Origin of the sequence: Streptomyces sp. col6, from assembly GCF_008042035.1 — a bacterium.
Classification (GTDB): Bacteria; Actinomycetota; Actinomycetes; order Streptomycetales; family Streptomycetaceae; genus Streptomyces.
On record NZ_RDBL01000014.1, the window covers coordinates 222,703 to 280,373 of the forward strand.

General features: G+C 73.8%; 31 protein-coding genes (1 of these 31 running past the window's edge). 4 read left to right on the forward strand and 27 right to left on the reverse strand.

Going from position 1 to position 57,671, the window contains the following annotated elements:
* The 12 genes from EAO73_RS24755 to EAO73_RS24810 all read right to left on the reverse strand — a co-directional run.
* Window positions 1-3,932 carry the start of an SDR family NAD(P)-dependent oxidoreductase gene (locus EAO73_RS24755; RefSeq protein WP_412075225.1) on the reverse strand. 7,582 nt of this gene lie to the left of the window's left edge, so the window shows 3,932 of its 11,514 coding nt (coding positions 1-3,932); its start codon is at window positions 3,930-3,932; the stop codon falls past the left edge of the window.
* 67 nt (window positions 3,933-3,999) lie between these two features.
* Complete coding sequence (locus EAO73_RS24760; protein WP_147973784.1) at window positions 4,000-22,644, reverse strand: type I polyketide synthase; 18,645 nt, start codon at window positions 22,642-22,644, stop codon at window positions 4,000-4,002.
* An 84-nt stretch (window positions 22,645-22,728) separates the two neighbouring features.
* A complete protein-coding gene (locus tag EAO73_RS24765) occupies window positions 22,729-23,643 on the reverse strand; it encodes an alpha/beta hydrolase (protein ID WP_147973785.1) in 915 nt (304 codons plus the stop codon).
* Between the two features lie 2 nt (window positions 23,644-23,645).
* Complete coding sequence (locus tag EAO73_RS24770; protein WP_018522878.1) at window positions 23,646-23,840, reverse strand: ferredoxin; 195 nt, start codon at window positions 23,838-23,840, stop codon at window positions 23,646-23,648.
* A 43-nt stretch (window positions 23,841-23,883) separates the two neighbouring features.
* On the reverse strand, window positions 23,884-25,107 hold the full coding sequence (locus EAO73_RS24775; RefSeq protein WP_147973786.1) for a cytochrome P450: 1,224 nt from the start codon (window positions 25,105-25,107) through the stop codon (window positions 23,884-23,886).
* A complete protein-coding gene (locus tag EAO73_RS24780; RefSeq protein ID WP_147973787.1) occupies window positions 25,104-26,306 on the reverse strand; it encodes an acyltransferase family protein in 1,203 nt (400 codons plus the stop codon). Before EAO73_RS24780 ends, EAO73_RS24775 begins: the two co-directional genes overlap by 4 nt.
* Window positions 26,307-26,371: 65 nt before the next feature.
* The gene (locus EAO73_RS24785) at window positions 26,372-28,000 is read right to left on the reverse strand and encodes a dipeptide ABC transporter ATP-binding protein (RefSeq protein ID WP_147973788.1); all 1,629 of its coding nucleotides are present in this window, start codon (window positions 27,998-28,000) and stop codon (window positions 26,372-26,374) included.
* The gene (locus tag EAO73_RS24790; protein WP_147973789.1) at window positions 27,997-28,869 is read right to left on the reverse strand and encodes an ABC transporter permease; all 873 of its coding nucleotides are present in this window, start codon (window positions 28,867-28,869) and stop codon (window positions 27,997-27,999) included. The genes EAO73_RS24785 and EAO73_RS24790 overlap by 4 nt, the downstream gene beginning before the upstream one ends.
* On the reverse strand, window positions 28,866-29,831 hold the full coding sequence (locus EAO73_RS24795) for an ABC transporter permease (protein ID WP_147973790.1): 966 nt from the start codon (window positions 29,829-29,831) through the stop codon (window positions 28,866-28,868). Before EAO73_RS24795 ends, EAO73_RS24790 begins: the two co-directional genes overlap by 4 nt.
* On the reverse strand, window positions 29,828-31,477 hold the full coding sequence (locus tag EAO73_RS24800; protein WP_147973791.1) for an ABC transporter substrate-binding protein: 1,650 nt from the start codon (window positions 31,475-31,477) through the stop codon (window positions 29,828-29,830). Before EAO73_RS24800 ends, EAO73_RS24795 begins: the two co-directional genes overlap by 4 nt.
* A 59-nt stretch (window positions 31,478-31,536) precedes the next feature.
* Entirely contained in the window at window positions 31,537-32,580 is a 1,044-nt protein-coding gene (locus tag EAO73_RS24805; RefSeq protein ID WP_147973792.1) for an LLM class flavin-dependent oxidoreductase, read from the reverse strand.
* A 92-nt stretch (window positions 32,581-32,672) separates the two neighbouring features.
* Window positions 32,673-34,145 (reverse strand): DHA2 family efflux MFS transporter permease subunit, encoded by a 1,473-nt coding sequence (locus EAO73_RS24810; protein ID WP_147973793.1) that lies wholly within the window; start codon window positions 34,143-34,145, stop codon window positions 32,673-32,675.
* A 79-nt stretch (window positions 34,146-34,224) separates the two neighbouring features.
* Between EAO73_RS24810 and EAO73_RS24815 the strand changes: the two genes are divergently transcribed.
* The gene (locus tag EAO73_RS24815) at window positions 34,225-34,929 is read left to right on the forward strand and encodes a TetR/AcrR family transcriptional regulator (RefSeq protein WP_147973794.1); all 705 of its coding nucleotides are present in this window, start codon (window positions 34,225-34,227) and stop codon (window positions 34,927-34,929) included.
* Here EAO73_RS24815 and EAO73_RS24820 read toward each other — a convergent pair.
* From EAO73_RS24820 to EAO73_RS24855, 8 genes are read right to left on the reverse strand one after another with little or no spacing between them, the layout of a single operon-like run.
* Window positions 34,919-35,419: a flavin reductase family protein gene (locus EAO73_RS24820; RefSeq protein ID WP_147973795.1), complete on the reverse strand. Its 501-nt coding sequence runs from the start codon at window positions 35,417-35,419 to the stop codon at window positions 34,919-34,921. The two genes, EAO73_RS24815 and EAO73_RS24820, sit on opposite strands and share 11 nt — an antisense overlap.
* A complete protein-coding gene (locus EAO73_RS24825; RefSeq protein WP_147973796.1) occupies window positions 35,416-36,501 on the reverse strand; it encodes an alpha/beta hydrolase in 1,086 nt (361 codons plus the stop codon). Before EAO73_RS24825 ends, EAO73_RS24820 begins: the two co-directional genes overlap by 4 nt.
* The gene (locus EAO73_RS24830) at window positions 36,498-37,268 is read right to left on the reverse strand and encodes a 2-oxo acid dehydrogenase subunit E2 (protein ID WP_147973797.1); all 771 of its coding nucleotides are present in this window, start codon (window positions 37,266-37,268) and stop codon (window positions 36,498-36,500) included. Before EAO73_RS24830 ends, EAO73_RS24825 begins: the two co-directional genes overlap by 4 nt.
* Window positions 37,265-37,492 carry a hypothetical protein gene (locus EAO73_RS24835; RefSeq protein ID WP_018522891.1) on the reverse strand — a complete coding sequence of 76 codons (228 nt, stop codon included), beginning with the start codon at window positions 37,490-37,492 and terminating at the stop codon, window positions 37,265-37,267. Before EAO73_RS24835 ends, EAO73_RS24830 begins: the two co-directional genes overlap by 4 nt.
* Complete coding sequence (locus EAO73_RS24840; RefSeq protein WP_147973798.1) at window positions 37,489-39,354, reverse strand: HAD-IIIC family phosphatase; 1,866 nt, start codon at window positions 39,352-39,354, stop codon at window positions 37,489-37,491. Before EAO73_RS24840 ends, EAO73_RS24835 begins: the two co-directional genes overlap by 4 nt.
* Before the next feature lie 4 nt (window positions 39,355-39,358).
* Window positions 39,359-40,390, reverse strand: a complete 1,032-nt coding sequence (locus EAO73_RS24845; RefSeq protein WP_147973799.1) for a 3-oxoacyl-ACP synthase III family protein — start codon at window positions 40,388-40,390, stop codon at window positions 39,359-39,361.
* 32 nt (window positions 40,391-40,422) lie between these two features.
* Window positions 40,423-40,827: an allene oxide cyclase barrel-like domain-containing protein gene (locus EAO73_RS24850; RefSeq protein WP_018522894.1), complete on the reverse strand. Its 405-nt coding sequence runs from the start codon at window positions 40,825-40,827 to the stop codon at window positions 40,423-40,425.
* On the reverse strand, window positions 40,820-43,471 hold the full coding sequence (locus EAO73_RS24855; RefSeq protein WP_147973800.1) for a DUF6531 domain-containing protein: 2,652 nt from the start codon (window positions 43,469-43,471) through the stop codon (window positions 40,820-40,822). Before EAO73_RS24855 ends, EAO73_RS24850 begins: the two co-directional genes overlap by 8 nt.
* Window positions 43,472-43,720: 249 nt before the next feature.
* Here EAO73_RS24855 and EAO73_RS24860 point away from each other — a divergent pair, with 249 nt between their 5' ends.
* On the forward strand, window positions 43,721-46,456 hold the full coding sequence (locus EAO73_RS24860; RefSeq protein ID WP_147973801.1) for a helix-turn-helix transcriptional regulator: 2,736 nt from the start codon (window positions 43,721-43,723) through the stop codon (window positions 46,454-46,456).
* Here the strand turns inward: EAO73_RS24860 and EAO73_RS24865 are convergent.
* Genes EAO73_RS24865 through EAO73_RS24880 form a run of 4 tightly spaced genes read right to left on the reverse strand, consistent with a single transcriptional unit; the run spans window position 46,393 to window position 49,511 of the window.
* On the reverse strand, window positions 46,393-47,103 hold the full coding sequence (locus EAO73_RS24865; protein ID WP_412075186.1) for a 4'-phosphopantetheinyl transferase family protein: 711 nt from the start codon (window positions 47,101-47,103) through the stop codon (window positions 46,393-46,395). The two genes, EAO73_RS24860 and EAO73_RS24865, sit on opposite strands and share 64 nt — an antisense overlap.
* Window positions 47,100-47,963: a metallophosphoesterase family protein gene (locus tag EAO73_RS24870; protein ID WP_147973803.1), complete on the reverse strand. Its 864-nt coding sequence runs from the start codon at window positions 47,961-47,963 to the stop codon at window positions 47,100-47,102. The genes EAO73_RS24865 and EAO73_RS24870 overlap by 4 nt, the downstream gene beginning before the upstream one ends.
* Window positions 47,960-48,736 (reverse strand): thioesterase II family protein, encoded by a 777-nt coding sequence (locus EAO73_RS24875; protein ID WP_147973804.1) that lies wholly within the window; start codon window positions 48,734-48,736, stop codon window positions 47,960-47,962. The genes EAO73_RS24870 and EAO73_RS24875 overlap by 4 nt, the downstream gene beginning before the upstream one ends.
* A gap of 1 nt (window position 48,737) precedes the next feature.
* Window positions 48,738-49,511, reverse strand: a complete 774-nt coding sequence (locus EAO73_RS24880; RefSeq protein WP_147973805.1) for an AfsR/SARP family transcriptional regulator — start codon at window positions 49,509-49,511, stop codon at window positions 48,738-48,740.
* 173 nt (window positions 49,512-49,684) lie between these two features.
* Here EAO73_RS24880 and EAO73_RS24885 point away from each other — a divergent pair, with 173 nt between their 5' ends.
* Window positions 49,685-49,900: a DUF6059 family protein gene (locus EAO73_RS24885; RefSeq protein WP_147973806.1), complete on the forward strand. Its 216-nt coding sequence runs from the start codon at window positions 49,685-49,687 to the stop codon at window positions 49,898-49,900.
* A 15-nt stretch (window positions 49,901-49,915) separates the two neighbouring features.
* Here EAO73_RS24885 and EAO73_RS24890 read toward each other — a convergent pair whose 3' ends face one another.
* Both EAO73_RS24890 and EAO73_RS24895 read right to left on the reverse strand, forming a co-directional pair.
* Window positions 49,916-51,238, reverse strand: a complete 1,323-nt coding sequence (locus EAO73_RS24890) for a geranylgeranyl reductase family protein (RefSeq protein WP_191134210.1) — start codon at window positions 51,236-51,238, stop codon at window positions 49,916-49,918.
* A gap of 371 nt (window positions 51,239-51,609) precedes the next feature.
* Entirely contained in the window at window positions 51,610-52,095 is a 486-nt protein-coding gene (locus EAO73_RS24895) for a potassium channel family protein (RefSeq protein ID WP_147973808.1), read from the reverse strand.
* Window positions 52,096-52,439: 344 nt separating this feature from the next.
* On the opposite strand from EAO73_RS24895, the gene EAO73_RS24900 reads away from it, so the two are divergent.
* On the forward strand, window positions 52,440-55,046 hold the full coding sequence (locus tag EAO73_RS24900) for a SpoIIE family protein phosphatase (RefSeq protein WP_224756433.1): 2,607 nt from the start codon (window positions 52,440-52,442) through the stop codon (window positions 55,044-55,046).
* A gap of 81 nt (window positions 55,047-55,127) precedes the next feature.
* Here EAO73_RS24900 and EAO73_RS24905 read toward each other — a convergent pair whose 3' ends face one another.
* The gene (locus tag EAO73_RS24905; protein WP_147973809.1) at window positions 55,128-57,311 is read right to left on the reverse strand and encodes a discoidin domain-containing protein; all 2,184 of its coding nucleotides are present in this window, start codon (window positions 57,309-57,311) and stop codon (window positions 55,128-55,130) included.
* Window positions 57,312-57,671: the final 360 nt, after the last annotated feature.

The following is a 57,671-nucleotide window of genomic DNA, read 5'->3' on the forward strand; positions in this document are numbered from 1 at the left end:
CGGACCAGTCCCCAGACGGGCGAAGGGGTCAGGTCCTGTACGTCGTCCGGGCTCGTGGTGACGGCGTGGTGGGTGAGCACCACCAGATGGGTGTGGCTGTTCGCCTCGTCGCCGGTCCAGGCCCGGAGCGCGGGCAGCAGTTCGCTCGCGGACGAGGCGTGCAGCAGAACCAGGCCGGGCGCCGCCCCCTCCTCCGGCGCCGGTTCGTAGAGCACGTGGGCGGTGGCACCGAAGGCGTCGCGCAGTTCGGCGGCGGGTTCGGCGGACGACGTCCACTCGGTGTACGGAACGGCGGCCCCGGTCCCGGGCACCACCGTCCACTCGGTACGGAGCAGCCAGTCGTGGCGTGCCCGGTCCGCCCGGCCCAGGGCCCCGGCGGCCGGCGGCCGCAGGAGCACCGAGTCCACGGAGGCCACCGGCGCGCCGGTCGGATCGGCCAGCAGGACGGCGAACCCCTCGCCGCGCCGGGAGACGCGCACCCGCAGACCGCCCGCGCCCACCGCGTACAGACTCACCCCGCTCCACACGGCGGGTTCCAGCAGCTCGTCGCTCTGGGCGAGAGCCGTCGCCTGCACGGCCACCGTGAGGAGGGCCGGATGCAGCCCGTACCGCCCGGCATCGGCCGCGACGACCTCGGGCGCGGACACCTCGGCGTACACCTCGTCGCCCCGACGCCACAGCCGGGCCGGCCCCTGGAACGCGGGGCCCAGCCCGTACCCCAGCGCCTCCAGCCGCGCGTACACCTCGTCGGTGTCCACGGGGGTCGCCCCGGCGGGCGGCCAGGAGGTCAGCGGCTCGGGCACGGACCCCGGTCCGGGGGCGAGCCGTCCGGTGACATGACTGGTCCAGGCCCGGTGCAGTGAGCCGTCGTCGTCCCCGTCGTCGTAGGCGCGGGTGTGCAGGGTCAGCTCGCGTCGGCCGTCACCGCCCGGCGCACCCGCTGTGAGCTGCACGTCCACACCACCGTGCGCGGGGAACACCACCGGTGTGCCGACCGTCAGCTCCTCCACCACCAGATCGCCCAGCAGCCTGCCTGCCTCCAGAGCCAGTTCCACGGCGGCGGCGGGCGGCAGGACCGGCGTCCCCTCCAGGGCGTGGTCGGCGAGCCAGGGGTGGGTGCGCAGCGAGATCCGCCCGGTGAGCAGCAGGGCGTCGCCCTGGGCGAGCGTGGTGGCGGCGGTGAGCAGGGGGTGCTGGGTGGTGTGCAGCCCGAGACTCTCCGGATCGCCGTCGGTCGCGGCGTCCTCCAGCCAGTAACTGCGGTGCTGGAACGGGTACGTGGGCAGATCGTGCGGGGCGTCCGCGACATCCGGCACGACCGGTGTCCAGTCGACGGGGATGCCGTGGGTGTGGAGGTGGGCGAGGGAGTGGTGGAAGCGGGTGAGGGTGCCTTCGTCGCGGCGGAGTGTGCCGGTGACGAGGGCGGTGGTGTCGGTGGTCTCGGCGGTGTCCTGGAGTGCGGTGGTCAGGACGGGGTGCGGGCTGACCTCGACGAACACGGAGTGGCCGTCCTTCAGCAGCCTTTCGACGGTGGGGTGCAGCAGGACGGGGTTGCTCAGGTTCTCGTACCAGTAGTCGCCGTCGAGTTCGGTGGTGTCGAGGGCACGGCCGTGCAGGGTGGAGTAGAAGGCGGTGGTGGTGGAGCGGGGGGTGATGTCGTGGAGGAGGGCGTGAAGGGCCGGTCGCAGGGGTTCGACGTGGGGGGTGTGGGAGGCGTAGTCGACGGGGATGGTGCGGGCGCGTACACCTTGGTCGTTGAGGTCCTGGACGAGGGTGGCGAGGGCGTCGGCGGTGCCCGCGACGACGGTGCTGGAAGGGCCGTTGTGAGCGGCGATGTACAGATCGGGACGGTCGGCGAGCAGGGCGGACGTGTCCTGCCGGCCGAGAGGCACGGACGCCATGCCGCCGGTGCCGGCGAGTTGGAGGATGGTGTGGGAGCGCAGGGCCACCACCTTGGCGGCGTCGTCGAGGGTGAGGGCGCCGGCGATGTACGCGGCGGCTATCTCGCCCTGGGAGTGGCCGATGACGGTGTGGGGGTGGATGCCGTGGTGCTGCCAGAGTTTGGCGAGGGAGGTCATCACCGCGAACAGCGCGGGCTGGATGACATCGACGCGGTCGATGGGCGGGCCCTCGGGCTCGCCGTTCAGTACGTCGAGCAGGTTCCACCCGGTGTAGGGCTGAAGCGCCTCGGAGGCGGCGGTGAGGTGGTCCGCGAACACCGGTGAGGTGGTGAGGAGTTCGCGGGCCATGCCCTCCCACTGCGAGCCCTGCCCCGGGAACACGAACACCGTCTTCCCGTGGTCGGTGGCGATCCCCTCCACCACAGTGGCCGACGGCACACCTCTGGCCAGCGAGTCCAGCGCGGGCACCAGCTCCTCGCGGCTGCCCGGCACGACCACCGCCCGGTGGCCCAGCGTGGCCCGGCCCCGGGCCAGCACCGCACCGGCCGCCGCCGGATCGAGCTCCGGGCGCCCCTCGGCGTACGCACGCAGCCGCGCGGCCTGTTCCCGCAGCGCCTCCGGTTCGTGCGCGGACAGCAGCCACGGCACCACCGGGCCCTCCGGCGCGGTGTCCACCGGCGCCTCGGCGGCGGGCGCCTCCAGGATGATGTGCGCGTTCGTCCCGCTGATCCCGAACGACGACACGGCGGCCCGGCGCGGCCGGTCGTCCGGCTCCCAGTCACGGGACTCGGTCAGCAGCCGGACGGCCCCGGCCTCCCAGTCGACGTGCGGGGACGGCTCGTCCACATGCAGGGTGCGGGGCAGTACCCCGTGGCGCATGGCCTGCACCATCTTGATGATGCCGCCCACGCCGGCGGCGGCCTGGGTGTGCCCGATGTTCGACTTCAGCGAACCGAGCCACAAGGGCTGTCCGTCCGGCCGGTCCTGCCCGTACGTGGCGAGGAGTGCCTGCGCCTCGATCGGGTCGCCCAGCCTCGTACCCGTGCCGTGCGCCTCGACCGCGTCCACCTCGCCGGTGGTCAGCCCGGCGTCCTCCAGGGCCTGCCGGATCACCCGCTGCTGCGACGGGCCGTTGGGCGCGGACAGCTGCCCGCTCGTACCGTCCTGGTTGACGGCGGACCCCCGTACGACGGCGAGGACCCGGTGGCCGTTGCGGCGGGCGTCCGACAGCCGCTCCACCAGCAGCAGCCCGACACCCTCGCCCCAGCCCGTACCGTCCGCCGCCGCCGCGAACGCCTTGCACCGGCCGTCCGGGGACAGCCCGCGCTGCCGGCTGAACTCGACGAAGAGACCCGGGGTCGCGATGATCGTCGCCCCGCCCGCCAGCGCGAGATCGCACTCGCCCCGGCGCAGCGACTGCACCGCCAGATGCAGGGCCACCAGCGACGACGAGCACGCCGTGTCGATCGTCACCGCGGGGCCTTCGAGCCCGAAGGTGTACGACAGCCGCCCGGAGGCCACGGACCCGGCGCTGCCGGTGCCGATGTATCCCTCAAGACCGTCCGGGGCGCGACGGATGCGCCCGCCGTAATCCCCGTACATCACCCCGGCGAACACCCCGGTACGGGAGCCGCGCAGCGTGTCCGGATCGATGCCCGCCCGTTCGAACGCCTCCCAGGCGGTCTCCAGGAGCAGCCGCTGCTGCGGATCGATGGCGACCGCCTCGCGCGGGCTGATCCCGAAGAACGCCGGGTCGAACCGGTCCGCCTCGTGCAGGAACCCGCCCTCACGCGCGTAGCTGCGGCCGGTCCGTTCCGGGTCGGGGTCGTAGAGCGCGGCCGTGTCCCATCCCCGGTTCTCCGGGAACGCGGAGATCGCGTCGGTGCCCGTGGCGACGACGTCCCACAGGTCCTCGGGGGAGCGAACCCCGCCGGGGTAGCGGCAGGACATGCCCACGATCGCGATCGGTTCGTGCCGCTCGGCCTCGGCCTCGGTCAGCCGCTGCCGGGTCTGGAGCAGGTCACTGGTCACGCGCTTGAGGTAGTCGCGGAGCCTGGCCTCGTTCGTCATGCGACGTCAACTCTCCTCGTCGTACGGGCTATTCGGAGCCGAGCTGTCCGTCGATGAGCTCGAAGAGCTCGTCGTCGGACGCCTGGTCCAGCAGGGGGGTGGCAGGGATGTCGGTGGTGGGTACGGAGATGTCTCCGGCCGCCGCGAGGCGGGCCTGCAGCGAGGCCAGCCGGGCGGCGATCCGCTCGCGGGCCTCCGCGTCGAGCGCGGCCCCGTCGAAGGCGGCCTCCAGCTCGTCGATACGAGCCAGGGCGGAGGCCGGGCCGCCGGGCAGCCGGTCGGTCAGCTCCGCGTGGAGATGGGCGGCGAGCGCGGTCGCGGTCGGCCGGTCGAACAGCAGCGTGGTGGGCAGCCGGAGTCCGGTCTCGGCGCCGAGCCGGTTGCGCAGCTCGACGGCGGTCAGGGAGTCGAAGCCCAGGTCGAGCAGGCCCCGGTCGGCGGGAACGGGCCGGTTCGACGGGTGGCCCAGCGTCTCCGCCACCGCCGCCCGCACCAGGTCGAGCACCAGGCGCGGGCGCTCCTCCTCGGCCGCTTCCGCCAGCTTCCTGACCCAGGGGGCCTCGCCGTCGGCCCCGCCGCCCGTTCCGGACACCGGCACCTGCCGCCGCTCCGGCAGACCCACCAGGGACCGCAGCAGCGGCGGCACCCGGTCCGGGTCGCCGAGCCGGCGCAGCGCCGAGGTGTCCAGCCGGGCCGGGACCAGACCCGGAAGCCCCGAGGCCAGCGCCGCGTCGAACAGCTCAAGCCCCTCCTCCGCCGTGAGGGGCGCGACCCCGGTACGCGCGATCCTGGCGAGGTCCGCGGCGGTGAGCGCGTCACCGAGACCGCCGGACTGCTCCCAGAGCCCCCAGGCCAGCGAGGTGGCGGGCAGCCCGAGCGCGTGGCGGTGGTGGGCCAGCGCGTCCAGGTAGGTGTTCGCCGCCGCGTAGTTGGCCTGGCCGGCGTTGCCGATGATCCCGGCCACCGAGGAGAACAGCACGAAGGCGGCCTGTCCGATGCCCCGCTCAAGGGTCAGCTCGTGCAGCAGCAGGGCGGCGTCGGCCTTGGGCCGCAGGACGGTCGTGAACGCCTCGTCCGTCAGTGCCTCCAGCGTCGCATCCGCCGTGACGCCCGCCGCGTGCACGACGGCGCTCAGCGGATGGCCGTCCGGCACGGAGTCGAGCAGGGCCGACACGGCCGCCCGGTCCGCGAGATCGCAGGCGGTGAGCGTGACGTCCGCACCCAGACCGGTCAGGTGAACGACCAGTTCCCGGGCGCCGGGGGCGTCCGGCCCGCGCCGTCCGGTCAGCAGCAGCCGCCGCACCCCGTGCCGGGTGACGAGCCGTTCGGCGACGAGCCGTCCCAGCGCCCCCGTCGCACCGGTCACGAGCACCGTGCCCGGCAGTTCCGTACGGCTCTCCGCCGGAAGCGGGATTCGGGCCAGTCGCGGGACGAGCACCGCCCCGTCGCGCAGGGCGAGTTGCGGCTCGCCGGTGCTCAGAGCGGCGTCCCGTACACCGGACGAGGCGTCCGACCCGTCCGTGTCGACCAGGACGAACCGTCCGGGGTGCTCGGTCCGGGCCGTACGCACCAGGCCCCACCACGTCGAGCGGTCGAGCCCGGACACCGGGTCGCCGTCCTCGACGGCCACCGCCCGCCGCGTCGTCACGACGAGCCTGGCCCCGCCGAAGCGGTCGTCGGCCACCCAGTCGCGCAGCACCCGAGCGAGGGCGGGCAGGGAACGCGGCTCCTCGTCCAGCAGGGCGTCGCCCCCGAACCGGCCCTCCGCCTCCGCGATCCGCAGCGCCTCGTCGTACCCGACCGCGACCGCCCGGCCGGCGGGGACGGCCCGCTCATTCCACTCCACCCGGTAGAGCCCGCCCCCGCCCCGGCGCGCCTGCGCGAACCGGGCCGGGTCGGCCTCCCGTACGACCAGCGCGTCCACGGACAGCACCGGCGTACCGGACTCGTCGGTGATCAGCAGCGCGGTGGTGTCGGGCCCGGCCGGCGACAGGCGCACCCGCGCCGATCCGGTCCCGGGACCGTGTACCCGCACCCCGTTCCAGGAGAACGGCACCGGCAGCCCGCCCGACGGACCGGGACCGGCGAGCGCGAGTGGGTGCAGGGCCGCGTCGACGAGCGCGGGGGCCACGAGCCGGCCGCCGGCGTCTTCCACGTCGATCGCGACCTCGGCGTACCGGCTTCCGTCCGCCGGATCTCGCCAGGCGGCCCGCAGGCCCTGGAAGGCGGGGCCGTACGCATAGCCCAGTGCGGCCAGTTCCGCATAGGCATCGCCCACCTCGACGGGCTCGGCTCCCGCCGGCGGCCAGGCACCCGTCAGAGGCGCCGGGCCCACGGCGGACTCCGGTGCGAGGACCCCGGAGGCGTGTACCGTCCACGGCTCCCCTTCGGCCTCCGCCGCCCGCGAGTGGACCGTCACCGGCCGCCTGTCGTCCGTGCCCGGCGCGCCGACACTCACCTGCACCCGCACGGAGCCCGTGTCCGGCAGCAGGAGCGGGTCGCTCAGCGTCAGTTCGTCGAGTACGGGAGTGCCGGCCTCCCGGCCCGCGTACAGGGCGAGTTCGAGGAGCGCGGCCCCGGGCAGGACGACGGATCCGAGCACCGCGTGGTCGGCCAGCCACGGATGCGTGGCGGTCGACAGCAGCCCGGTGTGGACCGTACCGGCGTCACCGGCGAGGTCGACGGCGGCCCCGAGCAGCGGGTGGTCGGTCGCCCCGAGCCCCGCCTGCTCGACCCGGGCCGCTCCGGCCGGAGCCGCCGGGCGGTCCAGCCAGTACCGCTCGCGCTGGAAGGGATACGTGGGCAGCTCGACGGGCCGGCAGCCGTCCCGTACTCCGTACACCGCCCCGCCGACCGTGCCACCGGCGGCATGCAGTGCGCCCAGCGCCTCCGGCAGCGAGCGCAGCTCGGAGCGGTCGCGGCGCAGCAACGGCAGCGACACGGCGTCCGGGTGCGTATCGGCGGCCATGGTCGCGAGCACCGCGTCGGGGCCCAGCTCCACGAACGCGCCGATGCCCAGCTCCTTGAGCGCGCCGACGCCGTCCGCGAAACGGACCGCCTCACGGGCCTGCCGGACCCAGTAGCCGGGCGACGCCAGCTCGTCCGGGTCCACGGGGGCCCCGGTGAGATCGGAGATCACCGGCAGGCCCGGCGGCCGGAAGGCGAGAGCGGACAGCACCTCCCGGAACTCCGCGAGCGCCGGTTCCATCAGCGGCGAGTGGAAGGCGTGGCTCACGGTGAGCCTGCGCGTCCGGGCGCCCGATTCCTGCGCACGGGCGGCCACTTCGTTCACCGCGCCGGCCTCGCCCGACACCACCGTGGCGCGCGGGCCGTTGAGCGCGGCAATGGCCGCCCGGTCTTCGAGACCGGTCAGCAGCCGTGTCACCGCGTCCTCGTCGAGCTCCACGGCGAGCATCGCGCCCCCGGCCGGCAGCCCCTGCATCAGCCGCCCCCGGGCCGCGACCAGCGTCGCCGCGTCGGCGAGCGACAGCACCCCGGCCACGTGTGCGGCGGCCACCGATCCGATGGAGTGCCCGAGCAGCGCGTCCGGCCGCACACCGAAGTGCTCCAGGAGCCGGAAGAGCGCCGTCTCCAGCGCGAACAGGGCCGGTTGGGTGTACCGGGTCTCGTCGAGCAGGGCCGCCTCCGGCGTGCCCTCGGCGGCGAACACGATCTCGCGCAGCGAGCGCCCGAGGTGCGGGTCCAGCGCGGCGCAGGCCGCGTCGAAGGCGGCGGCGAACGCGTCGTGCGCCGCGTACAGCTCACGGCCCGCCCCGGCGCGCTGGCTGCCCTGGCCGGTGAAGAGGAACGCGGTCCGGATCCGCTCGGGCGCCACGACCTGCGGGGTCTCGCCCGCCGCGACGGCGGCGAGGGCACGCAGCGCCTCGTCGCGGCCGGCCGCGACGAACGAGACGCGGTGCTCGAAGGCACCGGGGCCGGCGGCGAGGGCCGCCGACACGTCGGCGGGGTCCGGGTGGGGGCTGCGGTCGAGTACGCCGGCCAGTTGCGCGGCCCGCGCGCGGAGTGCGCCGGGCGTGTGACCGGAGACGAGCCACGGGACGGGGCGCGCGGCGGGGGTGGACGCGCGCTCACCGTCGGCGGGTGCCTCCGAGCGCACCTGGGCGTCGGGGTGGGGCGCGTCCGTGTCGGCCGGTGTCGCCTGGGCGTTGGTGCGGGGCGAGTCCGCGTCGGCCGGGGCCTCCGGGCTCACCTGGGCCGCGGCGTGCTGTGCGTCCGTGTCGGCCGGGGCCTCCAGGATCACGTGGGCGTTGGTCCCGCTGATCCCGAACGACGACACCGCGGCCCTCCGGGGCCGCTCCCGCTCCGGCCAGGGCGTCGTCTCGGTGAGCAGCGCGACACCACCCTGGGCCCAGTCGACATGCGGGGTGGGCCGGTCGATGTGCAGGCTCCTGGGCAGGGACCCGTGCCGCATGGACAGCACGGTCTTGATCACGCCCGCGACACCGGCGGCGGCCTGCGTGTGCCCGATGTTCGACTTCACCGAACCCAGCAACAGGGGCTGTTCGTCCGGCCGGTCCTGCCCGTAGACCGCGAGGAGCGCCTGCGCCTCGATCGGATCGCCGAGCCTGGTCCCCGTCCCGTGCGCCTCGACGGCGTCCACATCCCGGGCGGCGAGGCCCGCCCGGTCCAGCGCCTCGCGGATGACCCGCTGCTGGGAGGGGCCGTTGGGTGCGGTGAGGCCGTTGCTCGCTCCGTCCTGGTTGACGGCGGAGCCGCGCAGCACGGCCAGCACCTCATGGCCATTGCGGCGGGCGTCCGACAGCCGCTCCACCAGCAGCAGCCCGACACCCTCGCCCCAGCCCGTGCCGTCGGCGGCCTCCGCGAACGGCTTGCACCGCCCGTCGGCGGAGAGCCCGCGCTGCCGGCTGAACTCCACGAAGGTCGCGGGCCCGGCCATCACCGTCACCCCGCCGGCGAGGGCGAGGTCGCACTCGCCCTGCCGCAGCGCCTGGGCCGCGAGATGCAGGGCGACCAAGGAGGAGGAGCAGGCCGTGTCCACGGTGACCGCGGGACCTTCGAGACCGAAGGTGTACGCGACCCGGCCGGAGGCGACACTGCCCGCGCTGCCGCTGACGAGATACCCCTCGACCTCACCGGGCGCGTTGGGCGCCTGGTGGAGCCGGGCTCCGTAGTCGTTGTACATCACCCCGGCGAACACCCCGGTTCGGGACCCGCGCAGCCCGGCCGGGTCGATAGCGGCCCGCTCGAACGTCTCCCAGGCCGTCTCCAGGAGCAGCCGTTGCTGCGGGTCCGTGGTCAGGGCCTCGCGCGGGCTCATCCCGAAGAACTCCGGGTCGAAGTCGGCGGCCGTGTGCAGGAACCCGCCCTCCCTGGCGTACGAGGTGCCGGGCCGGGAGGCGTCCGGATCGTAGAGCCCGTCCAGGTCCCAGCCCCGGTCCGTCGGGAAGCCGGAGACGGCGTCCGTCTCCTCGCTGACCAGCCGCCACAGCTCCTCGGGTGTGGTCACCCCGCCCGGGAACCGGCAGGCCATGGAGACGATCGCGATCGGATCGTCGGAGACGGCGGTGCGGGTGGAAACGGCGGCTACTACGGGCGCGGCCCCGTCCACGCCGAGTTCGTCCCGCAGCAGCGCGGCGAGCGCCTGCGGGGTCGGGTGGTCGAAGACCAGCGTCGTCGGCAGCCGCAGACCGGTGGCCGCCCCGAGCCGGTTGCGCAGGTCCACGGCGGCGAGCGAGTCGAAGCCGAGATCCGTGAAGGCGCGCCCCTCCGGTACCGCCCCCGCGTCCGTGTGGCCGAGCACGGTGGCCGTGGTGGCCCGCACCAGCTCCAGCAGCCTCCGCTCCACCTCCTCGGCCGACAGCCCGGCCAACTGCTCTGCGAACGTCGAACCGGATGCCACGGATGCGGAGTTGACCGCCCTGCGGGGACGCCTCGGCGCCAGCGAGCGCAGCGGAGCCGGGACCGACGTACCCCCGTCGCCCAGGGTGGCGGTGGCGAATCGGGAAGCGACGAGTACGGCTCGGTCCGAGCCGAGCGCGTCGTCGAACAGCCGCAGCGCGCTCTCGGCCGGAAGCGGCGCGATGCCGGTGCGGGCGAGGCGGGCGAGGTCGGCCGCCCCCAGCCGGGATCCCATGCCGTCGCTCTGGCCCCAGAGTCCCCAGGCCAGCGAGGTGGCGGGCAGGCCGTGGGCGTGGCGGTGGTGGGCGAGGGCGTCCAGGTAGGCGTTGGCGGCGGCGTAGTTGGCCTGCCCGGCCGTGCCGGTGACCCCGGTGACCGAGGAGAAGAGGACGAACGCGGCGAGGTCGAGCCCGCGTTCGACGGTGAGCTCGTGGAGCAGCAGCGCGGCATCCGCCTTGGGGCGCAGGACCGTGTCCAGCCGGTCCGGCGTCAGGTCCTCCAGCACCCCGTCGTCGAGCACCCCGGCGGCGTGCACGATCGCGCTCAGGGGGTGTGCTGCCGGGATGTCCGCGAGCAGGGCGGTGACGGCGTCCCGGTCGGCGGTGTCGCAGGCGACCAGGGCGACGTCCGCCCCGAGCTCCGTGAGGTGGGCCAGCAGCTCGGCCGCCCCCGGGGCCGCCGGGCCGCGCCGGCCGGTGAGCAGGAGGTGCCGGACGCCGTGGTGGGTGATGAGCCGCTCGGCGACGGTGGCGCCGAGGGCACCTGTGGCGCCCGTCAGCAGTACGGTGCCGTGTCCGTCGGGCCCGGCGACCGGCGTCCGGGCCGGGGCCACGTCCGGGACGCGGCGCAGCCTGGGGACCAGCACGCGGCCCTCACGCAGGGCGACTTGGGGCTCGTCCGTCGCCAGCACCTCGTCGAGAGCCTGCTCACTGGCCGCGCTGCAGTCCGTGTCGACGACGACGAAGACGCCGGGATGCTCCGACTGGGCCGTCCGCAACAGCCCCCACACCGTCGCCGCCGGCAGGTCGGTCACCTCCTCGCCGTCCCGTGTCGCGACGGCGCCCGAGGTGACGACGGCCAGCCGGGAGCCCGCCGTCTCCTCCCGCGTCAGCCACTCCTGGACGAGCGCCAGGGCGTGGTGCGCGGCTTCGGCCACGGACCGGCCGGGGGTGATCCGTACGATCTCGGCCCCGGGCAGTACGTCACCGGCCCGGCCCGCGCGGGCCATCGGCTCCGTCCACTCCACCTCGTACAGCGGATCGGTGTGCGAGGCGGCCACGGCGGGGGCGGGCAGCAGACGCACCGAGCCCACGGAGGCGACGGGCCCGCCGGCGGCATCGGTCAACGAGAGCGACACGGACTGCGCGTCGTCCGGCTCCAGACGCACCCGCAGCGCGTCGGCACCGGTGGCGTGGAGACGGATGCCGGACCAGGAGAACGGCAGCTTCAGCTCATCGCCGCCGCCTTGGAGCGGCAGCAGATGCAGGGCGGCATCGAGCAACGCGGGGTGCAGCGCGAAGTCCCCCGCCTGGGCGCGCAGTTCGTCCGGCAACGCGACCTCGGCGAAGAGGGCGCCGCCGACCGCCCACGCGTCCCGCAGATTGCGGAAGGCGGGCCCGTAGCCGTAGCCCAGCGCCGCCAGCCGCTCGTAGACCTCGGCGGCATCCGTGCGCTCGGCACCGGCCGGAGGCCAGGCGGATCCGGGATCCGGCACCTCGGCGTCCGCCGGAGCGAGCCACCCGGAGGCATGCCGGATCCAGGGCTGCCCCTCGCCGGACCGGGCATGCACGCCGAACGACCGCCGGCCCGTGTCATCGGGAGCACCGACCGCCAACTGGAGCGCCACCGCCGAACCGTCGTCCGGCAGTGGCAGCGGCGCCTCCAGCGTCAGCTCGTCCACCACCGGGGCGTACGCCTCCTCGCCCGCACGCAGGGCCAGTTCGACGAAGAGTGCCGCCGGGACGAGTGCAGCCCCGCCCATCGCGTGGTCGGCGAGCCAGGGGAGCGAACGCGTGCCGACCTCCCCCGTGAACAGCAGCCCTCCGTCCCCGGCCAGCTCGACGGCCGGAGCGAGCAACGCGTCGGTCGCGGGGGTGTCCAGCCAGTAGTGGGTGGGCCGGAAGGGATAGGTGGGGAGGTCGGTGTGCCCGGCTCCGCCCGTCGTGAGCGGGGTGCCCTGGGCGTACGTCGTGGCGAGAGCGGTCTCGAAGGTGTGGCGTTCGCTCTGGTTCTTGCGGAGGAGCGGGATGGCGTGGGGTGTGTGGGCGGTGAGGGAGGCGTCGGGGCCGAGTTCGAGGTAGGTGGTGATGTTCTTGCTGGTCAGGGTGGTGATGTGGTCGTGGTGGCGGACGGTGTCGCGTATCTGGTCGGTCCAGTGGTCGGGGCTGGTGGGGTCGCCTGTGGTGATCAGGGGGGTGCGCGGCTGGTGGTAGGTGACCGTCTGTGCCACGTCCCGGAACGCGTCGAGGATCGGGTCCATGTGGGGGGAGTGGAAGGCGTGGCTGACGGTGAGGGGATGGACGCGGTGACCCTGCTGCTTCAGCCTTCGCGTGGCGGCCTCCACGGCCTCCCGGTCTCCTGAAATCACCAGAGAGGTGGGGCTGTTCACGGCGGCGAGGGCCACGTGCGCGTTGAGGTAGGGCTGAATCTGTTCTTCGGTCGCTTCGATGGCGGTCATGGCTCCGCCGGTGGGTGCGGATTGCATGAGGCGTGCGCGGGTGGTGATGAGGAGTGCGGCGTCGGGGAGGGTGAGGATGCCGGCGATGTGGGCGGCGGTGAGTTCGCCGATGGAGTGGCCGGTGACGTAGTCGGGGGTGATGCCGTGGTGGGCGAGGAGCCGGTGGAGTGCGGTCTCCAGGGCGAAGAGTGCGGGTTGTGTGTAGCGGGTCTCGTCGAGGAGCACCGCGTTCGCGGACCCCGGCGGGGCGAACATCACATCGCGCAGGGGCTGTTCGAGGTGAGAGTTCAGTGCGTCGAAGACCTCGTCCAGCGCGGCGGCGAACACCGGGTGGGTGGTGTACAGCGTGTGCCCCATCTGGGGTCGCTGGCTGCCCTGCCCGCTGAACAGGAACGCGATACGCGGCGTGGGCGCGGCGGTCCCCCGTACGAGCGCCGGATGCTCCTCACCGGCGGCGAGCGCGTCCAACGCGTCGAGCGCCCGACCCTCGTCGCCCGCCAGCACCACCCCACGGTGCTCCAGGGCGGCCCGCCCCGTCACCAGCGTGCGGCCGATCGCCTCGCCCGGCGCCGGGCGCTCCCGTACGAAGGCGGCCAGGCGGGCAGCCTGGTCCCGTAGCGCGGCCGGGCTGTGCGCGGACAGCGGCCACAGCACGACCGGGCTCTCGTCGTCGGCACCGGGCTCCGCCGTCACCGGCTCCGGAGCCTGCTCCAGGATCACGTGGGCGTTCGTCCCGCTGATGCCGAACGAGGACACCGCCGCGCGGCGCGGCCGGTCGTGGTCCGGCCAGTCGGTCTCGTCCGTCAGGAGGCTGACCGCGCCCGACTCCCAGTCCACATGCGGGGACGGCTCGTCCACGTGCAGGGTGCGGGGCAGTACGCCGTGGCGCATCGCCTCGACCATCTTGATGATGCCGCCCACCCCGGCGGCTGCCTGGGTGTGTCCGATGTTCGACTTCAACGAGCCCAGCAGCAGCGGTTGTTCGGCCTGCCGGTCCTGCCCGTAGGTGGCGAGGAGCGCCTGTGCCTCGATGGGGTCGCCGAGCCTGGTGCCGGTCCCATGGGCTTCGACGGCGTCGACCTCCGAGGCCCGCAGCCCCGCACCGGCCAGGGCCTGGCGGATGACGCGTTCCTGCGAGGGGCCGTTCGGCGCGGTGAGGCCGTTGCTGGCGCCGTCCTGGTTGACCGCCGAGCCCCGGACGACCGCGAGCACCTGGTGGCCGTTGCGGCGGGCGTCCGAAAGCCGCTCCACCAGGAGCAGACCCACCCCCTCCGACCAGCCCGTTCCGTCGGCCGACGCGGAGAACGACTTGCACCGCCCGTCGGGGGAGAGCCCGCGCTGGCGGCTGAACTCGACGAATGTGTCGGGACGCGCCATCACGGTCACCCCGCCGGCCAGGGCGAGATCGCACTCACCCTGCCGGAGGGCCTGGGCCGCCAGGTGCAGAGCGACCAGGGAGGACGAGCAGGCCGTGTCGACGGTCACCGCCGGGCCTTCCAGGCCGAAGGTGTAGGCGACCCGCCCCGAGATCACGCTCGATGTGTTGCCGGTGAGCAGATAGCCCTCCAGATCGCGCGGCGCCTTCGCGAGACGTGATCCGTAGTCGTTGTACATGACCCCGGCGAAGACACCCGTCCGGCTCCCGCGTACACCGTCCGGGTCGATTCCGGCGCGCTCGAACGTCTCCCAGGCCGTCTCCAGGAGAAGCCGCTGCTGCGGGTCGGCCGCAAGGGCCTCGCGGGGGCTCATCCCGAAGAACTCGGCGTCGAACTGCCCTGCCCCGTAAAGGAATCCGCCGTCACGGGCATACGAGGTGCCGAGGTGGTCCGGGTCCGGATCGTAGAGGCCCGCCAGGTCCCAGCCCCGGTCGGTGGGGAAGCCGCCGATGGCGTCCCGGCCCGACGCGACGAGGTCCCACAGGTCGTCGGGCGACGCCACGCCGCCCGGGTAGCGGCAGGCCATGCCGACGATGACGACCGGGTCGTCCTGGCCGACGGGCCGCGCGCCGGTGACGGGGGTGGGGGAGTGGGCGGTGCCGCCCGGCAGGAGGGTCAGCAGGTGGGCTGCCAGCGACCGGGGTGTGGGGTGGTCGAAGACGGCCGTCGTGGAGATCCGCAGTCCGGTGACGGTGGCCAGCCGGTTGCGCAGGTCGACACCGGCGAGGGAGTCGAAGCCCAGGTCCCGGAAGGCGCGCGAGTCGTCGAGCGCCGCCGGGCCGGTGTGGCCGAGCACGGTGGCCACCGTCGCCCTCACCAGCTCCGTGACGGCGGACTGCCGTTCCTCCTCCGGGAGGGCGGCGGTGTGCTGGGCCCATGTTCCGGCCGCGGAGTTCCCGGCCGTCGCGGCCGAGGCACGGGGACGCGGAGCGCGTACCAGCCCGCGCAGCACGGAGGGCAGCGCGCCGTGTTCCGCCCGCGCCCGCAGCGCGGGTGTGTCGAAGCGTACGAGGACCGGCGCCGGGTCCTCGCCGGTGAGGGCCGCGTCGAGCAGGGCCAGCCCGTCGGCGACGGACAGCGGGCCGAGCCCGGAACGCGCCCAACGGGCCAGTTCGGTCTCACCCAGGGTTCCGCTCATCCCCTCCGGCTGGTCCCAGAGCCCCCAGGCGAGCGAGGTGGCGGGCAGGCCCTGGGCGTGGCGGTGGTGGGCGAGGGCGTCGAGGTAGGCATTGGCTGCGGCGTAGTTGGCCTGCCCGGCGTTGCCGGTGACCCCGACGACCGACGAGAACAGCACGAAGTCACTCAGCTCGCTGTCGGCCGTCAGCTCGTGCAGATGGGCGGCCGACTCGGCCTTCGTCCGGAGCACCGTTTCCAGCCGGTCCGGCGTCAGACCCTCGACCGTGACGTCGTCGAGTGCACCGGCCAGGTGGAAGACGGCGCCCAGGGGGTGTTCGGCCGGGATCGCGTCCAGCGCCCCGGCCAGCTCCTCGCGCGAGGACGTGTCCACGGCCGCGAATCGCACCTCGGCCCCGGACTGAGCCAGCTCGCGGGCCAACTCGGCCGTGCCTGGCGCCTGTTCGCCGCTGCGGCTCACCAGCAGCAGACGCCGGGCTCCGTGCCGTTCCACGAGATGCCGGGCAACCAGCCGGCCCAGCCCACCGGTCCCTCCGGTGATCATGACGGTGCGCCGGCCGTAGTCGCGTGGCTCCGGGACGCCGGCGTCGCCGCCACGGATGACCCTGGGGGCGGACAGAACGCTACCGCGCAGGGCGAGTTGAGGCTCGTCGTGGGACGCACCGGTCAGCACGTCCAGGTCCGGTGCGCCCGCGTCGACATCCGCGAGTACGAACCGCCCCGGGTGCTCCGACTGCGCCGACCGTACGAGTCCCCAGGCGGCGGCCGACCAGGGGTCGGGCACGGAGTCGCCGGCCGCCACGGCCTGTGCGCCACGCGTCAGGAGCAGCAGCCGGGCGTTGCCGAAGCGCTCCTCGTGCAGCCACTCCCGTACCAACGCCAGTGTGTGCGCGGCGGCGTCGCGGCCCTGCGGCACGGACACGGCGACGACGTCCGGGACGGGTGCGTCGGATGCGAGGTCCGTGAGCGCGTCGACGTGCACGGCGTGTGCGCGGGGGGAGGAGTGGTGCGGGACGGGTGTCCAGTCGACGCGGTGGGGTGCGAGCGCCCGGCCGGCCGGTGCGCCCAGGGCGGCGGCGTCGACCGGAAGCAGGGTGAGGGATTCGGCGGACAGGACGGGGTTGCCGGCCGGATCGGTGACCGTGAGCCGGCCGGACGACCAGTGGGCGCGCAGGGCGGTGGCGCCGGTCGCGAAGAGCTCGACGCCCGACCAGGCGAAGGGCACGGGCAGGCGGCCGTCCTCCCGCGCCTCCTCCCGGCCGACCAGCGGGTGCAGGGCCGCGTCGAGCAGGGCGGGGTGGAGTGGGAACCGAGCCGCCTGTTCGACCAGTTCGGCGGGGAGCGCGATGTCCGCGAAGAGGTCGTCGCCGTCGCTCCACGCGGCTTGCACGGCACGGAACGCGGGCCCGTACGCGTACCCCAGCCGGTCGAGCCGTGCGTACAGCGCCTCCACGTCGAGCGCGTCGGCGCGCTCCGGGGGCCAGGTGGTGTCCGGGAGGGTGAAGGGCGCGGCGGTCGACGGGGCCAGCGTGCCCGTCGCGTGGCGGGTCCAGTCGGCCGCCGGATCCGGCCGGGTGTGGATGCTGAGGGTGCGGTGGCCGTCGGTGTCGGCCGGGCCGACGGCGAGCTGGAGCGAGAGCGAACCCTCGGCGGGCAGCACGAGCGGCGCTTCGAGCGTCAGCTCGGCCACCCTCGGCGCGTCCACGGCCTCACCGGCCGCGAGCGCCAGATCCACGAAGGCCGTGCCCGGCAGCAGGGCGTGGCCCAGGATCTCGTGGTCCGCGAGCCAGGGGTGGGCGGAGCGCGACAGCCGGCCGGTGAACACCGAGCCGCCCTGCCCGGCCAGTTCCCCCGCTGCCCCGAGGAAGGGATGCGCGGCGGCCACGAGCCCCAGGGACTCCGGACCGGCTGTGACCCGGCCCGGCACCCGCCAGTAGCGGGTCGGCTGGAACGGATAGGTGGGGAGGCCGGCGCGGCCGTGTCCCGGCAGGTCGAGAGGGGTGCCGTGGGCGTGGGTGGTGGCGAGGGCGGTCAGGTAGGTGCGGTCCTCGTCGTGGCTCCTGCGGAGGAGCGGGACGGCGTGGGGTGTGTGGGCGGTGAGGGAGGCGTCGGGGCCGAGTTCGAGGTAGGTGGTGATGTTCTTGCTGGTCAGGGTGGTGATGTGGTCGTGGTGGCGGACGGTGTTGCGTATCTGGTCGGTCCAGTGGTCGGGGCTGGTGGGGTCGCCGTCGGTGATCAACGGTGTATGGGGTTGGTGGTACGTGACCGTCTGCGCCACGTCCCGGAACGCGTCGAGGATCGGGTCCATGTGGGGGGAGTGGAAGGCGTGACTGACGGTCAGCGGGTGGACGCGGTGACCCTGGTCCTTCAACGCCTGCGCGGTGCGCCGGACGGCGTCCGCATCACCCGAGATCACCAGTGAGGTGGGGCTGTTCACGGCGGCGAGGGCCACGTGTGCGTTGAGGTAGGGCTGTATGTGTTCTTCGGTCGCTTCGATGGCGGTCATGGCTCCGCCGGTGGGTGCGGATTGCATGAGGCGTGCGCGGGTGGTGATGAGGAGTGCGGCGTCGGGGAGGGTGAGGATGCCGGCGATGTGGGCGGCGGTGAGTTCGCCGATGGAGTGGCCGGTGACGTAGTCGGGGGTGATGCCGTGGTGGGCGAGGAGCCGGTGGAGTGCGGTCTCCAGGGCGAAGAGGGCGGGTTGTGTGTAGCGGGTCTCGTTGAGCAGTGTGGCGTTGGCGGTACCGGGCGGGGCGAACATCACATCGCGCAGGGGGTGTTCGAGGTGCGGGTCGAGTGCGTCGAAGACCTCGTCGAGTGCGGCGGCGAACACGGGGTGGGTGGTGTACAGCGTGTGCCCCATCTGGGGTCGCTGGCTGCCCTGCCCGGTGAACAGGTACGCGATACGCGGCGTGGGCGCGGCGATACCGCGTACGAGCGAGGGGTGTTCCTCACCGGCCGCAAGGGCGGCCAACGCGTCGAGAGCCTGCTCGCGGTCGTCCGCCAGCACCACCCCTCGGTGCTCCAGCGCGGCGCGCCCTCGGTGCAACGACGAGGCGACCGCGCCGGCTTCGATCTCCGGGTGCTCCTGAACGTAAGCCCGTAGCCGCGCGCCCTGCTCCCGCAGCGAGACGGGATTCTGCGCGGACAACGGCCACAGCGGGAGCGGGCCGGCGCTGTCGGAAGCAGCCTCCTGCGGGCCCTGCTCCAGGACGACATGGGCGTTCGTCCCGCTGATGCCGAACGACGACACCGCCGCACGGCGCGGCCGGTCACGCTCCGGCCACGGGGTGTCCTCGACCAGCAGCCGCACTGCCCCCGACGCCCAGTCCACATGCGGGGACGGCTCGTCCACGTGCAAGGTGCGGGGCAGTACGCCGTGGCGCATCGCCTCGACCATCTTGATGACGCCGCCCACCCCGGCGGCTGCCTGGGTGTGTCCGATGTTCGACTTCAACGAGCCCAGCAGCAGCGGTTGTTCGGCCGGCCGGTCCTGCCCGTACGTGGCCAGCAGGGCATCGGCCTCGATGGGGTCGCCGAGCCGCGTGCCCGTCCCGTGCGCCTCCATCGCGTCCACGTCCGCCGTCCCCAGGCCCGCCTGGGCCAGGGCCTGGCGGATGACGCGTTCCTGCGAGGGGCCGTTGGGTGCGGTGAGGCCGTTGCTGGCGCCGTCCTGGTTGACCGCCGAGCCCCGGACGACCGCGAGCACCTGGTGGCCGTTGCGGCGGGCGTCCGACAGCCGCTCCACCAGCAGCAGGCCCACCCCCTCCGCCCATGCCGTGCCGTCGGCCGATGCGGCGAACGCCTTGCAGCGGGCGTCCGCCGCGAGCCCGCGCTGCCGGCTGAACTCCAGGAACATGCCCGGCGTCGGCATCACGGTGACCCCGCCCGCCAGCGCGAGATCGCACTCGCCGTGGCGCAGGGCCTGGGCCGCGAGATGCAGCGCCACCAGGGAGGACGAGCAGGCCGTGTCCACCGTCACCGCCGGACCCTCAAGGCCGAAGGTGTACGCGACCCGGCCCGAGGCGACACTCGCCGTGCTGCCGGTGAGGAGGTAGCCGTCCAGCCCCTCGCCCGGTTCGTCCAGGCGGGGCCCGTAGTCCTGGGCGGTCGCACCCACGAACACCCCGGCCGCGCTCCCGCGCAGGCTGTCGGGCGCGATCCCGGCCCGCTCGAACGCCTCCCAGGCCGTGGTGAGCAGCAACCGCTGCTGCGGGTCCATGGCCCCCGCCTCGCGCGGGCTGATCCCGAACAGCCCGGCGTCGAACTCCCCGGCCCCGTACAGGAATCCGCCCTCCCGCACGTAGGCGGTGCCGGGCCGGTCCGGGTCGGGGTCGTACAGCGCGTCCAGGTCCCAGCCCCGGTCCGTGGGGAACGGGCCGATGGCGTCCGTGCCCTCGGCGACCAGACGCCACAGGTCCTCCGGTGACGCCACTCCGCCGGGATAGCGGCAGGCCATGCCCACGATGGCGACCGGCTCGTCCGCGTGGACGGTGGCGGTGTCCGGCCGGGTACCCGCAGCGCTCTGTGAGGGCCCGTCGAGCCGGTCGCGCAGCAGGCGGACCACGGCCTCGGGCGTGGGGTGGTGGTAGACGAGTGCCGACGGCAGGGAGAGCCCGGTCGCGGTCTGGAGGCGGTCGCGCAGCTCCACCCCTGCCAGCGAGTCGAAGCCCAGGTCCTTGAACGCGTGACCCGGATCGACCGCGTCGCCCGTCACATGGCCGAGCACGATCGCGACCTGCGTCCGCACCAGGTCCAGCAGGTCCGCGTCCGGCTTCGCGGCGGGTGTGTCCTCGCGACGGACGGCCGGTGCCGGAACGGGCACCTCCGGCGCCGCCGCCGGTCCGTCCAGCCAGTGGCGCTCGCGCTGGAACGCGTAGGTCGGCAGCGGTACGGGCCTGCCGCCCCGGTCCGCGAGCGCGCCCGCCCAGTCCACCCGGGCACCCCGCACCTGCGCCCCGGCCAGGGCGGCGACCAGGGTCTCCGGTTCGGGCCGGCCGCGCCGCAGTACGGAGAGCGGCGCGGGATCGCCGTCGGCCAGGGTCTCGCGGGCCATCGCGGTGAGCACGGCGTCCGGGCCCAGCTCGACGAAGACGCGTACGCCCTCGTCCCGCAGGGTGTGCAGGCCGTCGCGGAAGCGGACCGCGTCGCGGATGTGGCGGGTCCAGTAGTCCGGTGAGGCGAGTTCCTCCGGCGTCGCGATGCGCCCCGTGACGTTGGAGACGACCGGGATGCGCGGCGTCCCGTAGGTGACCTCGGCGGCGATCCGGCGGAAGGCGTCGAGCGCCGGGTCCATCAGGGGCGAGTGGAACGCGTGGCTCACGGCCAGGCGCCGGGTGCGGCGGCCCCGCGCGGCGAACGCGTCCTTGATCCGCAGGACGTCGGACTCGCGGCCCGAGACGACCACGGAGCGGGGCCCGTTCACGGCCGCGAGCGAGACTCGGCCGTTCAGGAGCGGGACCACCTCCTCCTCGGCCGCCTCCAGCGCCGCCATCGCACCGCCCGCCGGAAGCTCCTGCATCAGCCGGCCCCGGGCCGCGACCAGACGCGCGGCGTCGTCGAGCGAGAGGACCCCGGAGACATGGGCTGCCGTCAGCTCCCCGATCGAGTGCCCGGCGAGCCGGTCCGGGCGCAGCCCCAGGTGCTCCACCAGCCGGAACAGCGCGGTCTCCACGGCGAACAGGGCGGGCTGGGTGTACCGCGTCTCGTCCAGCAGGGCCGCCTCCTGCGGCGCGTGGACGAGTTCCGCGAGCGGCCGGTCCAGGTACGGCGCGAAGGCCGCGCAGACCTCGTCGAACGCCGCCGCGTACGGGGGGTACGCGGCATACAGCTCGCGCCCCATGCCGGCACGCTGACTGCCCTGACCGGTGAACAGGAACGCGGTGAGCGGGGCCTGCGCCGGCACCCTGCCCCGTACGAGAGCCGGGTCGTCCCGGCCCTCGGCCAGCGCGTCGAGCGCGCGCAGCAGCCCGTCCCGGTCCGCCGCGACCGCGACGGCGCGCTCGTCGAAGAGGGTGCGGGTCGCGGCGAGGGAGTACGCGGTGTCGAGCGGGGCGGGCCCGGCGTCCGAGAGGTGATCCCGCAGCCGGGCGGACTGCCCGCGCAGGGCACGGCCGTCACGGGCACTGAGCAGCCAGGGGAGGGGGCGGGGGTCGGACGCGACCTGCCTGTCCGCCTCCGCCCCGGTCGCCGCGACGCCCGCGGTCTCGCGGGCGTCCGGCCCGGCGGCGGCGCCCGAGGCGGGCACCGTACCGGACTTCGCCCCGTCGCCGGTCTCCGCACCGGCCCCCGCCTCGCCCACCACCACATGGCAGTTTGTGCCGCCCATGCCGAACGAGCTGACCCCCGCGATCAGCGGCAGCTCCTCGCGCGGCCACGGGCCCGCCTCCGTCCGGACCCGCAGGCCCAGCTCCGTCAGGGGAATCGCCGGGTTCGCGCGCTCGAAATTCAGGCTCGCCGGGAGCCGGCGCCGGGACACGGACAGGGCGGTCTTCAGCAGCCCCACCAGGCCCGCCGCGCCCTCCAGATGGCCGACGTTCGTCTTCGCCGAGCCGACCTGGAGCGGGGCGTCGGCCGGCCGGTCCGTGCCGAGGGCCGCGCCGAGCGCGGCGGCCTCCACCGGGTCGCCCACGGGCGTGCCGGTGCCGTGCAGTTCGACGTACTGGACCCGGTCCGCGGTGACGCCCGCCCGTGCGTACGCCTCGCGCAGCACCGCTTCCTGCGCGTGCCGGTCCGGGACCGTCAGGCCCTCGGACGCACCGTCGTTGTTGACCGCGCTGCCCAGGATCACGCAGTGCACCCGGTCGCCGTCCGCGCGGGCCCGGTCCAGGGGCTTCAGGACGACGGCGACGCCGCCCTCGCCACGTACATAGCCATTGGCCCGCGCGTCGAACGTGAAGCAGCGCCCGTCCGGCGACAGGGCGCCGAACTTCGCGCTGTCCGCGCTGCTGCCGGGAGAGAGGATCAGGTTGGCGCCGCCGACGATCGCGAGATCGGACTCCCCGGCGCGCAGGCTCTCGCAGGCCAGATGGACCGCGACCAGCGACGAGGACTGCGCCGAGTCCACGGTCAGACTCGGACCGGTCAGGCCGAGGACGTACGACAGCCGGTTGGCGAGGATGCCCCGGTGCAGCCCGGTCACGGAGTAGCGGTCGGCGCCCGCCTCGCCCCGGCGGTGGTGGAGCGCCGCGTAGTCGTCCCAGATGGCGCCCGCGTAGACGGCGGTCCGGCTGCCGGCCAGCGTGCCGGGGACGATGCCCGCCTCCTCCAGCGCCTCCCAGCCCAGTTCGAGGAGCAGCCGCTGCTGGGGGTCCATCGCGGCAGCCTCGCGGGGCGGGACCGAGAAGAAGGGGGCGTCGAACCGGTCCACCTCGTCGAGGAAGCCGCCACGGGCGGGCACACCGGCCGGACGGCGGTCCGCCGGTGCCTCCCCGACGGCGTCCCCGCCCCGGCTGAGGAGGTCCCAGAACGCGGCGGGATCGGATGCCCCGGGGAGGCGGCAGGCGAGACCGATGACGGCGATAGGTGCGGAGTGGGCGCTACGCATGATCTGTGACGTACTCCCTCGTCGAGGACGACCCGGCGGAGCCACCACCTTCACCGGCCCCGCTAACGGCGGCCTTTGCGCGTTCTAAATCGCCCCCGGCCCGCCCGCGTGCAGCCCGCGCCGCAGCGCGGTCAGGTGCTCCAGCGCGACGCGGTGCGGCTCGTCGCCGTCCGCCTCCGGGCCGTCCGCCCAGCCGCCGAACGCGTGGTACGCGCCGGGGAAGTTGTGCACCTCCACCGGCACCCCCGCCCGCGCCAGGCGCAGCCCGTACCACAGGCCCTCGTCGCGCAGCGGATCGAGCCCCGCCGTCGAGATGTACGCCGGGGGCAGCCCGCGCAGGTCCGCCGCGCGCGCCGGTGCGGCGTGCGCGGGGAGTTCGGCCCGGCCGCCCAGGTACAGCTCCCAGCTCTCCTGCGCCAGACGGCGGTTCCAGATGGGGGTGTCCGTGAACCCGGCCATCGAGTCCGTCTCCAGCCGGTCGTCGAGCACCGGGGTGCTCAGGTGCTGGAAGACGAGCGCAGGGCCGCCCCGGTCCCGGGCGAGCAGGGTCAGACCGGCGGCCAGACAGCCCCCGGAACTGGCCCCCGCGACCGCCAGCCGGCAGGGGTCCGCGCCGATCTCCGCCGCGTTCCCGGCAGTCCACTCCAGCGCGGCCCAGCAGTCGTCGAGCCCCGCCGGGAACGGGTCCTCCGGCGCCAGCCGGTAGGACACCGCCACGACCACCGCCGAGGCGAACACCGCCGCCTGGGCGGCCGAGTGGTGCACGGAGTCCACATTGCCGAGGACGAAGCCCCCGCCGTGGATCCACACCACGGCGGGCAGCGCCGCCCCCGCCCCGGGCGGGCGGTAGATCCGCACCCGCACCCGGGGCGCCCCCGGTGCGCCCGGAATCCACCGCTCCGACACCTCGGCCCCCGGTACCGCCGGGAGTTCACCCAGCGGCCGGGGGCCCGCCCGGTGGTCAGCGACCGCGTCGGCCAGCCGTCCCGTCACCGGCATGGTCAGGCCTCCAGAGCGATGGCCTGCGAGGGGCAGAGCGCCACGGTGTCCCGCAGCCTCGCCTCCTCGGCCGGACCGTCCACCCGGTCCTCCAGGACCAGGACCGTGCCCTCGTCGGACTGGTCGAAGCGGTCGGGTGCGGACAGGACGCACTGACCCGCGCCCAGACACCGCTGTGTATCGGCCTTGATGTGCATGGCTTCCGGTTCCCTTCTGATCACCACGTGGCGGCAGGAGTGCTCACCAGGTGACGGGCAGGCGCCAGATGCCCTGGACCCCGCCCGGTTCCTTGACCGGCAGCTGCCCCGAGGGTTCGGCGAGGCGGAGCCCCGGCAGCCGGCGGAAGAGTGTGGACAGCGCGATCTCCATCTCGGCCCTGGCCAGGTTCTGGCCGATGCACTGATGGACGCCGTGCCCGAAGGAGATGTGGTGGCGCGCGCCGCGCCCGACGTCGAAGGCGTCGGCGGCCGGGAACGCCTCGTCGTCCCGGTTGGCCGAGGAGATGACGACGATCACCCCGTCACCCGCCTTCACCTGGTGCCCGCCCAGTTCCGTGTCGACCGTCGCGAACCGGGCGACCCCGTCGGCGATCGCCATGTACCGCAGCAGCTCCTCGACCGCGCCCGGCAGCAGCGTCTCGTCGGCGCGCAGGGCCGCCAGCTGCTCCGGGTTCTCCAGCAGGGTGAGCACACCGAGCGCGATGGCGCTCGCGGTGGTCTCGTGCCCGGCCACCAGGAGCAGCAGCGCGATGTCGACCAGGTCGCGGCGGGTCAGCGCGCCCGTGGACAGCTGCTCCGCGATCAGGGTGTCCAGCAGCCCGTCGCCGGGCTCCTGCTCCTTGCGCCGGATCAGCCCGTCGAGATACGAGGCGAGCTGGGCGAACGCGTCGGCGCTGTCCTCCAGGCTCGTCGTCCCGGTCACCACCCGCCGTGACTGCTGCTCGAAGAAGGCGTGATCGGTGTACGGCACGCCGAGCAGCTCGCAGATGACGACGGACGGCACCGGCAGGGCGAAGTCCGGGACGAGGTCGGCGACCGGGCCCTTGGCCTCGATCGCGTCGATCAGCTCGTCGACCAGCCGCTGGATGCCGGGCCGCAGCGCCTGCACCTTGCGGACGGTGAAGTTGGTGAGCAGCATGCGCCGCTGCACGGTGTGCTCCGGCGGGTCCATGCCGATGAAGTTGCGCACCTTGCGCGCCGACTCGAAACGCGGGGCGGTGGCCGGGTAGTGCGGATGGACCCGGTCGGAGGAGTACGTGGCCGCGTCGAGCAGGACCTGCCGCGCCTCCGCGTGCCCGCTCACCGCCCACACCCGGCGGCCGTTGTACAGCTCCACCAGCGAGACGGGGCCCTGCTCCCGGTACGTGTCGTAGCCGGCGGGCGGCTGGTAGGGGCAGCCGCGTGCCTGCGGGTAGGCGGGCAGTTCGCGTGCGTCGGCGGGCGCTGCGGTACTGGTCTCGGTCATTCCCCGGCCTCCAGGACAGTGAGTGGGACGACGGCGGGCGCGGGGCCCGCCGGCTTCTTCGCGCGAGGAGCACTGAACCGCCGTACGGCGGGCGCCTCGACCCAGCTGTACAGAGCCAGAGCGAGGGCCAGGGCGGTCAGCAGGGCGGCGAGCAGCAGCGCGGCCGCCGCGGCGCCGGACAGGTTCGCGTCGGCCACGAGCCACTTGTGGCCGTACGTCACCACCAGCCCGTGCACCATGTAGAACGCGAACGACAGCTCCCCGAGCCGCACCAGCACCCGCCCCCGGAAGGGCGAGGGGGTCTCCCGGACGTCGGCCTGCGCGGCGGCGACGACCAGCGGGGCCAGCCACAGGGCGCCGGTGCCGGCCACCCCGTACAGGTACGGCACCGAGGAGTTGAGCACGTACCCGCCGATAGCGATCGCGGCGGCGGGCAGCAGCCCGATCCGGGGCAGGGCGCCGGTCAGCACCAGCCGCGCGGCGATCATGCCGAGCACGAACTCGATCGCCCGGACCGGCGGGAAGAAGTACACCGACCAGATCTGCTCGAAGGACAGCGAGCCGTCGGCGATGAACGGCAGCGGGGTGCCGGCCACCGTCCAGCTGCTGACGGCCGGCACCAGGACGGTGAGGGCGGCGAGGACACCGGCGAGCGTCCACAGCCGGCGGGCCGTCAGCCGCTCCAGGACCGGCAGCAGGAACGGGAAGGCGAGGTAGAAGAACAGCTCGCACGAGAGCGACCAGCTGACCGCGTTCATCGTGTTGGGGATCTGGATCTCCGGTATCCACGCCTGGACCAGGAAGAGGTTGGCCAGGACGCCCTTGGTGGTGAACACCTCGGAGGCCGCCGCCATCAGGACGGCGGCGACGGCGAACGTGACCAGGTGGTTGGGGAAGATCTTCACCAGCCTGCGCCGCCAGACCCGGGGCGCGCCCTCCGCGGGCCGCGCCGACCAGGTCAGGACGAAGCCGCTGAGCACGAAGAAGAACGTCACCCCGTAGAAACCGGCGTTGGCGAAACAGTCGCTCAGCGTGTCGCCGAAGCCGCCGCCGATGAACCGGGTCTGGAACGTGGTGTGGAAGGCGAAGACCAGCAGGGCCGCCAGGAAGCGCATCCCGGTGAGGGACGGCAGCCTGGCGGCCCGCGGCCGGTCCGGGGCGGACGGGGAAGCGGTGGATGGGACGGGTGAGCCTGGCATGGCTGATGACCTCCGGCTTGTCCGAAACTGGCCCGTCGAGGCTCGCAGTCACGTGTTGGCCGGTTCTAAAGCCGCTCTACGGCGGTACGCGCCCGTCGCGGCACCGCCTCCAGCAGGGCCCGCGTGTACGGATGCGCCGGCTCGGCGAAGACCCGCTCGACAGGACCGGACTCCACGATCCGGCCGTCCTTCATCACCAGCACCCGCGCGCACACCTCCCGTACGACCGCGAGATCATGCGAGATGAACAGCGTCGCCAGCCCGAGTTTGTCCTGCAACGACCGCAAGAGGTCGAGCACTTGGGCCTGTACGGACACGTCGAGGGCCGACACCGGCTCGTCGCACACCAGCAGCCGCGGCGAGGGCGCCAGGGCCCGCGCGATGGCGACGCGCTGACGCTGCCCGCCGGACAGCGCGAGCGGCCGGCGCTCCAGGTGCGCGGCAGACAGGCCCACCTGCTCCAGCAGCCGTACGGTGCGCTCCCGGCGCTCCGCGCGCGCCACCCCGGCCGTGGCCAGGGCCTCGCCCACGATCCGGGCCACGCTCCAGCGCGGGTCGAAGGCGCTGAGCGGGTCCTGCGGCACGAGCTGCACCGTGTGCCGCCGCTCCCGGCGGTCCCGCTCGCGCAAGGTGCTCCACGGCTCCCCGCCCAGCTCCACCGTGCCGCCGTCCGGCGCGGCCAGCCCCAGCACCATGCGGGCCAGCGTCGACTTGCCCGAACCGGACTCACCGACCAGGCCCAGCGCCTCGCCCGGCCGCAGCGCGAACGACACCTCGTCGACCGCCGTCCTGCGGCTGCCCCGCGCCCCCTTGAACACCTTGGTGACCCCGGACACGTCGAGCAGCAGGCCGGTGCCGTCGTCCGGTTCCGCCAGGCTCCGGGCACGGCGCGGGCCGCTGCCCGGGATGGCCGCCAACAAGCCCTTGGTGTAAGGGTGTTCCGGCGCCTCCAGTACCCGGCCGACCGGACCGGACTCCACGATCCGGCCGTCCTTCATCACGGCGACCTCGTCCGCCAGCGCCTCGACGACCGCCAGGTCGTGGCTGATGAGGAGCAGCCCGGTGCCGCTCTCCTTCAGCTCGCCCAGGAGCGCCAGGACGCGTGACTGGACGGAGGCGTCGAGGGCGGTCGTCGGCTCGTCCGCGATCAGGACACCGGGCTCGGCGGCGATCGCGGAGGCGATGAGCGCCCGCTGCCGCAGCCCGCCCGACAACTGGTGGACGTACGCCCGCGCGCGTTCCGCCGGTTCCGGCACCCCGACCCGCTCCAGCAGGGCGAGGACGCGCGCCCCGGCCTCCTTGCGCGGGACGACGCGGTGGGCCAGCAGAGGCTCCGCGATCTCCTTGCCGACGGGCCGCAGCGGGTCCAGGGCCACCAGCGCGTCCTGGGCGACGAGGCCGACGCGCCGGCCCCGTACCGTACGCCACTCGCGGGGGCCGAACTCCCGGGCCTCGTGGCCCGAGACGCGCAGCCGGTCCGCCGTGACACGGGCGGTCGGGCCCGCGAGGCCGAGCAGGGAGCGGGCCAGCGCGCTCTTCCCGGAGCCCGACTCGCCGACGATCGCCAGGCACCGCCCGGCGTCGAGCGAGAACGCCGCGTCCCGCACCGCGTGCACCTCGCCGGGTCCGGTGCCGAAGCGCACGTTCAGGCCGGCGACCTCGAACAGGGGGGTCGTGGTCGATGCGGTCGTCATGAGGCGGCCCGTCCTTCGGCTCGTGCCTGTGCGTGGCGGCCCACGACGGTGACCGCGAGGACCGTGGAGACGAGCAGCAGCCCCGGGAAGAGCGCGATCCACCACGCCTGGTCCAGGAATCCCTGGCCCTCCGTGAGCATCGCCCCCCACTCCGGCGTCGGCGGCTGCGCGCCCAGACCCAGATAACTCAGCGCCGCGCCCGTCGAGATGGACGCCCCGAGCGTGACCGTCGCCAGCACAAGGAGCGGCCCCAGCGTGTTCGGCAGCACATGGCGCAGCACGATCAGCGGACGCGGCACGCCCAGCGCCACGGCGGACTCGACGTACCCGGACCGCCGGACCACCAGCGCCTGCGCCCGTACCACCCGGGCGAATCCGGGTGCCGTGCCCACCGCGACGGCGATCGTGGTGCCCAGCACCCCCTTGCCGGCGATGAGCACCACCATCAGGGCCAGCAGCAGCCCCGGCAGCGCCAGCAGCGCGTCGGCGGCGCGCATCAGCACCGCGTCCCCGAACCGGCCGGACAGCGCGGCGGCCAGCCCCCACACCACGGCGAGCCCGACCCCGGCGCCCGTCGCCGCCGCCCCGATGGCCAGCGAGTAGCGGGTGCCGTGGACCACCCGGGCGAAGACGTCCCGCCCCAGCTGATCCGTACCGAACCAGTGCGCCCCGCCCGGTGCCTGGAGCGCGTGCACGGGGTCCGTGTCGGTGGGGTTGCCGTGGGCGAGGAGAGAGGGTACCAGCGCGGCCAGCAGGATCAGTCCCAGCAGGACGGCGGCGGCCAGTACCCCCGGCCGTACCCGGCCCCGGCGGGACCTGCGGACCGCCGCGACCGGTGCCCCGGCCCGTACGGCCTGTTCGACGCTCATGCGGCGGCCACCCCCGTACCCTTGCGCAGCCGGGGATCCACGACCACGTACAGCAGCTCCACCACCGCGCCGACCAGCACGAACATCACGGCCGACAGCGCCACCACGCCCTGCACCACGGGCAGGTCGCGGTCGCTGACCGCCTGGAGGGTGATCCGGCCGATGCCCGAGCGGGCGAAGACGTTCTCCACCACCACCGCGCCGCCCAGCAGCGTCCCGGTGAACCAGCCGGTGAGGGTGAGCGCCGGCAGCGCGGCGTGGCGCAGCGCGTGGCGCGAGCGCACGGTGTGCTCGGCGAGCCCGCGCGAGCGCGCGGTCAGGCTGAACGGCTGCTCCAGCGCCCCGAGCAGCCCCTCCCGCATCACGTGGGTGAGCACCGCCGCGATCGGCAGCGCCAGTGTGATCACCGGGAGGACCAGCGAGCGGGCGTCGCCGCTGTCGGAGACCGGCAGCCAGCCCAGCCGGAACGAGAACACCGTCAGCAGCATGATCCCGAGCCAGAACGAGGGCGTGGACACCACCAGCAGCTCCGCCGCCGACGACACCCGGCGCGGCCAGCGGGAACGCCCCGACGTCAGCACGGTCACGGTCGCGGCCAGCACCACCGCGACCAGCGAGGACCAGAGCGCGAGCTGCGCGGTCGGCCCGATCTGGTCCGCCAGCAGCGAGGAGACGGGCTGCTGCAACTGGTAGGAGTCGCCCAGTTCCCCGGTGGCCAGCTGCTTGAGATACGCGCCGTACTGGACGAGCGGGGAGCGGTCGAGGCCGTAGTGGTGGCGGATCTCCTCGCGCTGCTCCGCGCCGACCAGGGCGTTGGACCCGACGATCGCGCTGACCGGATCGCCGGGGATCAGGTGCAGTGCCAGGAAGGCGCAGGTGGCGGCCCCCCAGACAACGAGGACGGCCGCCCCGGCCCGGACCGTGACGGCCCGGACCGCGGCGGATATGTGCGGTGGTGTCATCGGCCGGCCTCGACCCAGGCGGCGTAGAACTCCGGCCACGCCGACAGGGACAGCCGCAGCCCGTGCACCTTCTTGTTCACCCCGACGGACGCCTTCTGGACGTAGGCGGGGACCACCGCGGCGTGGTCGATCGTCCACTTCTGCACCTGCGCGTAGTACGCGGCGCGCTTGTCCGGCGAGGTCGCGGCCTGCGCCTTCTTCAGCCAGGCGTCGACCTGCGGGTCGGTGACCTTCGCGAAGTTGTGCCCGCCGCCCTCGGACGACTCGGTGGAAAGGAAGAAGCTGCTGAGGATGTCGCCGTCACCGCGCGCCCAGGAGGTCTCGACGACGTCGTAGCGCCCCTCGTCCAGCTGGGCGGAGACCGCCGTCGCGTCGGTGGAGGCGGCGAGCTTCAGATAGATGCCCGCCTTCTTCAGGTCGCCCTGCACGGCCTGCGAGAACACCGACGCCTTGCCGTAGACCGGGGCGACCACGGTCAGCCGTTTGCCGTTCTTCGTGCGGTAGCCCTCCGCGTCGCGGGCCTTCCAGCCGGCCTGGTCCAGGAGCCGGCCGGCGAGCGCCCGGTCGTAGGGCCAGCTCTTCTCCAGCGCGGAGTCGTAGCTGTGCGGGGTGGCGGGGGACAGGGTGCTCCAGGCGCGGGTGCCGGTGCCCTGGAACACCGACTTCACCAGGGCGTCCAGATCGATGGACCGCTGGAACGCCTTGCGTACCCGCTCGTCGGAGAAGAGCGGGCTCTTGGTGTTCAGGTAGAACGTGTCGACCGCGCCCGGCACGTTCTTGCTGACGACGTCCAGCCGCGTGTTGCGGCGTACGGTCGCGACCTGGTTCGCCGGCAGCGCGGCCGCCGCGTCGACCTGGCCGGACGTCAGCGCGCCCACCCGGGTCGCGTCCTCGGTGAGGAAGCGGATGGTGAACGCGTCCAGCCGGGCGGGCCCGCTGTGACCGGCGTCCTTCGGGGCCCACGCGTAGGCGGCGTTCCTGGTGTAGCCGCGCTTCTGGCCCCGGGTGTAGGCGCCGGCCTTGAAAGGTCCGGAGCCGACGGAATCGGTGCCCGCGCAGAGCTTGTCGGCGCCCGCCTTCAGCGAGGCGGGCGAGGCTATGCCCAGATAGGTGGTGCTGGCCGCCTGGAGGAAGGGCGCGTACGGACGGCTGAAGCGGACCTCGACCTCGTACTGCCCCTTCACGGTGGTGCCCTTGTACGGGCCGAGCAGCCCCGCCGCGTACTGCGACTGGGTCGCCTTGGCGGTGATGTGGTCGAAGTTGGCCTTCACCGCCGCCGCGTCCAGGTGCTTCCCGTTGTGGAAGGTGACGTCGTCGCGCAGTTCGAAGGTGTACGTCCGGCCCCCCTCGGAGGTCTTCCAGGACTTCGCCAGCCACGGTTCCAGCTCCCCGTCCGGGGTCTGGTAGACGAGCGAGTCGAAGACCGGGCGCTGGACGAAGGCGGTCACGTCCTGCGCGCTGGTGTGCGGGTCCCAGCAGTCCGGCTCCTGCTGCGCCGCGTAGGTGAGGCTGCCGCCGCTGCGGGGTTTCGCCTGCGCGGCGGGCGATGGCCCGTCGTCGGAGCTGCACGCGGTGACGGCGGCGAGGAGCAGGGCGGACAGCAGTGCGGCTCTGCGGGCGGTACGGCGCGGGTGGGGCGGGTGCATAGGGGACTCCGGGACGTGAAACGGGGTGAGGGGGGCCGGACGTACTGTCGCCAGACCGTCTAAAGCCGGGCTGAAACGCCCTCGGCGGAGCCGGGCCGCACCTCCTGCGCCGCGTGCGCCAGCAGCTCGAACGAGCGCAGCCGGTCCGCCTGGTCCGGCACCACGGTCAGCGCCATCAGCTCGTCGGCCCCGGTGCGCTCCACCAGCTCCGCCAGCTTGTCGCGCACGGTGTCCGGAGCACCGATGAGCTGACGCTCGGCCAGCTCCTCCAGGAACTGCAGCTCCGGCTCGGCGTAGGTGTATCCGGCCGCGCTCCGCGCCGAGGGGAACGCGTCGAAGCGGCGTACCGTACGCATCTGTATCTTGCCGAGCAGATAGGGCGCCGCGACCTCGCGCGCGGTCCGGTCGGTGTCGGCGACGGTGACCAGCGCGGAGATCAGGGTGCGCGGCCGGTCCAGGTACGGCGACGGCCGGAAGGCCTGCCGGTAGCGGTCCAGCGCGTAGGCCGTGGCGTGCGGGTTGATCTGGTGGGCGAAGGCGTACGGCAGCCCCAGCGAGGCGGCGAGTTCGGCGCTGGCCGGGCTGGACCCGAGCAGCCACAGGTCCGGCCGGCCGTCGGCGGCGGGTACGGCGGTGATGGGCGAGGCGGGGTCGCCGGGCGCGAAGTAGCCGTTCAGCTCGGCCACTTGCTCGGCGAAGTCGTCGGCGCCGCGCTCCGGGGCGCGGCGCAGGGCACGGGCGGTGTGCGGGTCGGTGCCCGGCGCCCGGCCGAGCCCGAGGTCCACGCGGCCCGGGTGCAGGGCCTCCAGGGTGCCGAACTGCTCGGCGACCACCAGGGGCGCGTGGTTGGGCAGCAGGACGCCGCCGGAGCCGACGCGCAGCGTGGTCGTGGCGGCGGCCAGGCGTCCGGCGAGGATGCCGGGCGCGGAGGTGGCGAGGCTGGGGGTGCTGTGGTGCTCGGCCACCCAGTAGCGCAGATAGCCGAGCTCCTCGACGCGCGGGGCCAGGGCGACGGTGTCGCGCAGGGCCCCGGTCGCGGAGCCGCCCTCGAAGACGGGCACCACGTCGAGCACGGACAGGGGAATGCCGGTGGGACGGCTCATGGAGACCTCCGGAAGGGGCGCGCCGCCGGGCGGGTGGCCCGGCGGCGCGGGGCGGGACGGACGTACGGGTGCGGGGTGGAGCGGGGCCGGACTCAGGCGTGGTCGGTGACCGGTTCCGCCTCGGCGGGCGTCTTCTCCGGCGCCTCGGCGGCGGCCGGTTCGGGCTTGGGCTTCCCGGGGAGCAGGAGACCGGCGGCGAAGACCACGACGGCCGCGGCGACCGGCCACCAGAAGGCGTTGGAGAAGGAGTCGGCGGTGGGGGCCGCGTGGGAGCCGCCGCCCTGGAGGATCAGGGCGACGACGGCGATGCCGAGCGAGGCGCCGATCTGGTTGAGGATGAAGACGGCGCCGGTGGCACCGGCGACCGACTCACCCGGGACCGTCTTGTAGACGGAGCCCATGGTGGGTGCCCCGACCAGACCCATGCCGAAGCCGGCGGCGAACTGCGCGGCGGTCAGGGCGACCTGGGAGGTTCCGGAGCCGGACCCGGTGAAGACCAGGGCGCCGAGGCCGATCAGCAGAGCGCCGGTCGGAACCAGCCTCCGGGCGCCCACCTTGTCCGCGAGGTTGCCCGCGATCGGCATCCCGATCAGGGTGCCGAGGCCCAGCGGAGCGAGCAGCAGACCGGACTCCAGCACCGAGTGCCCGTGGACCTGCTGGTAGTACAGCGGCAGCAGGAACAGCAGCGAGAACAGTCCGCCGCCGAGCAGGAACATGGTGGTCACGCTCGCGCTGAAGCCCTTGCTGCCGAACAGCCGGAGGTCCAGCAGCGGTGTGACCGAGGTGCGCAGCGCGTGCACGGTGTACGCGGCGAACAGGGCGACGCCCACCGCGAGCCCGATGATCACCTTCGTGCTGCCGAAGCCGTCGCCGCCCGCCTGGGACAGCGCGAACACGATCGCGGCGAAACCGGGGGAGAGCAGCGCCACGCCCAGCGCGTCGAACGGGACGGGGTCACCGCTCGGCGGCGGGTCGGCCGGCAGCACCCGGACCGCCAGCACGATCGCGGCCAGCGCGAACGGGATGTTGACCAGGAACATCCACTCCCAGGAGAAGTTGTCCAGCAGCAGTCCGCCGATGATGGGGCCGACCACCGGGCCGAGCGTGATCGGGACGGAGACCAGGCCCATGACCCGGCCGATCCTGGCGGGTCCGGCGGCGCCCGCGACGACGGTCATCATGATCGGGTCGACCATGCCGCCGCCGAAGCCCTGGACGATGCGGAAGGCGATCAGGCTCTCGGCGTTCCAGGCGAAGGCGCAGAGCGTCGAGCCGATGAGGAACACCGACAGACCGAGCAGCCACATGCGCTTGGCGCCGTACCGGACCACGGCCCAGCCGGCCAGCGGGATCGCCAGGGCGACCGCGAGCAGATATCCGGTGGTGACCCACTCGATGGTGGCCAGCGTCGCGTGGAACTCCCCGCCCAGCGTGCTGATCCCGACGTTGACGATCGTCGCGTCCAGGTACGACATCATCCCGCCGAGCACCATGACGCCGACGAGCGTGAGCAGAGCGGCATCGAGCCGGGCAGGCCCGCTCTCCGCCGGCTTTGTTTCAGACACGGCAACTCCTTTGAACCACTCTACCCAGAAAATTTTACTGGGTAGTTAAAACAGGTGGCTGGCACGGTAGCATGGGCGCATGAGCGTTGGCGAGAACGAAGAGACGGCCGGGCGCCCCGCGGACCGGGGGCGCCTCGACAAGCGACGGGCGATCGTGGAGGCGGCCCTGCGGGTCTTCGCGCAGGTCGGCTACGCCCAGGCGAGCCTGGACGTGATCGCCGCCGAGGCCGGGGTCTCCAAGCCGACGATCTACAACCACCTGGGCTCGAAGGAGAAGCTCTTCCGGTACGTCATGACGGAGACGGCCGCCCGGTCCAACGCCAAGACCCTCGACGTCCTCACCGCCTTCCCCGCCGACCCGGGCCGGCTCCGCCCCGGCCTGGAGGACCTGGCCACCAAGCTCGTCGACTGCTACTGCGACGAGCAGTCCGAGGCCGTGCGCCGGCTGCTGTACGCGGAGGCCGTGCGCTTCCCGGACCTCTTCGACGCGGTACGGGCCAGCGGGCCCAACCAGTTCACCGAGGCGCTCGCGGGCCGCCTCGCCCGGCTGGCCAACGCCGGACACCTGCGGGTCGAGGACCCGGTCAGGGCGGCCAACCAGTTCATCGCGCTGGTCTACGACGAGCTGCCGGGGATGAGCGCGCTGGGCACCCGGCCGCTCGACCCGGAGGACGTCGCCAAGGTCGTCACGGCGGGCGTCGACACCTTCCTGCGCGCCTTCGGCACCGACAGCAGGGCCCCCGGCGCCGCGGCGCCGGGGGCTGACGGCGAGATCAGCGGCTGAGCCGTCCGTACGACCCGCGGAAGAACAGCAGCGGGTCGCCGTCCTCGACCGCGTCCAGCCGGTGCACCCGGGCGACCACGATCACATGGTCGCCCGCCGGGTGCTCCGCCTCGATGGAGCACTCCAGCCAGGCCAGCGCGCCCTCCAGTACCGGCGCCCCGTCCGGCGACCGGCCCCACGGCATGCCGTGGAACTTGTCCCCGCCGGTCACCGCGAGCCGGGACGCGGCCTCGCGCTGCCCGACGCCCAGGATGCTGATGCCCAGCAGCCCGCCGGCCCGGATACGCGGCCAGCTGGTGCTGGTGTCCGCCACACAGAACGAGACCAGCGGCGGATCGAGGGACACCGAACAGAAGGAGTTCGCCGCCAGCCCCGACCGCACACCGGTCACCGGGTCCTGCGAGGCGACGGCCACCACACCCGTCGCGAACCGCCCGAGCACATTGCGCAGACATCGGGCGCCGCCCTCAAGGGCTCTCGTGCCGGTCATCCCCGCTTCCCCCCGCCGTACCGCAGCCGTGCGAACTCGCGTGTGAGCGCGACCCGTTGTTCTCCGTAACCGCCGCGCATCCGCAGGACCGACAGCAGCGTCCACAGCCGTGTCTGTGCGAAGTGCGACGGGGAGCCGTGCACATCGTCGTGGGCCAGCAGCCGCACCCCGCGCACCCGCTCCCGCAGCAGCCGGGCGTCGCCCGGCGGGATGATCTCGTCGCGCAGGCTCGTCACATGCGCCACCGGAATCCGCAGCGCCGCCAGCTCATCGGGCGTCAGCGCCCAGTCCCGGACCAGCCCGTACACCTCGTCCGGCTTCGTCCGGGTCAGATGCGCGAGCGTGTCCGTGGTGACCCGGGGCACCGTCCGCTGCCACGCCGTGTCGGTGAAGAAGTCGTGCAGCGGCGCCCCCGCCCCGACGACCCCGCTGATCCGTGCGTCGTGCAGGGCGGCCCGCAGCGCCAGATGACCGCTGAAGCTCAGCGCCAGCGCGTACGTACGGGAGGTGTCGGCCCGGTCGCCGACCGCGTCGAGCACGGCCGGGAACATCTGCCAGCTGTCCGCCCCGTACAACAGGGTGTTCTCGCCCACCCCCGGCATCTCGGTGACCACCCCGGCGAAGCCCAGCGCCGCCAGCTGGAGCAGCACCGGCGCCCACTGCTCCTTGATGGACACGATCCCGCCGGTCATCACCAGCAGCGGCTTCGGGTCCGAGGCGTCGAGACCCGCCGTCCAGCAGCGGACACGGCCTCCTGCGAGGTCGACGTCCAGCCGTCGCACCGCCGGGAAGTCCGACCGCCAGGTGTCGAAGGCCACCGTGCACCGCTCCAGCGCCTCCTGCCGCGCGGCCCCGTCCACGAACGGGAAGCGGGCCATGTTGTAGTGCACACACGCGTCCAGAGGTCTGCCCTCGGCCTCCAGACGTGCGCCCTCGGCGCTCCACTCGTGCACCCAGGAGCCCGGTGTGCCGTCCTCGTCGTCGGTGATCCGGGCGAGCAGCGGGTCGTAGTGCTCGGGTGGCAGCCCCTGCGAACGGGTGTGGGCGACCACGAAGTTCTTCAGTTCAGCGATGTCGTTCATACGCTCTCCAGCGCCTCCTTGACCTCGGTCAGTACGTCCGCCGCCTCGGCCCCGTCGATGACCCGGTGGTCGAAGGCGAGACTGAGCCGCAGCACCGGTGCCACCACGATCCGCCCGTCCCGCACGACGGGCCGGTCCAGGACCCTGCCCACCCCGAACGTGGTCGTCGTGCCGCCCACCGAGTGGAAGGAGTCCACCGCGCGGTGGCCCAGCGAGGTGACCGCGAACGTGCCGTTGAGGTGGGGGCGCAGGGCGAGCGAGTGCGCCGCCTTGCGGAACGCCCTGCGGCCCTCGGTCCAGCCCGCCCGGTGCAGCTTCCGCACCCCTTCGAACTCGGGCAGCTTCTCCGGGTCGCCGTCCCTGATCCGCGCCAGATGGTCCTGGATGGCGGGCAGTTCCGCCTCGTGGACACCGGGCACGACGGTGCCGAGGACGACCCGGCGGCCGTCCAGGGTGCGGTCCAGGGCGACCTTCCCGTTGACGAACGGATAGTGCGCGATCCTGGGCCGGAGCGGTCCTCCGCTCACCGCCGCGTTGGCGTCCGGATGCTTCGCGAGGACCCGGCCGGCCGCGCGCAGCACGTACGAGGTGGTGGAGTACCGCACGCCCTCGCTCTCCAGCGCGGCCGCCCGGTGGGCGAGCACCCGGCTCATGTCGACCTCGGTGTCGAGGAACACCGGCGAGAAGTCCCGCATCACCTCCAGGAAGAACAGCGTGTGCCGGCGCTGGCGGGGCAGCGGCTCACCGGCCTCCGGGGCGTCGCTCACGGTGCCACCGCCAGCAGGTACACGTCCCGCAGGCTGGTCGCCTCCAGGACGTCCGCCAGCGGCAGCGAACGGCCGGTCTCCCGCTCCAGCACCGTGCACAGCGCCAGCAGATGCACCGAGTCCCAGGACTCCACGGTGTCCAGCCCGCGCCCCAGGTCCTCGGCGGTGACGGGCAGGGCGAGTTCGTCGCGCAGCAGCGTGACGAAGTCATCGACGGTCTTCACGGGAGGTCCCTTTCGAAACGCGCGGTCAGTCGGATGTGGTCCACGGGGGCGGCGGCCGGCCGGGAAGTGAGCCGGAAGTCGGCCGAGGCGTCGTCGGCGCGCACCGTCTCGAAGCCGGCCCGCGGATAGAAGTCCGCCACCTTGCCGTTGCGGGCGGTCCGCACATACCCGGCCCGCACCTCCTCCGCGCCCTCGTCGAAGGCGTGCTCCAGCACGGCGCCGAGCACCGCCTGCTCGATGGAGCGTGAGAAGACCCGGCAGCTCAGCAGGAAGTTCTCGATGTGCAACACCCCGGCATCGCGCCGCAGCAGCACCGCCCCGACCAGGCCGTTGTCCCCGAACCGGTCCGCCGACTCGATCGCCAGCACCCGCGCCGCCGGGTCCTCGCGCAGCGCCCGTACCTCGGCCGGCTGGAGACGTCGGGTGGTCAGGTTGAACTGGTTGGTACGCAGAGTCAGTTGTGAGATCCGGTCGGTCCGGGACGCGTCCACGGGCGCGAGGGCCACGGAGATGTCCAGCTCCCGCAGATAGCCGTCGAGCGAGTCGAAGGTGTGCAGGAAGTCCTGCCGGGCCTGCTCCTCGCGGTAGCGGGCGGGGCGGGCCCGGTCCTCGGCGGTCAGCGCCCGTACGTCGAACCAGCCGTCGGCAAGGAGACGTTCGACGTGCAGCGCGGGCTCCCCGTCCACCTGGAGGACCGCGACACCGGGCAGTTCGCGGCGCACGAGACCGCACTCGAAGGCGCTGTCGTCCACGAACACGAAGCTGTCCGTGGAGAGGTTGAGATCGGCGGCCAGCTCGGCCAGGTTCTCGTGCTTCGGCCGCCAGTTGGCCCGCACCTGCACGAAGTCGTCCTCGCGCAGGGTCAGCTCGGGGTGCTCGCGCAGGGTCTTCACCACCGGCTCCCGGTCGTTCTTGCTGACGGCCGCCAGCAGTACCCCCTGCGAGCCGAGCTGTTTCGCCACCGCCTGGAAGCGCCGGAACGCCTCCCCGCGATAGCTCCCCGCCACCTCGATGCCCTCGGGGCCGGCCTCGCCGAGCACCCCGCCCCACACCGTGTCGTCCAGGTCCAGGGCGAGCACCTTCTTGGCCCCGCCCGCCGCCTGGCGCGCCAGATGGCCGACCTCGCTGGCGTAGCCGGCCAGCAGCGCGTCGGACAGGTGCGCCTTGGCGTAGACGCTCTGCCGTACGTCCCGGGCGGCCGTCCCCTCCGCGAGCAGGGGGTCCAGATCGACGGTGACCACCTCGGGCCGGGCCTCCGTCAGCCGCAGCAGCCGTGCGTTGGCCTCCCGCCACACCACGCCGAGCCGGGCACGGGCGCCCAGGTCCACGAGCTGGGCGGTCAGCGAGCGGGGGAGCGGCAGCGTGTTGAGGACGAGCGTGGCGCCCCGGGCGGCCGTCGCGAAGACCTCGGCGGCCCGCTCGACCAGCGCCGTCTTCTCGGCCAGGACGCGTTCCACGTCCTCCACCCGCCAGGGCAGCGGCAGTTCGCCGGCCACCAGATCCGCGTCCAGCACACACAGGACGAGGGAGGGCGCGGCGGCGTACAGCGCGCTGCCGGGGTCCGCGAGATCGAAGACCCAGCTGTCGAAGTCGGAGAGCCGCACCCGCGCCAGCAGCCCGTGCCGGGCCAGCTCGCCGGTGAGCGCGGGCACCAGCGCGGAGAGCGTGCCGTGGCCGGTCACCGCGATCAGCGGGGCGGGCGTGGCGGGGTGCGCGGCGAGCACCCGGTCCGGGTCGAGCCGGGCCAGCAGCCGGCCCGCCCGGACGAGCGCCTCCCCGGACAGACCGGCCACCAGCCCCCGTACGGCCGGATAGTCCTCGGCCGTGATCTCCCGCAGCCTCTCGGCGGTCGCGTCGGTCACGGTGTCAGTTCCCTTCCAGGGCGAAGCCGGCCTTGAGCCACTTGCTGGACTCGATGGAGATGCCCACCGCGCGCCGCCCGCCGGCCAGCCGCGCGAGCGCCCGCTCCAGCTGGAGGAAGACGATGGCGTTGCCGCAGTTCCCGGCGTCGTCCACGCAGGAGACCGCCTCGGCGCCCGGCAGGCCCAGACCCTCGGTGATCAGCCGGGTCATCCGGCCCGACAGCTGCGGGGGCAGCAGCAGGTCCACGTCCTCGCGCGCCCAGCCGAGGCCGTCCAGCAGTTCGTCCAGCACCTCGCCGGCCATCACCGGGACGTGCTGCTCGATCGCCTTGTAGTCCTCGGTCGCGGCCGGCCGGTCGCTGTCGCGGTCGGCGGGGCCGAACCATTCCAGGACCGCGCCCGGCTCCCGGCCGAGCCCTACCAGCCGGCTGAACAGCGCCCGCACCGAAGCGGACCCGGGGCCCGGCTCGGTGGACAGCACGGCGGCGCCCGCCGCGTCCCCGAACAGGACGTAGTTCACCAGCTCGGCCGGGGCGGTGGCGCGCAGGTCGGCGTCCAGGTCGTAGAACCTGGCGATCACATCACCGCCGAGCACCAGCACCGTACGGGCGCTCCCGGCGCGCAGCAGCTGCTGGGCGAGGTCGAGCGCCTGGACCGCGCCGGAACACCCCGACTGGAGCTGGAAGCTCCGTACGCCGTCGATGCCCAGCCGGTCCGCGACGATGTTGACCGTCGCCGGCATCAGGCGGTCCGGGGTCGCGGTGCCCAGCACCACCGCGTCCACCCCGTCCGGGCCCAGGCCGGCCCGCTCCAGTGCCGCGCGCCCGGCCTCCTCGGCCAGGTCCGCCAGCGAAACGGTGAGCTTCCCGGAGTCCAGGTCCAGCGCCAGGTGGCGCGAGGCGGTGCCGATGAAGACATCCACCCACTGCTGCCACAGCGCGTCCATGCCGAACCGCTGTGCCAGCGTGGCGTTGTCCAGCGGCGGGCCGGGAAGCGCGGAGGCCGCCGACCGTATGTACACGTCCCGACCCGTCATGTGGGCCCTTCCTCGCTCGTACGGAACCGGCCTCAGTCGGACAGCAGGATGCGCGCCTCGGCGGAGGCCCGGACCCCGGTCATCCGCCAGGTGCGGAAGCCGCGCAGCCCCTCGTAACGGCCGCCGGTGCCGGTCGCCGGATAGTGCACCCACTCGCTGGTGCGGACGTCGTTGAAGTCCGCCCACCCCTCGGCGTGGATGGTGCCGTCGTCGAGCGTGATGTCCTCGGTGTAGTAGGTCAGCAGCCCGCCGTCGCCCGGCCGCACGTACTCGATACGGAACGAACCGTGCGAGGTGCCGATCAACTTGCCGTCCTCGTCGAACAGTTCGTCGTCGAACGTGCCGGTCTGGCCCACGCTCGGATCGGCCACCTCGACGTCGTCGACCACCTTGACCACGACTTCCCTGGGGACGCGCAGCACGATCTGGTCAGCCATCTGACGATTCCTCTCGATAGGAAGGGGTTACGGCCCGGGACGGTGACGTCCGGGCGATCAGGGGAGGCGCCGCGAGATGCGCGCCGGGACCGGTGAGGGCGGCCGTCGCGGCGGCGGCCGCGTCCGGGGAGGGCGCCGACGGGAAGAAGACCTCCGCGGCGGGCTCGTGCGGGCGGGCGAGCACCGACCAGAAGCCGTGCCGCGTCCATGTCCCGCTGTTCACCGGGTCGTTGTCGGAGAAGGTGTACGGGGCGTACTGGGCGCCCGTCGGGTCCGGCTGGGTGAAGCGCCCCCAGAACCCGTTGTAGAGGTGGTGGTCCAGGAGGTGCGCGCTGCGCAGCAGCTGGTAGGCGCCCCGGTAGCGGAAGGGGTTCGCCGCCGCGGCGTCGCCGGATGCCGTGACCGCGCCGTGCGCGGTGTAGCGGTAGCGGGCGGCGAGCGCGCCCTCCTCGTCGATCAGCGCGAGGACGGAACCCTGCTGGTCGGTCACCGCCCAGTAGTGGCGGCCGGCGGCGGTGAGCACGGCGAGCAGGGTGCCGTCGGGGGCGCGCACATAGTCGGTCACCACTCCGTCGTCGTCGGTGCGCACGATGCCGAGCGCGGAGTGGGTCAGCACATGGGTGACGGTGCGCCCGTCCACGGTGGTCTCGGTGATGCGGCGCGGCGTCTCCTGGCCGAGGCCGTCGTAGCTCACGTCCACGACCTGGACGCCCCCGAAGACACCGGTCAGCGTCTGGTGGGTGGCGCTGTAGCGGAACGAGCCGGTCGGGTTCGTCTCCTCGGTGAAGTTGCCCGCCCCGTCGTACGCGAACAGGGTGTCGCCGAACCGCGCGACCTGGCCCGCCTCGTTGAGCGTGAACTCCGTGGTCCCCAGCCGGCGCAGATGGTGGGCGCCGTCGTACGCGAACGTGGTGTCGCCCGCCCGCACGAGGCGCCCGAGCCCGTCGTACGCGTAGCCGGTGAACTCCCCGTCGGTCACCGCCCACCGCAGCAGATCGCTGTCCGCGCCGCCGCCCGAGCTGTACCCGTACTCCGCCGACAGCAGTGCCTCGCCGCCAGACCCGCGCACCGTCAGGGCGGTCCTGCGGCCGGACGCGTCGTACCGGATCTCCTGCACCGCCGCGCCCAGTTCGACGCGCACCGGGCGGCCCGCGGCATCGCGGACGAAGCGGGCGGTACGGCCGGCCGGGGTGGTGACGGACTCGGTGCGGCCCGCGCCGTCCAGGCCGTAGCGGGTGGTGCCGCCCGGGGTGGTGAACGAGGTCAGCGCGCCCTCGGAGTCGTACGACGCCTCGGTCAGCTCCGGCGCGGAGCCCTCCTCGCCGGTGCGGACCGAGACCGCCGGACGGTCGCCGCGCGCCGTCCTGACCCAGTCGAACGCGTAGGACCAGCCGGGTCCGGACTTGCGGACCACCCGGCCGAGCGCGTCGCGCGCCAGCACGAGCAGCGTCCGTCCCGCGTTCTCGTCGGTGATCTCCGTCAGCCGGCCCGCCGGGTCGTAGCGGTGGCCGATGCGGTCACCGGCCCCGCTGGTCACCGAGGTGATCCGGGAAAGACCGTCGTAGCCGAAGACCGTGCTGCCGAGCGGGGCGGGCGGGGTGACGGAGGTGAGGTCGCCCGCCTCGTCGTAGCCGAAACGGGTCCGGGCACCGTTGCCGTCGGTGATCTCAGTGAGCCCGCCGTGGACCGGGTCGTAGCTCCGCCGGTCCACGTCCGCGCTCCGGCCGGCCGCGCGGCTGCGGACCGGCCTGCCCTCGGCGTCCTGCTCCAGCAGCAGTTCGTTGCCCAGCGGACCGCGCAGCGCGGTGAGCGTCCCGCCGCCCTCCAGCGGGGTGTACGTGACCCGGGACAGCGCCCCCGTCGGCAGCCGCAGCGACACCGGCCGCCCCTGCTCGTCGTAGGTCCGGGTGAGTGTCGCGCCGGTGGTGTCGGTGACGGAGACCCGGCGGCCGCCGGCGTCCCGGGTGCGGGCGAGCACCTGGCCCGACGGGTACTCCACTGCCGTCGGACGGCCCAGCCCGTCGAAGACATAGCCCGTGCGCAGCCCCGTTGGCCCGGTCACCACCGTGCGGTCCGTCCCGTAGTCGAAGGCCGTACGCGCCCGGCCCCCGGGGCCGGTCCACGCGAGCTCCGAGACCGCGAACATGCCGTCGTAGGAGATCTCCACGGTGTCGCCGAGCGGATCGGTCACACGCACCAGCCGGCCGTCCGCGTCCCACAGGAAGGCCGTGGTCGCCCCGTCCGCCCCGGTGTGCCGCTCCAGCCGGCCGGCACGGTCGTACGCGAACGACGCGGCCTCGGCCCCCAGCGGATCGACGATCTTCGACACCAGGCCGTCGGCGTCACGGTGCAGCGACACCACCCGGCCCCGGTCGTCGGTGACCGTCACCGGCTCGCCCCCGGTGTCCGGCTCGAAGCCGGGACCCGCCGTGTACGACCAGCCGGGACCGAACCCCAGCTCCACCCGGGCATGGCTGCGGTACTCGCGCACCAGGCGCAGAGGGCGGGAGCCCCCGGCGACCACCAGGTCCAGCTGACGCACGATCAGTTCGCCCTCGTGCAGGCCGACCAGCAGCTCGCAGACGTCTCCGATGGGCAGGCGCCGCACGGCGCGATGGGCGGGAAGGTCCGGGGGCGTGGGCACGGGCGGCTCCTCAACTGGACCGGCTGGGCGGTGGATCAGCGGGGGTTGCGATGTCCGTCAGGCTGCCGGGGAGGTCTAAAGCACTCCTAAGGCCACGGGCCGCGCCCCGACCCGGAACGGTCCATGAAAGTTCTGTTACAGAGCGATTCACGCCGTCACCCGCGCCTACTCTGGCGGGGGCCGAAGCAGTTGGGTGTCTCTGTGCACCGGGAGAGCGGCCACGCAGACCGGGGGAAGGGACCTGCCGACATGGGCATCACCACCATCACCGGACCGGGCACCGCGGCCGTCGTCCGCACCGCCGAATGGGCGCGGCTCACCGGCCTCGTGCGGGCGACCCGCGACGGACGCCCGGCGATCGTGGAACTGACGGGCGACCCCGGAGCCGGCAAGACCAGACTTCTCACCGCCCTCGCCCAGGAGGCCCGCGCCCACGGAGTCACCGTGCTCCACGGCCGCTGCACCGAGGCCGAGACCCGGGTGCCGTTCCACCCCCTCGTACAGGCCCTCACCATCTGGCAGAGCACCGCGGCCCGGCCGGGAGCGGAGACCTCGGCCACCGCCGCGCTCGTCGACGCGCTCACCGAGCTCCCGCCCGGAGCCGAACAGGGCACCTGGCGTTCCCCGTTCCTCGCCCGGGTCCGCCGCCTGCTCGCGGCCGGGCCCGCCGCCGCACCGGCCGGCACCCTGCTCGTCCTGGACGACTTCCACTGGGCCGACCCCGGCTCGGCCGGGCTCCTGGAGACCCTGATCCGCTGGCCACTCGACCGGGGCCTGATGGTCGTCGTCGCCCACCGGCCCCGACAGGCCGCCGTGCCGCTGCGCGCCCTCCTCCAGCAGGGCGGTGAACTCGGGGCGGTCGAGACCATCGGCCTCGGGGCCCTGACCGAGGAGCAGTGCGGCGCACTCCTCGGCCCCGGCCGGGGCCACCCGGAACTGAAGAGCCTGTACGCCCGCAGCGGGGGCAATCCCCTCTACCTCAAGGCTCTCGCCGAGGCCGGCGCCCAGACCGGGGACGCCCTCGACCTCTGGACCTCCAGCGCGCTCGGCGCCCGGCTGCTCGCGGAGACCGCACTCCTCGGCGACGCCGCCCGCACCGTGGTGCACGCGGCGGCGGTGCTCGGCAGTGTCTTCGACATCGACGCCGTCGCCGAGGTGGCCGGCACAACCCGCGACGAGGCCTGCCGGGAGCTGTCCGGCCTGCGCCGCCGCGACCTGGTCCGCGCCACGGACCGCCCCGGCGTCCTGGCCTTCCGCCACCCGCTGCTCAGGGGCTGCCTGTACGCCGACGCCGACCCCTGCTGGCGCTCGGCCGCGCACCGCAGGGCCCGGGACCGGCTCACCCGGCTCGGCCTGCCCGCCCTCGACATCGCCCCGCATATCGAGCGCGCGGGATCGGGTGTCCGCCCGGCGGACGGCGAGGTCCTGGCCGCCGCGGCCCGCACCTGCGTCCAGGCCGGCCGGGCGGCGGACGCGGCCCACTGGCTGACGGCCGCGCTCCGGCTGTGGCGCAGGACCGGCGACGGCGGCGACGCCGGAGGCTCCCGTACCGAGCTGTGGAAGCAGGTGGTGCGGGCCCTGGCCGGGGAGGGCGACGCCGAGGGCGTCATGGCGCTGCGCGCGGACATCCTCGCCGGGCCCGACGGCCGCACCCCGGACGTCCGCGCCCGTACCGCCGCCTTCCTCGCCGCCGTGCTCGCGGGGACCGGGCACGACGAGGGGGCGCAGGCGCTGCTGGCCGCCGAACTCCCCGCCGCACAGGCTGCTTCGGCCGGTGCGGGCCTGCTGCTGCGGGTCCACCAGCAGCTGGCCAAGGTGCTCGCGGGCCAGGTCCCCGCCCGCACCGACGTCGAGGTGCTGGCGCACCGCACGGACGGCGCCGACCCCGTCACCCTGGGCGGCGCCCTCAGCCTCGCCGGGCTGTGCGCGGTGCTCGACGCCGACATGTGCGCGGCCGAGATGTCGCTCGACGCCGCCGCCCACGCCCTGGACGAGCTGGACACCGGCCGGCCCGCGGGCGACGCGGAGGCGGGCCACCTGCTGGTCCTCAGCTGGGCCGAGGCGCTCATGGGCTGGTACGGGCCCGCCTACGGCCACGCCGAACGGGCCCTGACCGCCGCGCGCGACCGGGGCGACGCGCACCTGCTGCCGCCGCTGCTCGACACGCTCGGGTACGTCCACTACCAGAGCGGCCGGCTCGCCGACGCTCTCGGCGCGGTGCGGGAGGGCACCGCCGTCGCCCGTGTGATGGGCCGCGGCGACCATGCCGCGCTGTCCGACGCGGTGAGCGCCGCCGCCTGGGCCCAGCTCGGCCGCACCTCACCGCGCCCCGCCCCGGCGCCCGCCGAAAGGACCGCCCCGGAGCCGCGGACGCCGCTCAACGCGCTGCTGCTCGCCGAGGCCGCGCTCGCCTCGGGCGAGCCCGGTGCCGCGCTGGCCCTGCTGCTGCCCGAGCGGGAGGCATGGCGGGTGGCCGAGCCCGTCGCCGTGTTCGCGGCCCGCAACTACGAACTGCTCGCCGCCGCGGCCGTCCAGACCGGGGCTGACGCGGACAGCCTGGACGTCTGGGCCGAACGCGCCACCGGGGCCGCGTCCGCCGTCGGCCTGGTCGAACAGAGCGGGCACGCGCTGCTGGCCCGGGGCCACGCCCTGATGGGCCGGGAGCTCCCGGCGGAGGCCGCCGCCTGCTACGAGGAGGCGCGGCTGCTGTTCGGCGATGCCAGCCCCGCGGGCGCCCGTGCCCGCGAACTGGCCCGCGCCGCAGGGCAGATGACGGACCGGCGGGAGGAATGCGGGCTCGGGGAGCTGACCCTGCGCGAGCGGGAGGTCGCCGAACTCGCCGGTGAGGGGCTGAAGACGAAGGACATCGCCGGCCGGCTCCGGGTCAGCCCGCGCACCGTGGACGTCCATCTGACGCACATCTACAGCAAACTGGGCGTGAACTCGCGCGCCGCACTCGTCCGGCTGATGGCCCTGGCCGGCTGAGGCACCCCGGCCGCGGTGACCAGCAGTCCCCGGCCGGCCGCCCACCGGCCGTGCAGGACCCGGACCGCCCGGCCCCCGACCACGGGGCCGGGCACCAGCAGCACCGCCCGGAAGGTGCCCCCGGCGTCGATGCGGATCTCCGCCTCGGGGAAGTCGAGCAGCCGCCCGGTCAGCGGGAACCACGCCTTGTACACCGCCTCCTTGGCGCTGAACAGCAGCCGGTCCCACGCCACCCCGGGCCGGCCGGACGCCAGTTCCGCCAGCCGCGCCCGCTCGGCCGGCAACGCGACGGCCTCCAGCATGCCCGGCTTCAGCGGGCGGTCCGGTTCGGCGTCGATGCCGACGGAGGCCAGCACCCCGGTCCGCGCCACGGCGGCCGCCCGGTAGCCCGCGCAGTGCGTCATGCTCCCGGCCACCCCGTCCGGCCAGCGCGGAGCACCCAGACGCCCCGGCACCAACGGTGCGTATGCGACGCCGAGCCGGCCGAGTGCGAGGCGCGCGCAGTGCCGTACGGAGGTGAACTCCCTGCGCCGCGAGGCCACCGCGTGCGCCATCGCGGCCTCCTCCGCCGGATGCAGCCGCGCCCCGGCGGGATCGCCGTACACCTCCGCCCCCACCGCCCCCACGGGCAGCAGCGTGCCGATCACCGCCGGACCTCCGGCCCGTCCGGCTCGGCGCGGGGCAGGACGACCCGGGGCCGGCCCGGCCCTCCGTCGCGGCGGCGCCACTCCCGTGGGTAGCCCACCGACACCTCCTCGAAGCGGACCCCGTCGTGCCAGGTGGTGCGCGGGATGTGCAGATGCCCGTACACCACGGCGCGGGCGCGGAACCGCTGGTGCCAGTCCGCCGTGGCCTCGGTGCCGCACCACAGGGCGAACTCCGGATGGCGCAGGATCCGGGTGGGCTCACGGACCAGCGGGAAATGGTTGACCAGCACCGTTTCGGTCCCGGGCGCCAGCGCCGCTAGCCGGCGTTCCGTCAGCGCCAGGCGCGCCCGGCACCAGGCGTCGATCGAGGGGTAGGGGTCGGGGTGCAGCAGTGCCTCGTCGGTCCCGACGACGCCGCTCGCGCGGGCCCGTTCCAGCGCCTCGTCGCGGGTCCGGGTGCCCGACGGCCGGAAGGTGTAGTCGTACAGGACGAACAGCGGCGCCACCGTCACCGGGCCCTGCGGGCCCCGCCACACCGGGTACGGGTCCTCGGGCGTCACCACACCCAGGTCGCGGCAGATCCGCACCAGGTGTTCGTACCTGTTCCGGCCGCGCAGCGGCAGCGGGTCCTGGCGGTGCGTCCACAGCTCGTGGTTGCCCGGCACCCACACCACCTTGGCGAAGCGCCGGCTCAGCAGCTCCAGCGCGCGGGCGACATCGCCGGCGATCTCACCCACGTCCCCGGCCACCAGCAGCCAGTCGTCCGGATGGTCCGGGCGCAGCCCCTCCAGCACCGTCCGGTTGTCGTCGAAGGCCACATGCAGATCGCTGATAGCCAGCAGGCTCCCGGCCCCGCTCACGACGGCCCCACCGCCCGCCCGTGCGCGGGGACGGCGGCGGCGAGCGCGACGGCGAGTTCCGCGACGGCCGGCAGGTGGTCGTTCAGGAAGAAGTGGCCGCCCGTCAGGACCCGCAGTTCGAACGGGCCCGTGGTGTGCTCGGACCACGCCCGTACGTCCTGCGGCGGCGCCTCCGGGTCGCTGTCCCCGGTGAGGGCGACGACCGGGCACGCGAGGGTACCGCCGCCCGGCACGTACCCGGCGAGGGCGGCGTAGTCGCCGCGCAGAGCCGGCAGGACCAGGTCGAGCAGATCGGGATCGGCCAGCACGGCGGGGTCCGTGCCGCCGAGCGAGCGGACCCGCGCGATCAACGCCTCGTCGGTGTCCAGCCGTTCACCGGCCCCGAGGCGCGAGGGGGCCCGCCGGCCTGACACGATCAGCGCCACCGGGGCGTGGCCGCCCGTCCCGGACAGCCTCAGTGCCACCTCGTGCGCGAGCGAGGCGCCCATGCTGTGCCCGAGGAAGACGCGCGGTCCGGCCGGCGGCGGCCCGGTCTCCAGCGTCCCGGCGATCAGGTCGGCGAGCCGGTGCAGATCGGCGACGGGCGGTTCGCGGTGCCGGTCCTGCCGGCCCGGGTACTGCACGGCCCGCACGTCCAGCGAGGGATGCACGGCGGCGGACAGCGGACGCCAGAACCCCGCCGCGCCGCCCGCGTGCGGGAAGCAGACCAGCTCGGCGCGTGCGTCCGTGGGGTGATAGCGGCGCAGCCAGGTGTCCTGGCCCACGGCGCCCACCTCAGCTCGCCATCGGCAGGTCGAGGAGCCGGTCCGACGTGAGGATCGCCTGGTGCAGCCGGCGTAGCGACCGGCAGGGCTCCAGGCCCAGTTCGGACCTCAGGACGCGCTGCGCCGAGCGGTAGACCTGCAACGCCTCCGCCTGCCGCTCCGAGCGGTACAGGACCAGCATCAGCTGGCGGTAGAAGGACTCCCGCAGCGGATATTCGGCGGTGAGCGTGTTCAGCAGGCCGATGACCTCCCGGTGCCGGCCGAGCGCCGTACTGGCCTCGACGGACAGCTCCAGGCAGGCGAGCCGTTCCTCCTCGACCCAGGTGGCGAAGCGGGTCAGCACCGGGCCCTCGGGCGTGCCGTCGAGCACCGGGCCGCGCACCAGGGACAGCGCCCGCCCGAAGGCGTCGAGCGCGGCCTCGTACCGTCCGGCCTGCTGGAGGCCACGGCCCTCCCGCACGGCTGTCCGGAAGTCGTCGACGTCGTAGCCCGCTCCGTCGAGCCGCATCAGATAGCCCGACGGCTTGGTGACGATGGCGCTGCCGCCGTCGCCGCCGGTGGCCGTGAGGAACTTGCGCAGCTGCGAGAGGTAGACGTGGACGGCGGCCGAGGCACGCCGGGGCGGCCCCGACCCCCACAGCTCCTCGATGATCTGATCCTTGGTGGTCACGCGTCCGGCCCCGACGAGCAGGGTGGCCAGGGTCATTTCCATCTTGGGGGCGCTGAGGGTGCAACCCCGGCCGTCGTGGGAGACACGGAGGGGGCCGAGCAGTTCGTAGCGCATCGATACCTCGTGCGATAGGGGGAACGGATTTTCGTTTATCCGGCTCCAGTCACTTTCGAGGGAGTGCGCCTGTCCGCACATCGGGGAAACTGCGTACGTATGCCGATTGGCCGAAACGCGTTGGGGGCGACCGGCTTTGGTGCGGCTTTGGCATACAGGGGAAGGCTGGGGACATGCGCCTCGTCCTCGCCCGGTATCTGCGGTCCTTCGCCTCTTCATTGATCGCCTTCGGTCGGATCTGGGTCTACATCCCGCCCACCGACGAGCAGGTGGGCAAGCCCGCCGAGGGGCCGCCCCCGGGCCACCCCGAGCGGCTGTGCCCCGAGATCCCGCTCAGCGCGGCCGAGCGGGCCTGGGGACGGCAACTGCTCGGGATGCCCGAGTCCTAGGGGGTGTCTAGCCGGTCAGCGGCGCCGGGCGCCGGGCGTGGGCACGAGCCGGACCGCCGTGTTCAGGACATGGTCGATCGCGTCGCGCGAGGGGTGCTCCGTCAGGTTGGTGAGGAGCCGGGCCAGGGTGTTGAGCAGGGCCGGGGAACCCATCACATAGCGGTTGAGCACCGGCTGGAAGCCCGACCGGCTGAAGATCAGGTCGGCGGCCGTGTTGCCGAGCCGGTAGTAGCGGCCCCAGCGGCGGTTCATCTCGGCCGGGTAGTGGCGCAGCGCCCGCTCCCGCCGCGGGCCGGCCGGCAGTGCCAGCGCGAGCGCCGTCGTCTCCGCGGCGACCTCGCCCGCCTCCAGGGCCTGGCCGATGCCCTCGCCGTTCCACGGGCTGACCATGCCCCCGGAGTCACCGACCAGGAGGAGCCCCCGGGTGTACAGCGGATGGCGGTTGAAGCCCAGCGGGAGGGCGGCGCTGCGCACGGGCCCCTCCGCGTTCTCCTCCCGCAGCCCCCACTCGGCCGGAGTGCGGGCCAGCCACCGGTCCAGCGTCGCCCGCAGGTCGGCGCTGCCGAGGCGGCGGTGGGGGAGCGCACCGAGACCCACGTTGACCCGGCCGTCCCCCATCGGGAAGATCCAGCCGTACCCCGGCAGATAGGCGTCGCTCTTCGGGAAACGGAGGTCGGCCCACAGCTCCAGGAACTCCTCCCGGGACCGCTCGGGGCTGCGGTAGTAGCGCCGGGCGGCCGTGGCGATCTGCCGCTTGGGATCCCGCTGGAGGCCCATGGCCAGGGCGATCCGGGCCGAGGCGCCGTCAGCGGCGATCACGACGGGCGCCCGGTGTGTCACCGTGCCCGCGTCGGACACCGCCGTCACCCCGGTGATCCGCCCCGCCCGGTCGGTCACCGGCTCCTTCACCTTCACACCGGTGCGCAGCCGGGCACCGGCCGCGACGGCGTGCCGGGCCAGGATGTCGTCGAAGTCGTGCCGGCTGCGGGTGAGCCCGAAGTCCGGGAAGCCGCCCAGCGCGGGCCAGTCGATCTCCACCTGCCGGGGACCGGCCACCCAGCGCATGCCCCGCGAGCGGGTCCAGCCAGGGGCCTGGATGTCGACGCCCATGCGGATCAACTGGTGCACCGCGCGCGGCGTCAGACCGTCCCCGCACACCTTCTCGCGGGGGAAGCGGGACTTCTCCAGGAGCAGCACGTCCACGCCGGCCCTGGCGAGGTGGTAGGCGGCGGACGAACCGGCCGGGCCCGCGCCCACCACGATCACCTGGGCCTCCTCGGCCCCGCCGTGCGCGGCCTCCTCGTCCGACGGCGACCGCTCTGCACGCGTCTCCCGCATGGGGCTCCCTTCCTCGGTCGGGCGCCGCCGCCCGGGGACGACGGCCCTGTACACCGACATCCTGCCGGGTTCCCGGGCCACCGGGGGAGGGTGATCGAAAAAGGACCGTGAAGGTAAGGAGACGGTCAGTAGGGAAGCGGGCGCCCCGACGGTGTGCGCAGGTCGAGCGGTGGCGGCCGGGACGGAAGCTGGGGACGCCGGACGACTCTGATGCGGCCCATGGCCACCCCCTCGTGTCGATATCCCGTTCTATGCCCGGCGCCGGGCCGTTCACACGCGAGCGGGGCGATCATTGCCCCCGGAGGCCCCCGGGAGGTCCCCCGGCGCCCCCGCAGTGCCCCCGCGGGCCCGTCGGCGCCTCGCGCGGCCGCTCAGTCCGGCGGCCTGTGGCCCGCGTCGGCGAGCAGCCGCTCGATGCGGTCGAAGCGCTCGTGCAGCAGCCGCTCCGTGTCGTCCCGCATCCGGCGCGCGGCGTGCTCGGCCTCGGCGGCCAGCCGGTGCCGCCGCCGCTGCTCGTGCCCCACGAACCAGGTCGCCAGGGCGGCCGTGACCATCCCGTACGTCGTGATGCCGACGCCCATCACGACGGCGGCCACGATCCGCCCCCACAGCGTCACCGGGAAGAGATCCCCGTAACCGACGGTCGTCGCGGTCTCCGCCGACCACCACAGCCCCCGCGGATACGAGGTGATCGTGGCGTCCGGCGCGTGCCGCTCGGCCAGGACCACCAGCCAGGAACCGATCAGCATCGTCACGGCGAGCAGCACCGTCGCCCAGCCCGCCGCCTTGAGATGCAGCGAGCGGTTCTCCCGGCCGAGCAACAGCTCGACCGCCTTGGTCAGAAATACAGGCACCATTTCCGGATCATGGGGCGACGACGGCGGCCCCGGCGGCCGGGGCACGCGCCCTCAGCCCGGCGTCACCCGATCGCACCGGTGCCGTCCCCGGCCGGGAACGCGGACGGCGCCCGCACACCGATCGCCCTGCGACGATCCGTGTTAAACCTGGATATGTGGGTGGTACAGGTCGATTCCGGGCTAGGTTTCACCGCTCCGCCCGGCGTCCGCATCGACACGATGGCGGCCACCCGGGCGGTGACACGCGCACGCCCTCCGGGCCGCCGCCCGAGCGGACCTCACCGGGGCGCCGGCTGCGCGCCCTGTTCAGTGTCCGCACCGTCGCCGGCCAGTTCTTCGTCCTCATGCTCGGCATCGTCATCCTGCTCGACGCCGCAGCCGTCGTCGCCCTCGTCGTACAGGGGCGCCGCGACAGCATGAGCGCGGCGCGCACTCAGTCGCTGAGCGTCGCGGAGACCTTCGCCCACGCCCCGGGCGTGGCGGCGGCCCTCGACAGCAAGGACCCCACGACCATCCTCCAGCCGCGCGCCGAGGAGATCCGGCAGAGCACCGGCGTCGAGAACGTGGTCGTGGCCGGCACCGACGGCATCCGCTACACCCACCGCGACATCGCCCTCATCGGCAAGAAGATCAGCGGCCCCTACAAGGAAGCGGTCGAAGGGGAAGCGGTCACCCGCACGGTGACGGGGAGCCGGGGCAGAGCGGTTACCTCGCTGGTGCCCGTCGAGCGCCGGGACGGCTCCGTGGCCGGACTGGTGGCGGTCGGCATCAAGGTCGAGGCCGTCAACCGGCTCGCGTATCCGAGCATCCCGCTGACCATCGGCGCCGGGATCACCGCCCTCGCCCTCACCGCGGCCGGCGCCGCCCTGGTCGGCCGCCGTCTCAGCCGCCAGACGCGCGGCCTCGGCCCGGCCGAGATGACCCGGATGTACGAACACCACGACGCCGTCCTGCACGCCGTGCGCGAGGGCGTCCTCATCATCGGCGCCGACCACCGGCTGCTGCTCGCCAACGACGAGGCCCGGCGGCTGCTCGGCCTCCCGGCGGACGCCGAGGGCCGCGCGGTGACCGACCTCGGGCTCGCGCCCGCCACCACGGAGCTGCTCGCCTCCGGACAGGTCGCCACGGACGAGCTGAGGCCCGCCGGGGACCGGCTGCTCGCCGTCAACCTCCGCCCCACCGAGGAGCGCGGAGGCCAGCCCGGCATGGTCGCCACCCTCCGCGACACCACCGAACTGCGGGCCCTCACCGGCCGCGCCGAGACCGTACGCGAACGGCTGACGCTCCTCTACCGGGCGGGCGCCCTGATCGGGACCACCCTCGACGTCACCACCACCGCCCAGGAACTCGCGGACGTCGCCGCCCCGGGATTCGCCGACTGCGTGACGGTCGACCTGGCCGACGCCGTCCTGCGCGGCGGGGAGCCGAGGCCGCCCACGGGCGACACCCTGGACCTCCGCCGCACCGCCGTCAGCCGCACCGCCGACGGGAACCCCTTCCACTCGGCCGGCCGCGTCATCGGCTACCTGCCGACCAGCTCCGAGAGCCTCGGCACCGGCGTCGGGCACACCTGGATCGTCTCCGACCTGGCCGCCTCCCGGCAGTGGCGTGCGTTCGATTCCGAACAGGCCTCCCGCATCATGGAGTTCGGCTACCACTCGCTGCTCTCGGTCCCGCTGCGGGCCCGCGGTGTCATTCTCGGCATCGCCAACTTCTGGCGCGCGGAGAACGAGGAGCCCTTCGACCTCGACGACCTGTCCTTCGCCGAGGAACTGGTGGCCCGCGCCGCGGTCAGCGTCGACAACGCCCGCCGCTACACCCGCGAGCACGAGATGGCCGTCACCCTGCAACGCAGCCTCCTCCCGCGCGGCCTGCCCGAGCAGAACGCCCTGGACGTCGCCTACCGCTACCTGCCGGCGCAGGCGGGCGTGGGCGGCGACTGGTTCGACGTCATCCCGCTCTCCGGCGCCCGGGTCGCCCTCGTCGTCGGCGACGTCGTCGGGCACGGGCTGCACGCGGCGGCCACGATGGGCCGGCTGCGTACGACGGTCCTCAACTTCTCCACGCTCGACCTGGCGCCCGACGAACTCCTCGGCCACCTGGACGAACTGGTGGTCAGGATGGACCAGGACGAGGAGTCGGGCGGCGGCTCGATCACCGGTGCCACCTGCCTGTACGCGATCTACGACGCCGTGTCCGGCCGCTGCACGGTCGCGCGGGCCGGCCACCCCGGGCCCGCGCTCGTCCTGCCCGACGGCACGGTGAGCTTCCCGGACATCCCGGCCGGGCTGCCCCTCGGCATCGGCGGGATGCCCTTCGAGATGACCGAGCTGGAGGTGCCCGAGGGCAGCCGTCTGGTCATGTACACGGACGGTCTGGTGGAGCGCCGTGACCGGGACATCGACGACGGCATGGAGCTGCTGCGCCGCTCGCTCGCCGAGCGCGACCGCACGCCGGAGGAGACCTGCGACGACGTGCTGGAGGCCCTGCTGCCCAGCCGCCCCGGCGACGACGTGGCCCTGCTGGTCGCCCGGACCCGCACCCTGGACCCGGCCCGGCGCGTGCAGTGGGAGGTCCCCCCGGACCCCGCGGCCGTCGCCGGTGTCCGCAAGCAGGCCATCCGCTGGCTGTCCGACCAGGGGCTGGACGAGGAGGGGTTCGTCACCGAACTCATCCTGAGCGAACTTGTCACCAACGCCATCCGCTACGGCTCCGAGCCCATCAAGGTCCGGCTGCTGCACGACCGGTCCCTGATCTGCGAGGTGTCCGACTGCAGCAGCACCTCCCCGCACCTGCGCTACGCCGCCACGACGGACGAGGGCGGCCGGGGCCTGTTCCTGGTCGCCCAGTTCGCCCAGCGCTGGGGGGCCAGATACACCGACCGGGGCAAGGTCATCTGGTCCGAGCAGACGCTCGGAGGCCCGCCCCCCTCGGCCGAATGGCCGCTGTGACCACAACGACGTGGGGCCCGGCACACCGCCGGGCCCCACGCCGCTCACTCATCTCGGACGCCGGCTGTCACCGGCAGCCCCTTACGGGAACGACACCACGTTCGACGGAACGGTGGAGGTTCCGGACGTGGGCGAGCCGGTGTTGTTGATGACGTGGTTGTACTGGCCCTGGCCGCCGAGGGAGACGACGAGCAGGTCGTGGAACTTCACGCCGGACTTGACCGGGGCTTCGAAGCCGTGGTCCTGGCGGATGCTGGGGTCGACGTTGAAGTAGCAGTAGCTGCCGAGTCCCCAGCCCTCGTGCGTGGTGACGGAGTCGTCCACCTTGTAGGCGGCGTATCCCTTGATGTCACCGTTCTGGACGGCCGCCTGGTTGGGCGCGTCGTAGGCCTTCTCGTTCTGGAAGAAGATGGTCTTGCCGTTCTCGCCGGACCAGCGGACGTCGTACTTGTTGAAGTGTTCGACGAAGAGTCCGGTGGCCAGGACGTTGTCGCCGTTGACCTGGAGGCCGTAGTCGGCGCGGTTGGTCTCCCAGCCGATGCCTTCGCCGTGGTCGGCGCGCCAGAGCCAGGTGTGGTCGACGATCGTGTCGTTGCTGTTGATGACCATGCCCGTGGTCGCCTTGCCGGCACCGGCGCCGCCGACCCGGACGAACACGTCCTGGACGCTGGTCGGGTTGGCCGCGTGGCTCGCGGAGGCGCCGTCGGGGCCGACCTGGACGAGCACCTGGGAGTTCTGCGGGCCCGCGTCGATGAGGAGTCCGGCGAGCTTGACGCCGTCCACGTCACCGACCTTGAGGGCGGTGACCCCGTTGTCGGGGACGATCGTGGCCAGACCGAGCCCGAGCACGACCGTGTTGGCGCGGTCGATGTTGATCGTCTGGTTCACGTGGTAGATGCCCGGGGTGAACAGCAGGTGCAGGCCCTGCTGGACGGCCGCGTTGATGGTGGCGGCGGAGGCGCCGGGCTTCACGACGTAGAACTGGCTGAGCGGGATGGACTGACCCTGCGGGGTTCCGTTCCACGAGACGCCGCGCGCGTTGGTGCGCTTGGCGGGCACGAACACCTTGTAGTCGTTGCCGTCCAGGTAGAGGAACGGCTTCTCACGGGAGACCGGGGTGTTGTCGAGTGTGGTGTACGGCGGGTTGGGGAAGCTCTGGGCGGGTGCGCCCTCGACGCCGGAGAAGGTCATGTTCCAGACGCCGTTGCCCCAGCTGCCGATGGAGCTGTCGCGGGTGTACCACTGCTGCTGCGAGTACGGGCCGACCTGGCCGTCGATCTTGCTGTCGGCGATGTACCCGCCACTGGCCCAGCCGTAGCCGTTCGGCGCGAGGTTGAGGCCGCCCTTGACGTGCATCCGGCGGAAGGGCGCGGCCTGGGACACGGCCCAGCGGTCGGTGCCGTTGACCGGGTTGAGCGCCAGGTTCTCGGCCGACCGCCAGAAGTTCTGCGTGGCGTTGCCGTTGAACCAGCCCGCGTCCACGGTGACGTCCCCGTTGAACGTGGTGTCGTCGGGCTTCAGTCCGAGCCCGGCGATCGAGGTGTAGAAGCCGATCTGCGCGTTGATGTTGTTGTACGTGCCCGGCTTGAACAGCAGCGCGTAGCGGCCGGTGCCGAACTGCGCGGACTCCTGCTGGTGGAAGATCTCGTCGACCTTGCCCTGGATGTTGGGCGTGGACGGGTCGAAGACCAGGACGTTCGGGCCGAGGTCGCCGCCGCCCGGAAGCTGCGGGCCGCCGTCGCCGCCGGTGGTGCCGAACACCTGGAACTCCCAGAGCGAGTAGCCGTACTGGGTGGCGCGGGCGGTGCCGGTGAGGCGGACGTACCGGGCGGTGCCGGAGACGTTCAGCGTCTCGTTGCCGCCGGGGCCCGTGGTGGTCGAGTAGGCCGTGCTCCAGGTGTTGTTGTCCGTGGAGAACTCGATCTTGTAGCTCTTGGCGTAAGCGGCCTCCCACTTCAGCGCGATCTGGCTGACCGAGGCGGAGGTGCCCAGGTCGACCTTGATCCACTGCGGGTCGGAGAACGCGCTCGACCAGCGGGTGCCGTTGTCGCCGTCGACGGCGGCCGTGGCGGGGGTACCGGCGCCCTCCTGGCTGGACGTCGTCACGGTCTTGCCCTGCGAGAGCAGGGAGGGCGCGGCGACGGCCGAGGTGGAGGGTACGAAGGCGAGGAGCGAGACGACGAGACCGGCGACGGCGGCCAGTACGCCGGTACGTCTTCTTCCGGACGAAGGTGCGGGTCTGCGGAGCGAGGGGGGTCCATACATGGGGGCTTGTCTCCTGAGTCGCGGAACGGGTGCACGACACGAAGCCGGAGAGCGCTCTCTCCGGCTGAGGGGATACTTCTCCCCTAGCTCCCGACACGTCAATAGGTGTGCACCGCCTGCTTGTTGAAGTGGCCGTGTGAACAACACTTGACGACGGAAAGCTCACGAGTGTCCGCGTTGATGCTGTCTTGACGGCGTCGGCACCGATGAACTGACGCAACGTCGGTTCAGGTGATGACAGGGTGCCTACGGGGAGTGGGCGAGGCGGTGCGGGTCGTTGCCACCGCAATCACCGCGCGCGTGGCGAGGACACGCGGATCCGTCCGGCGCGCACGGCCGCGCCTGTTACCGGACATGTTG

Excerpts from the sequence above, each read along its gene's own strand:
- EAO73_RS24820 (WP_147973795.1), bottom strand. The coding sequence starts at position 35,419 with ATGACCGGCACGAGAGCCCTTGAGGGCGGCGCCCGATGTCTGCGCAAT.
- EAO73_RS24880 (WP_147973805.1), bottom strand. The coding sequence starts at position 49,511 with ATGCGCTACGAACTGCTCGGCCCCCTCCGTGTCTCCCACGACGGCCGG.
- EAO73_RS24905 (WP_147973809.1), bottom strand. The coding sequence starts at position 57,311 with ATGTATGGACCCCCCTCGCTCCGCAGACCCGCACCTTCGTCCGGAAGA.
- EAO73_RS24760 (WP_147973784.1), bottom strand. The coding sequence starts at position 22,644 with ATGCGTAGCGCCCACTCCGCACCTATCGCCGTCATCGGTCTCGCCTGC.
- EAO73_RS24790 (WP_147973789.1), bottom strand. The coding sequence starts at position 28,869 with ATGAGCGTCGAACAGGCCGTACGGGCCGGGGCACCGGTCGCGGCGGTC.
- EAO73_RS24805 (WP_147973792.1), bottom strand. The coding sequence starts at position 32,580 with ATGAGCCGTCCCACCGGCATTCCCCTGTCCGTGCTCGACGTGGTGCCC.
- EAO73_RS24895 (WP_147973808.1), bottom strand. The coding sequence starts at position 52,095 with ATGGTGCCTGTATTTCTGACCAAGGCGGTCGAGCTGTTGCTCGGCCGG.
- EAO73_RS24900 (WP_224756433.1), top strand. The coding sequence starts at position 52,440 with ATGCTCGGCATCGTCATCCTGCTCGACGCCGCAGCCGTCGTCGCCCTC.
- EAO73_RS24815 (WP_147973794.1), top strand. The coding sequence starts at position 34,225 with ATGAGCGTTGGCGAGAACGAAGAGACGGCCGGGCGCCCCGCGGACCGG.
- EAO73_RS24775 (WP_147973786.1), bottom strand. The coding sequence starts at position 25,107 with ATGACCGAGACCAGTACCGCAGCGCCCGCCGACGCACGCGAACTGCCC.
- EAO73_RS24785 (WP_147973788.1), bottom strand. The coding sequence starts at position 28,000 with ATGACGACCGCATCGACCACGACCCCCCTGTTCGAGGTCGCCGGCCTG.
- EAO73_RS24765 (WP_147973785.1), bottom strand. The coding sequence starts at position 23,643 with ATGCCGGTGACGGGACGGCTGGCCGACGCGGTCGCTGACCACCGGGCG.
- EAO73_RS24850 (WP_018522894.1), bottom strand. The coding sequence starts at position 40,827 with ATGGCTGACCAGATCGTGCTGCGCGTCCCCAGGGAAGTCGTGGTCAAG.
- EAO73_RS24890 (WP_191134210.1), bottom strand. The coding sequence starts at position 51,238 with ATGCGGGAGACGCGTGCAGAGCGGTCGCCGTCGGACGAGGAGGCCGCG.
- EAO73_RS24885 (WP_147973806.1), top strand. The coding sequence starts at position 49,685 with ATGCGCCTCGTCCTCGCCCGGTATCTGCGGTCCTTCGCCTCTTCATTG.
- EAO73_RS24795 (WP_147973790.1), bottom strand. The coding sequence starts at position 29,831 with ATGACACCACCGCACATATCCGCCGCGGTCCGGGCCGTCACGGTCCGG.
- EAO73_RS24800 (WP_147973791.1), bottom strand. The coding sequence starts at position 31,477 with ATGCACCCGCCCCACCCGCGCCGTACCGCCCGCAGAGCCGCACTGCTG.
- EAO73_RS24860 (WP_147973801.1), top strand. The coding sequence starts at position 43,721 with ATGGGCATCACCACCATCACCGGACCGGGCACCGCGGCCGTCGTCCGC.
- EAO73_RS24845 (WP_147973799.1), bottom strand. The coding sequence starts at position 40,390 with ATGACGGGTCGGGACGTGTACATACGGTCGGCGGCCTCCGCGCTTCCC.
- EAO73_RS24825 (WP_147973796.1), bottom strand. The coding sequence starts at position 36,501 with ATGAACGACATCGCTGAACTGAAGAACTTCGTGGTCGCCCACACCCGT.
- EAO73_RS24770 (WP_018522878.1), bottom strand. The coding sequence starts at position 23,840 with ATGCACATCAAGGCCGATACACAGCGGTGTCTGGGCGCGGGTCAGTGC.
- EAO73_RS24780 (WP_147973787.1), bottom strand. The coding sequence starts at position 26,306 with ATGCCAGGCTCACCCGTCCCATCCACCGCTTCCCCGTCCGCCCCGGAC.